General features: G+C 34.6%; 28 protein-coding genes and 1 rRNA gene. 7 read left to right on the plus strand and 22 right to left on the minus strand.

Annotation, left to right across the window (positions count from 1 at the left end):
• Nucleotides 1–122: 122 nt before the first annotated feature.
• A complete protein-coding gene (gene xrtN, locus ACQKCJ_RS21575) occupies nucleotides 123–1,358 on the minus strand; it encodes an exosortase N (protein ID WP_427402892.1) in 1,236 nt (411 codons plus the stop codon).
• On the minus strand, nucleotides 1,358–3,856 hold the full coding sequence (locus tag ACQKCJ_RS21580; protein WP_427402893.1) for an XrtN system VIT domain-containing protein: 2,499 nt from the start codon (nucleotides 3,854–3,856) through the stop codon (nucleotides 1,358–1,360). Before ACQKCJ_RS21580 ends, xrtN begins: the two co-directional genes overlap by 1 nt.
• Nucleotides 3,857–4,310: 454 nt before the next feature.
• Between ACQKCJ_RS21580 and ACQKCJ_RS21585 the strand changes: the two genes are divergently transcribed.
• The 3 genes from ACQKCJ_RS21585 to ACQKCJ_RS21595 all read left to right on the plus strand — a co-directional run bounded on the left by ACQKCJ_RS21585 (nucleotide 4,311) and on the right by ACQKCJ_RS21595 (nucleotide 11,260).
• The gene (locus ACQKCJ_RS21585) at nucleotides 4,311–7,082 is read left to right on the plus strand and encodes a bifunctional aconitate hydratase 2/2-methylisocitrate dehydratase (RefSeq protein WP_271337843.1); all 2,772 of its coding nucleotides are present in this window, start codon (nucleotides 4,311–4,313) and stop codon (nucleotides 7,080–7,082) included.
• Nucleotides 7,083–7,206: 124 nt separating this feature from the next.
• The gene (locus ACQKCJ_RS21590) at nucleotides 7,207–9,471 is read left to right on the plus strand and encodes an aconitate hydratase (RefSeq protein WP_271337839.1); all 2,265 of its coding nucleotides are present in this window, start codon (nucleotides 7,207–7,209) and stop codon (nucleotides 9,469–9,471) included.
• A gap of 355 nt (nucleotides 9,472–9,826) precedes the next feature.
• Nucleotides 9,827–11,260, plus strand: a complete 1,434-nt coding sequence (locus tag ACQKCJ_RS21595; RefSeq protein ID WP_271337836.1) for a peptidoglycan endopeptidase — start codon at nucleotides 9,827–9,829, stop codon at nucleotides 11,258–11,260.
• Between the two features lie 2 nt (nucleotides 11,261–11,262).
• On the opposite strand, the gene ACQKCJ_RS21600 is transcribed toward ACQKCJ_RS21595, so the two are convergent.
• From ACQKCJ_RS21600 to ACQKCJ_RS21615, 4 genes are all read right to left on the minus strand, one after another.
• Complete coding sequence (locus ACQKCJ_RS21600) at nucleotides 11,263–11,655, minus strand: response regulator (protein ID WP_271337835.1); 393 nt, start codon at nucleotides 11,653–11,655, stop codon at nucleotides 11,263–11,265.
• On the minus strand, nucleotides 11,645–13,066 hold the full coding sequence (locus ACQKCJ_RS21605; protein ID WP_427402894.1) for a sensor histidine kinase: 1,422 nt from the start codon (nucleotides 13,064–13,066) through the stop codon (nucleotides 11,645–11,647). The genes ACQKCJ_RS21600 and ACQKCJ_RS21605 overlap by 11 nt, the downstream gene beginning before the upstream one ends.
• A 535-nt stretch (nucleotides 13,067–13,601) precedes the next feature.
• Nucleotides 13,602–14,012 carry a DUF5958 family protein gene (locus ACQKCJ_RS21610; protein ID WP_427402895.1) on the minus strand — a complete coding sequence of 137 codons (411 nt, stop codon included), beginning with the start codon at nucleotides 14,010–14,012 and terminating at the stop codon, nucleotides 13,602–13,604.
• A 105-nt stretch (nucleotides 14,013–14,117) separates the two neighbouring features.
• A complete protein-coding gene (locus ACQKCJ_RS21615; protein ID WP_271337829.1) occupies nucleotides 14,118–14,549 on the minus strand; it encodes a hypothetical protein in 432 nt (143 codons plus the stop codon).
• A 615-nt stretch (nucleotides 14,550–15,164) separates the two neighbouring features.
• On the opposite strand from ACQKCJ_RS21615, the gene ACQKCJ_RS21620 reads away from it, so the two are divergent.
• Nucleotides 15,165–16,574, plus strand: coding sequence for an APC family permease (locus ACQKCJ_RS21620; RefSeq protein WP_271337828.1), 1,410 nt, complete (start codon nucleotides 15,165–15,167; stop codon nucleotides 16,572–16,574).
• Between the two features lie 284 nt (nucleotides 16,575–16,858).
• Here the strand turns inward: ACQKCJ_RS21620 and ACQKCJ_RS21625 are convergent, their stop codons facing one another.
• The 6 genes from ACQKCJ_RS21625 to dinB all read right to left on the minus strand — a co-directional run bounded on the left by ACQKCJ_RS21625 (nucleotide 16,859) and on the right by dinB (nucleotide 24,633).
• Nucleotides 16,859–17,320, minus strand: coding sequence for a DUF1810 domain-containing protein (locus tag ACQKCJ_RS21625; protein ID WP_271337826.1), 462 nt, complete (start codon nucleotides 17,318–17,320; stop codon nucleotides 16,859–16,861).
• Nucleotides 17,321–17,475: 155 nt separating this feature from the next.
• The gene (locus tag ACQKCJ_RS21630) at nucleotides 17,476–18,102 is read right to left on the minus strand and encodes an alpha-ketoglutarate-dependent dioxygenase AlkB family protein (RefSeq protein WP_427402896.1); all 627 of its coding nucleotides are present in this window, start codon (nucleotides 18,100–18,102) and stop codon (nucleotides 17,476–17,478) included.
• Between the two features lie 7 nt (nucleotides 18,103–18,109).
• On the minus strand, nucleotides 18,110–18,910 hold the full coding sequence (gene xth / locus ACQKCJ_RS21635) for an exodeoxyribonuclease III (protein ID WP_427402897.1): 801 nt from the start codon (nucleotides 18,908–18,910) through the stop codon (nucleotides 18,110–18,112).
• A 47-nt stretch (nucleotides 18,911–18,957) separates the two neighbouring features.
• Nucleotides 18,958–20,337, minus strand: a complete 1,380-nt coding sequence (locus ACQKCJ_RS21640; RefSeq protein ID WP_271337821.1) for an exonuclease domain-containing protein — start codon at nucleotides 20,335–20,337, stop codon at nucleotides 18,958–18,960.
• Between the two features lie 48 nt (nucleotides 20,338–20,385).
• Nucleotides 20,386–23,448, minus strand: a complete 3,063-nt coding sequence (locus ACQKCJ_RS21645; protein WP_271337819.1) for a DNA polymerase III subunit alpha — start codon at nucleotides 23,446–23,448, stop codon at nucleotides 20,386–20,388.
• 3 nt (nucleotides 23,449–23,451) lie between these two features.
• The gene (gene dinB, locus ACQKCJ_RS21650; protein ID WP_427402898.1) at nucleotides 23,452–24,633 is read right to left on the minus strand and encodes a DNA polymerase IV; all 1,182 of its coding nucleotides are present in this window, start codon (nucleotides 24,631–24,633) and stop codon (nucleotides 23,452–23,454) included.
• An 85-nt stretch (nucleotides 24,634–24,718) separates the two neighbouring features.
• On the opposite strand from dinB, the gene ACQKCJ_RS21655 reads away from it, so the two are divergent.
• Complete coding sequence (locus ACQKCJ_RS21655; protein ID WP_072965029.1) at nucleotides 24,719–25,492, plus strand: XRE family transcriptional regulator; 774 nt, start codon at nucleotides 24,719–24,721, stop codon at nucleotides 25,490–25,492.
• A gap of 315 nt (nucleotides 25,493–25,807) precedes the next feature.
• Here ACQKCJ_RS21655 and ACQKCJ_RS21660 read toward each other — a convergent pair whose 3' ends face one another.
• From ACQKCJ_RS21660 to ACQKCJ_RS21705, 10 genes are all read right to left on the minus strand, one after another.
• The gene (locus tag ACQKCJ_RS21660; RefSeq protein ID WP_271337815.1) at nucleotides 25,808–26,569 is read right to left on the minus strand and encodes a phosphatase PAP2 family protein; all 762 of its coding nucleotides are present in this window, start codon (nucleotides 26,567–26,569) and stop codon (nucleotides 25,808–25,810) included.
• A gap of 806 nt (nucleotides 26,570–27,375) precedes the next feature.
• Nucleotides 27,376–29,097, minus strand: a complete 1,722-nt coding sequence (locus ACQKCJ_RS21665; protein WP_271337813.1) for a sensor histidine kinase — start codon at nucleotides 29,095–29,097, stop codon at nucleotides 27,376–27,378.
• 102 nt (nucleotides 29,098–29,199) lie between these two features.
• Nucleotides 29,200–30,327, minus strand: a complete 1,128-nt coding sequence (locus ACQKCJ_RS21670; RefSeq protein ID WP_271337811.1) for a sensor protein KdpD — start codon at nucleotides 30,325–30,327, stop codon at nucleotides 29,200–29,202.
• A gap of 218 nt (nucleotides 30,328–30,545) precedes the next feature.
• Complete coding sequence (locus tag ACQKCJ_RS21675; protein WP_427402899.1) at nucleotides 30,546–31,622, minus strand: porin; 1,077 nt, start codon at nucleotides 31,620–31,622, stop codon at nucleotides 30,546–30,548.
• Nucleotides 31,623–32,353: 731 nt separating this feature from the next.
• Nucleotides 32,354–32,920, minus strand: coding sequence for a K(+)-transporting ATPase subunit C (locus tag ACQKCJ_RS21680; protein ID WP_427402900.1), 567 nt, complete (start codon nucleotides 32,918–32,920; stop codon nucleotides 32,354–32,356).
• Nucleotides 32,921–33,045: 125 nt separating this feature from the next.
• On the minus strand, nucleotides 33,046–35,079 hold the full coding sequence (kdpB, locus tag ACQKCJ_RS21685) for a potassium-transporting ATPase subunit KdpB (RefSeq protein ID WP_427402901.1): 2,034 nt from the start codon (nucleotides 35,077–35,079) through the stop codon (nucleotides 33,046–33,048).
• A gap of 152 nt (nucleotides 35,080–35,231) precedes the next feature.
• Nucleotides 35,232–36,953, minus strand: a complete 1,722-nt coding sequence (gene kdpA / locus ACQKCJ_RS21690; RefSeq protein WP_427402902.1) for a potassium-transporting ATPase subunit KdpA — start codon at nucleotides 36,951–36,953, stop codon at nucleotides 35,232–35,234.
• Between the two features lie 107 nt (nucleotides 36,954–37,060).
• The gene (kdpF, locus tag ACQKCJ_RS21695; protein WP_016362011.1) at nucleotides 37,061–37,138 is read right to left on the minus strand and encodes a K(+)-transporting ATPase subunit F; all 78 of its coding nucleotides are present in this window, start codon (nucleotides 37,136–37,138) and stop codon (nucleotides 37,061–37,063) included.
• Between the two features lie 168 nt (nucleotides 37,139–37,306).
• Entirely contained in the window at nucleotides 37,307–37,588 is a 282-nt protein-coding gene (locus tag ACQKCJ_RS21700; protein ID WP_089352131.1) for a DUF7674 family protein, read from the minus strand.
• Nucleotides 37,589–38,006: 418 nt separating this feature from the next.
• Nucleotides 38,007–39,350, minus strand: a complete 1,344-nt coding sequence (locus tag ACQKCJ_RS21705; RefSeq protein WP_427402903.1) for a sigma-54-dependent transcriptional regulator — start codon at nucleotides 39,348–39,350, stop codon at nucleotides 38,007–38,009.
• Nucleotides 39,351–39,634: 284 nt separating this feature from the next.
• Between ACQKCJ_RS21705 and ACQKCJ_RS21710 the strand changes: the two genes are divergently transcribed.
• Nucleotides 39,635–40,642, plus strand: a complete 1,008-nt coding sequence (locus tag ACQKCJ_RS21710; protein ID WP_271337797.1) for an LLM class flavin-dependent oxidoreductase — start codon at nucleotides 39,635–39,637, stop codon at nucleotides 40,640–40,642.
• A gap of 976 nt (nucleotides 40,643–41,618) precedes the next feature.
• Nucleotides 41,619–41,708: ribosomal RNA gene (locus ACQKCJ_RS21715) — 16S ribosomal RNA — on the plus strand; the annotation flags it as partial.

A 41,708-nucleotide genomic window follows, 5' to 3' on the forward strand; every position in this document is an offset into this window, starting at 1 on the left:
GCTTATAACGGATATTTTTAAATCCTGTTATAAGCGTTTTTTATTGTCTAAAAAATAAACCTGATCAAAAATAAGGGATGTTTTTCAGTGCCCTCGTAAATTATGATCAGACTTTTTTTATGTCATTTGGTAGTACTCGTTTCATTTATCAAACGTACAGATTTGTTGTAAAAAAGTTTTATTAAAAGCACCTCTACAAGCGAAGTATGTTTTTTGTGATCGCATTCGTACCACCAATAAGATGAATATTGAATGTTATTTTTCTCCATTCGAACCATCCATACTTTTTCATTATTTCTCTTAATCATTTTTGATTCAATAATTTTATAGCCAGTTCCTGTCCAGCAAACTAAAGGATTGTGAGATGGAGTTTTAATATAAATAAGCTTTTCCGGAGTTACGATTTTATAAACTTCATTATTAACCCATATTCTATCTTTGGTGTTGTATTCAGGATTTAGATTCTCAAGTAAATCATGTTTAATCTCTTTTTTAATCTCTACACTCGTTACGAATAGTATTAAGAACCCTATTATAATTGGAATAAAAGTAAATTGGGCAAGATTTGTATGTACAATTTCTTCCTTTTTAGGTTTTAAGTAACGAATGAAAAACAACATTGGCACGATCTGATAAAATGCAAAGCAAAGCAAACCTATTGTATGATGCAGCGTATTTTCCTCGGTACAATTAAATAGAATTAATGTTATGATTCTAAAGTAATTCGAAATAATATTTAATCCGATCACAAGACAGCAAAAAAGGAAAATCTGTTTTACGTTGTAGTACTTTTGTTGTTTTCGTTCTTCTAATGTTAGTAAAAAAGCCCCAACAAGCAAACCTGTTTTGAACATAGATAATCCCATGCATGCAGTGTCGACTGTAATTTTTGCATTATTGATGTAGAAATTCACGCCTTCTATTTTAGTAATCGGAATGAAATTTTTTAAGGTTAAATAAACAACATAACAAAGAGACTGTTTGATTTCTACAGTCAAATAATCGAAAAAAGTATTAAAAAGCGACGAGAATAATAGAATACAGATAAAAGCAATGAATGAAAATTTTTGAGTAAAACTATAATAGATGAAACATGCTAAAAGTGCCAAAGCTAAAAAATGCAAAGATTTAGTGTGCAAACGATAGCTTATAAATTCTAATAGAAAAATGAGACCCCAAAGAGGGTAGTTCATATTAAATGAAGTTTTTCTACCCCCCATAAGAAATAATACTATAGAAAATACAATTCCAAAAAGATTGCTGTCAAGACCTGATATAACTATATTCGAGTTTATAACCAATAAGCAAATCAGAGTCAATAGCACAATTGCTTTTTTATATTTAAGTAGTAGCTTCATTAAATCGCTTTCTTTTTGTTTTTTGCATAATAAATGAAAAGCATTGTTGATCCAAGAATGATTAATAACCATTCATGAGGTTCAGGAACTGATCCGTCATTGTTGATAGAAGCATTTCCTAAAGTATCTACGTTTTTCTCAATTCCATTGTTTTTATAATCATCATCAGTTTCAAGAACAATTAAAGATGAAATAGGGGTGACAATATTTGCGTCTTTTGCCAGTTCTACATATGAATTACTGGTTAATGTGTCGTTCTGGATTTTTACCTGTTCCTCAAGAACTTTTCCAAAAGCGTACATTCTGTAAATATGGTCCGGACCATTAATTTTTAAAGTATTGTTTTGAGGGTTTTGGGTAATAGAAATATTCGCCGGCTCAATATTGACACTATTGATGTCATTTTTAAATAAAACAAATTGATTCTCATTGATTAGTTGTAAAGTATTTTTTAGACTAGTCTGATAGTAATCTACATATTTTTGCTCCTTGGCAGTTTGCCAAAACGGATTGATATCAGATGATATATTAATTATCTTTAGGTTTCGCTGCTTAGTTTCGGTTCTTATTCTTCTTAAATAATTCGAGTCTTCAAGTTCTTCAAAATTGGCAGAAAAAGTTCCGCATTTTGTGATGATTAAGCTGTTTTGGGTAATTTTATAAAGAGGCAGTAAAGAATAATGGAGATCTTCAAATTCTAGTTCTATAGCCCTGAAATTATCATTATTGATTGCTTCTTTCTTTCCGTTTACAAAAACAAATACATTTTTTTTATTTAAGTTCACAAGAGATTCTATTTGTTTGGTAGTCCAGCTGCTGTTCAAATCCAATATGATTTCTACGGGTGCAAAAGGAATAACAGTTTTCTGGATGTCTTTTACTTCATAAACTTTGTTTTTCCACGTAAACGAACTTGATTGCAAAGGCTTGGTCAAAGGCATCAAAGCTTCCCAGTTGTCTAGGCCTTTTGATTGATTGATGTAAAAATCCTTTTTAAGCTCAAAATCTTTACTGGTCACGATTTTTGTATTTCCAACAGTCTGAATTCTTGAAATAGTTTCTGCATTTGAAATATTCGGGCCTTTTATAGAGAGACTTTGGTATTTCATTTCGTTATCTTCGACTTTTAGCGGAGTTGTAAAACCGCATTTAAATGTTCGTGGATTCTTTTGATTTATGGGGAAAACTCTAACAACAACTTTGTTTCCTTCTTTCCATTGCATTAATGATGGATCGCGGCTTTCTACACCAACAATTTGTTTGTATGCTTTATGAGCTTTTTCTTTAGTAGTCAAAACACCTTTCCTTTCAATTCCGTTAACCCATAACGAAAGAGATGTTGCAACAGAGCCTTCCGGTAGTTGAAAAGAATAAATGGCTTCCTGATCTCGCCATGAATCCTTAGAACATTCAATCTTCATTGTAATTTCGGTATAAGCCAAACGAGCTTCGGGATAAAGTTTTACATCTTCTTTGATCGTTTTGGTAAATAAATCTTCGCCGCTCCATAAGTGCTCCTCAGTTTCTAAACGTTTGTCAAAGTTTGATTTCAGGATATTTATTCTGTCATCGTTACTTAGATTAAGATCTTTACAAAATAAATAGGCAATAGAGATAAACGGATTGTGTGTTTTTTTATCATTGTATTGTTTGCTGCCAAATGAATTGAAACCTCCAAAAGAAAACAGATCGTGAAGCGGAATGTAGACGATGTCTTTTTTTAATAGAATTTCGTTAAAAAAATTAGGTTTTAAATGCTGTGAAATCGTAATGTAATTAGGAAGATCTGCATTTTGATCAAATGAATTTAGTCTCGCTGTTTGAGCTATTTTTCTGCTTTCAATACTTAATCCTATCGTAAAAACAGCTAAACTTATTAATATAAGTAAGAAGCCTGCACTAAAAGAAACAGCATATATTTTATTTCTGTTCAGGTATCGGGCAATTGTTGCTGTATGAATAATTAATACCAATGCAGGAACTAAACCGTAGAATCCTAATCCTAAGGCTATTATTCCGACAAAAGAAATTGGCATAACAGGAATTAAATATGCTGTGAAATATAAAATGATTCCAAATGACAAACCATTTATAAAAAACGGAATGGCAATATTGCGGCTTTCGTCTGAATTTCTGTAAATGAAAAAATTAGAAAGGCAGAAAGCAAGAGTTGCGAAATAAACCCAAATTGGCAGATCTTGAAAAACTGGGATAAAAATATTTAGGCAGAAACATCCAATAAACCAATTGAGGATTAAGAATGGGGTTAAGTGAATATAGGTCTCTTTTTTTCTAAGAATTATAAAAGAAAGACCAGCTCCGTAAACTAATTCAAAAATTAGACTCAGTATCGCAATTGAATCAAAATTGTGAAATCGTAATTCTTTAAAAAGAAGCGTGCCCATTAATAGAAGACTGCTAATAACAGTTACGATTAAGCTAATTACAACTTCAGGTTTTTGAGTGTAATATTCTAAAATTTCTAATTTGTATTTCATAGTTGTATTTATTTAAAAGTACTTTGAATTGCAAAGTTATAAGAAAAATTGAATTACACGTTTTTTATTTCATTTATTTGGCTGATGTAAAATTTTTAAAAATGCAGTCTAAGTTTTCTTTTAATTATGATGCAGCGAAGACGTACAATTAAAAACTATAACGTTGTAAATGCTAATTTAGAAAGGTTCTTAGTGAAAAACGGGATAAAATCTGACTTCGTTTGTAACATTAAATTTCGACTTTGTTAAAGAAAAGATTTTAAAATATCAATAATTTATTTTTTTAATGCAAAACTGATATTTTGATAAAAACAAGCAGTCAAAATCGTTTTTCAGCAATAATAATTTTTAAAAAGGCGACTTCTGTTATATTCTTTTTAATTCTCGGCTTTAATTTTTAAATTTGCGTACAAAAAAATAAAAATACCTATTTACTATGGCTTTTGATAATGAAATGAATATTTACAAAGATTATATTAAAGAAATTGAAGAGCGAAAAGAACAAGGACTTCATCCGAAACCAATTGATGGTGCGGAATTGTTAAGTGTAATCATCGCTCAGATTAAAGATTTAGATAACCAATATAGAGAAGACTCTATTAAACACTTTATCTACAATACTATACCAGGAACAACAAGTGCTGCCGGTGAGAAAGCTAAGTTTTTAAAGGAGATCATCCTTGGTGAGTCTGTAGTAAAAGAAATAACACCTGCTTTTGCTTTTGAATTATTGTCACACATGAAAGGCGGACCTTCTATTGAGGTACTTCTGGATTTAGCTCTTGGTGATAATGCGGCTATTGCAAAAGAAGCGGCAAATGTTCTTAAAACACAAGTTTACCTTTATGAGGCAGACACGGATCGTTTAAAGGAAGCATTTAAAAATGAGAACCCAATCGCTATCGAGATTATTAAAAGCTACGCACAAGCGGAGTTTTTTACTAAACTGCCGGATGTTGTAGAAGAAATTAAAGTAGTTACTTTTATTGCCGGAGAGGGTGATATTTCGACTGATTTACTATCTCCTGGTAACCAGGCTCACTCACGTTCTGACCGCGAACTTCATGGTCAGTGTATGATTACTCCTCAGGCACAACAAGAAATTAAGGCACTACAAGCACAACATCCTGATAAAAGTGTGATGTTGATTGCAGAAAAAGGAACTATGGGTGTAGGTTCATCCAGAATGTCAGGTGTAAACAACGTGGCACTTTGGACAGGTAAACAAGCAAGTCCATACATTCCATTTGTAAATATTGCTCCAATTGTTGGAGGTACAAACGGTATTTCTCCAATTTTCCTAACAACTGTTGACGTTACAGGTGGTATTGGTTTAGATCTTAAAAACTGGGTAAAAAAGCTTGACGCAGATGGTAACATTATTCGCAATGAAAATAATGAGCCAATTCTGGAAGAAGCATACTCTGTTGCTACCGGTACAGTACTTACAATAAATACTAAAACCAAGAAACTATATAATGGCGACAAAGAGCTAATTGACATTTCTAAGGCATTTACTCCTCAGAAAATGGAATTTATAAAAGCTGGTGGATCATACGCAATTGTATTTGGTAAAAAACTACAGACATTAGCAGCAAAAATTTTAGATATTGAGATTCCTCTTGTATTTGCTCCGTCAAAAGAGATTTCTTATGAGGGACAAGGTCTTACGGCAGTAGAAAAAATCTTTAACAGAAATGCTGTTGGTATACCTGCAGGTAAAGTGTTACACGCTGGATCAGATGTTCGTGTAGAAGTTAATATTGTGGGTTCTCAAGATACGACCGGTCTTATGACTGCTCAGGAATTAGAATCTATGGCAGCTACTGTAATTTCGCCAATCGTTGATGGTGCATATCAGTCTGGTTGTCATACAGCATCAGTATGGGATAAAAAAGCGCAGGCAAATATTCCAAAATTAATGAAATTCATGAACAACTTTGGTCTTATCACAGCTCGTGATCCTAAAGGTGTTTATCATGCAATGACAGATGTAATTCATAAAGTTTTAAATGATATTACAATAGATGAGTGGGCTATCATTATTGGTGGTGACTCGCATACAAGAATGTCTAAAGGTGTTGCGTTTGGTGCTGACTCAGGAACAGTTGCTCTTGCACTTGCTACGGGTGAAGCTTCAATGCCAATTCCGGAATCAGTGAAAGTTACGTTTGTAGGAGATATGAAAAGCTACATGGATTTCCGTGATGTAGTTCATGCTACACAATCTCAGATGCTTAAGAAATTTGGTGGAGAGAATGTATTCCAGGGTAGAATCATTGAGGTTCATCTTGGGACTCTTAATGCTGATCAGGCATTTACCTTTACAGACTGGACTGCAGAAATGAAAGCAAAAGCTTCTATCTGTATTTCTGAGGATGATACTCTAATTGAATCACTGGAGATTGCAAAAGGCAGAATCCAGATCATGATCGACAAAGGTATGGACAATGAAAAACAAGTTCTACAAGGCTTAATTAATAAAGCAGATAAGAGAATTACAGAGATTAAATCAGCTGAGAAACCAGCTTTAACTCCAGATGCAAATGCGAAGTATTATGCAGAAGTTGTTATTGACCTTGATCAGATTATAGAGCCAATGATTGCTGACCCGGATGTAAACAACGTTGATGTTTCTAAACGATATACTCACGATACTATCAGACCTCTTTCTTTTTATGGAGGAGTGAAAAAAGTAGATCTTGGATTTATTGGTTCTTGTATGGTTCACAAAGGAGATATGAAAATTTTGGCTCAAATGCTAAAAAACATAGAAGATCAACAAGGCAAAGTAGAGTTCAAAGCGCCGCTTGTAGTAGCGCCGCCTACTTATAACATTGTAGACGAACTTAAGGCAGAAGGTGACTGGGAAGTTTTGCAAAAATACTCTGGTTTCGAATTTAATGATAGTGCTCCTAAAGGTGCAGCACGTACAGAATATGAAAATATGTTGTACTTAGAGCGTCCGGGATGTAACCTTTGTATGGGGAACCAGGAAAAAGCAGCAAAAGGAGATACAGTAATGGCAACATCTACACGTCTTTTCCAGGGAAGAGTTGTAGAAGACTCTGATGGTAAAAAAGGAGAGTCATTACTTTCATCAACACCAGTTGTAGTTTTGTCGACAATCCTTGGAAGAACTCCAACATTAGAGGAATATACAACTGCAGTAGAAGGTATCAATCTGACTAAGTTTGCGCCATCTAACAAACAGTTAGTAATGTAATCATATGATTAGTTAATGATAATTGAAAAGCCCGAGTCACAAACTCGGGCTTTTTCTTTTCTAGCTCCTCAATTTTTTGTAACTTGTGATGATCAAATAAAAAAAACAAAAACAATTATAACTTATGGCTTTTGATATTGAAATGATTAAAAAAGTGTATGACAACATGCCAGGTCGTGTTGATAAAGCACGAGAAATTGTTGGTCGTCCACTTACTTTAACAGAGAAAATTTTGTACAATCACCTTTGGGATGGAAATCCAACCAAGGCGTTTGGAAGAGGAGTAGATTATGTTGATTTTGCTCCGGACCGTGTAGCGTGTCAGGATGCAACAGCTCAAATGGCATTGTTGCAATTTATGCACGCCGGAAAATCTAAAGTTGCAGTTCCTACAACGGTACACTGTGATCACTTGATTCAGGCAAAAGTTGATGCTGCAACAGATTTGGCAAGGGCAAAAACACAAAGTAATGAAGTTTTCGATTTCTTATCGTCAGTTTCTAATAAATATGGAATTGGTTTCTGGAAGCCAGGAGCAGGAATTATTCATCAGGTAGTACTTGAAAATTATGCTTTCCCGGGCGGAATGATGATTGGTACCGATTCTCACACTGTAAATGCAGGTGGTTTAGGAATGGTCGCTATTGGTGTTGGTGGAGCTGATGCTGTAGACGTTATGTCCGGTATGGCTTGGGAACTTAAATTCCCTAAATTAATTGGAGTAAAACTAACTGGTAAATTATCCGGTTGGACAGCTCCTAAAGATGTTATCCTTAAAGTTGCCGGTATTCTTACTGTAAAAGGTGGTACAGGTGCAATCGTTGAATATTTTGGTGAAGGCGCAACTTCGATGTCTTGTACCGGTAAAGGTACTATTTGTAATATGGGTGCTGAAATTGGAGCTACAACTTCAACTTTTGGTTATGATGATTCAATGAGTCGTTACCTGCGTTCTACAAACAGAGCAGATGTTGCAGATGCTGCAGATAAAGTAGCTTCTTACCTAACAGGAGATCCGGAAGTTTATGCTAATCCGGAACAATATTTTGATCAGGTTATCGAAATTAACTTAACTGAATTAGAGCCACACTTAAACGGTCCTTTTACACCGGATTTAGCTACTCCGATTTCTAAAATGAAAGAAGCAGCGATCAAAAACAACTGGCCATTGCAAATTCAGGTAGGTTTAATAGGTTCTTGTACCAACTCTTCTTACGAAGATATTGCTCGCGCAGCTTCTTTGGCAAGACAAGTAAGTGCTAAAAACTTAAAAACTAAATCTCAGTTTACAATTACTCCGGGTTCAGAAGTAGTTCGTTATACAATCGAAAGAGATGGATTTATTGATACTTTCGAAAAAATTGGTGCTACCGTTTTTGCAAATGCCTGCGGACCATGTATTGGTATGTGGGACAGAGAAGGAGCAGAAAAAGAAGAGAGAAACACAATTGTTCACTCATTCAACCGTAACTTCTCAAAACGTGCAGATGGTAACCCAAATACTTTAGCTTTCGTAGGTTCTCCAGAATTGGTAACTGCTATGGCAATTGCGGGTGATTTAGGTTTTAACCCATTAACAGACACTCTTATCAATGAAGATGGAGAAGAAGTAATGTTAGAAGCTCCAACAGGAGATGAACTGCCTCCAAGAGGATTTGATGTTAAAGATCCGGGCTTCCAGGTTCCGGCTGAAGATGGTTCCGGAGTTCAGGTTGTCGTAAGTCCAACATCTGAACGTTTGCAATTATTAGCTCCGTTTGATCCTTGGGATGGTAAAAATATCACAGGTGCTAAACTGTTAATCAAAGCCTTCGGTAAATGTACAACAGATCACATTTCTATGGCTGGACCATGGTTACGTTTCCGCGGACACTTAGATAATATTTCTAACAATATGCTAATTGGTGCAGTAAATGCATTCAACCAAAAAACAAATTCAGTTAAAAATCAATTAACGGGTACTTACGATGCGGTTCCTGCTGTTGCTCGTGCATACAAAGCAGCCGGAGTACCATCTATTGTTGTGGGCGATCACAATTATGGTGAAGGTTCTTCACGTGAGCATGCTGCTATGGAGCCACGCTTCTTAGGAGTTAAAGCAGTATTAGTGAAATCTTTTGCACGTATCCATGAAACAAACCTTAAAAAACAAGGTCTTTTAGGATTAACATTCGCTAATGAAGCTGATTATGATAAGATTCAGGAAGATGATACAATTAACTTCGTTGATTTGGTAGATTTTGCTCCCGGAAAACCATTAACGATAGAATTCGTTCATGCTAATGGTACTAAAGATATTATCTTAGCTAACCATACTTACAACGCCGGTCAAATTGGCTGGTTTGTTGCAGGCTCAGCATTAAACTTAATTGCTGCCGGTAAAGCTTAATCTTTAAGATTTTAATATACAAAGAAAACGCTCTGTGAAAACAGAGCGTTTCTTATTTAGAGCAGGTTCTCGACAACTTTGGTATTTGCTTTATTAAAAAAAGATATTTTTTTATCGTTTTTTGGTTTAAAAGTTGGTTTTGGTAATAAAAAGAGGAAGTAGTTATAATATTCTTATTTCTAAGTTGTTGGCTCTGTTTTTATTTCGAGAATGTTAATTTGAACAAAATTAGATGTTAAAAAAGGTGTGTTTTTTACTTTAAAAAGTTAAATTCGCTTTTTAGGTAATATATTCACTTTTTTCGAGTTTAAATATTGTCTCAACTTAAAAGAGTATTCATTAAACTTTAATAGGTATGGTTTTTAGATTAATTATAGTGTTGTTTTTTTTTAGCGTTGGTGTCTTTTCTCAGGAGAAATTTATCAAGCACAAAATATCAAATGGAGAAAACCTTACTGTAATTGCTAAAAAATATGGTGTTAAAACAAAGGATATTGAAGATGCTAATCCAAATGCACCTAAAGTTCTAAAATTAAATTCGGTTCTGTTAATCCCGAATACCAATAAAAAAGCTACTACAAAAAAAAATGAAATTGTTGCTAAAACAACTCCTGCAATAATTTCAAATTCAGGTTTGCACGAAGTACAAGAGAGAGAAAGTCTTTGGGCGATTTCAAAAAAATATAATATCTCTGTTGATGATTTAAAAAAAGCAAATCCATCATTGGAAAGTGAAGGTTTGAAAATAGGACAGAAACTTAATATTCCGTCTAATGCTATTGTTTCAACTGAAAAAACAAAGAAAAATCCGCAAACAGAAAAACCAGAGCTAATTGCTTCAACAGATGTTGAGGTTAAAGTGAAGCCAAAGGAAACAAAATACCTTATTGCTAAAAAATACGGAATAACAGTCGCAGAACTGGAAAGACAAAATCCCTCTATTAAAAAGAAACTTCCTGTAGGGTATGTTTTAAAAATTAGAACTTCAAAAGAAAAAGCAGATCAGCAAATACAGGATATTGCTGTTGGATCTGAAACCCAGATTGCTGAAAATACTGTTTTGACATCAGAAAATATAATTAAAAATGATGAAGCAAAACCGGAAATTATACCTGCACAAAATGTAGATGTAGTTGTTGAGGTACAGCCAAGAGAAACTAAATATGCTATTGCTAAAAAATACGGATTAACGGTTGCAGAATTGGAGCGCCAAAATCCATCTATTAAAGGGAAATTGCCAGTAGGCTTTTTGTTGAAAATTAATGCTTTAAAAGAAAAAGCAGATGCAGCAGGATCAGTAATCACTCCGGATGTTAATGAAAATTCATCAACAACTACACAGGTTGCTGATAATTCTGATTTCAAGAAAGACACAACTTCAGTTTTTCATGTAAGCAATCATTCAGAATTAGTTAATCAATTGATTGATAATGCAACAGAAAATATTGGAACCCGTTACAGATCGGGCGGCACCACAAAAGCTGGTTTCGATTGTTCCGGATTAATGATTTGTACTTTTAATAATTTTGATATCAAATTACCAAGAAGTTCGATTGAGCAATCCCGCGTTGGTACTAAAGTGGGGACAGAAGAAGCTCAAAAAGGAGATTTGATTTTCTTTAAAACAAACGGCAGACGCCATATCAATCATGTGGGAATGGTTGTAGAAGTAGTTGATGGTGAAATTAAATTTGTGCACTCCTCAACTCATGGCGGTGTTATAATTTCATCTACAAAAGAACCTTATTACCAAAGAAGTTTTTCGCAAGTAAATCGTGTTTTACAATAGTCTTATTCCTTTAAATTAGCCTTGTTTTTAAACTCATCAATTTGGAATGGTTTATTTAAAAAACCGTTTACATAATTGATTTTCTTTATTCTTAGAATTTCATCAGAATCTAAAGTTGATGAAAGCACATAGATTTGAGTTTCTTTTTTAATCTCATCATTAAGTTTGTCAAACTCATTCAAAAATTCAAATCCATTCATTATTGGCATCTGAATATCTAATAAAATGACTAACGGTAACTGCTTCTGATTTCTATTAATCCATTCCAGACCTTCTCTTCCATTATTAGCAATTGAAATTTGATCAATATTAAGTACTTTCTTAAATAATTGTTTTATAATCAGCTGATCAATCAAATTGTCTTCAATTAATAAGAATGTAGTGTTAGATTCCATGTGGTTTTGGGATTGTTACAGTAAACTTACTTCCAATAGTACTTTCTGAGCATACAGAGATATTTCCTTTAATGTTCTCTACAGCTTCTTTAACAATATAAAGTCCTAATCCTGATCCTTTGTTTTTATTGGTTCCAAAGTACATTTCGAAAATAGAGTCTTTGAATTCATCGCTAATTCCAATTCCGTTATCAGTAATTTCAATTTTATAGTCATCAGCGGCATACGTTTTTATGGTAATAAACATTTCCTCTTTGCTAGTATCTGCATACTTTATTGCATTAGAAATTAAATTGCTAATGATAATCTTTAAACGAAATCCATCGCTCTGAATTTGATCGACAAGTAATTCTTGTGTAAAAGTAATTTTGTTTGCATTTTCAATATGCATTAATTGAGAAATTGCCTCATCAAATAATTCACTTAAATTAACAGGTTCAATTATTACCTGCTTGCGCTTGTTTTTAGAATAGTCAATGATGTCGTTGAGAAATTGATCTTGTTTGGCAAGACTTTGATACATCAAACGCAGGTAATCTTTTATTTGGTCAATATCATCTTCCAGTTGTGTAATTTCGATCAAGCCCTTTAATGAAGTTATTGGTGATCTTAAATCGTGGGATGCACTATAAACAAACCGATCTAATTCGCGATTCACGACTATAAGATCTTCATTTTTAATTTCAATTTCTTTTTTAGAAGCAAGAAGTCTTTTTACCATTATCGAATAGTAAGAGCAGACACTTAAAATAATAATTAAGATAAAAATAATATTAGCAATGATTAACAGGCTCTTGATTTTTCTTGTTCCTTCTCCCAGAGTATTTGAGAAATTACGTTCATTGATAGTTAGTTTATCACTAATGTTGCTAATTTGAGAAAGAAATTCCTGCTGATCAGTTGTTGTTAATACATTATACTTGATTTTAGCATTAATTTGTGTTCCAATAACAAAAAGTTCATCTATTAAATTATCGCCTTCTTCCCATTCGTGAATGGCTTTTGCTAAAAACGATATGTTTTTAAAATTTACAAATAGCCAAACAATATCATCTATGTCATCTTTATGATTGCGACCAGTAATAAAGCCTTGTCTTGCTACCTGATTGTCTCCAACCGCTAAAAGTGTTTTGCGGGCAATGCCATCGCCCTGAGGAACTTTTAATTCTTCAGTATATAATTTCCATTGATCAGGTTCTTTTGTATACAGATAGGTTATAAGATGGCGCGAAGCATCTTTTTGGCCTTTAGAATAATGAGATTCGCCATTGACATAAGCTCTGTTGGCCGATAATATTTTTATGGTAAAAAAGTTGATACAAATTAGTAAAGCGCAGGAAATGAAGACAATTATTAAAAGAATAAAAACATTCGAAAGACGAAAATTTTTTAAAAACTGACCTTTGGGCATAATTTTCGGATTTGTAGGTTTAAGATTCTAATTTTCTGCCTTGTAAAGTCTTTTTTTGTTTAATTATTCAATATTGATAATCGTTGAGGTTCAATTATTCTGCGAATAAAAAATAAACAATTGTTAATGAGATTTTTGGTATTTATGACTGTTATCACTTCTCTCAAATTTAATAAAAAAAGAATCTTGTTTTACAAATGATCTATTTTTTCTTGTTAAATTTCGTTTTTATTAAGGTGATGTATCTAAGGGGGTTATTTTTAATGCTTTATATTTTTTGTTTTTTAAGAAAATGTGATTAATTTATTCCTAGCAGCCATATGCGATCATTAAAGTTTTGCAAGTTAAGATCTAAAGTATAATAGGTTCTTAATTTGTCTTTTAGTTTAATAGACAAAAAAGCTACAGTTTTAATATAATTTTAAATTGGTGCATATCAAAATTCTCCAATAAACATTTTATTAGTTTCGTTTTGGAAAAGATTAATGATATTGCTATTTTTGATTAAATAGAAAACTTTGAGTTATAAATAGCTTTACTTAAGTTCATGCCAAAAATGTCCACAACCATTTTTGCATTCTGTATTTCTTCTTTCAGTGTCTGTTATTTTAAAAATCCAAAGTAACGAAGTTATTATTTTTTTATATTCATTTTCAGGAAGTTCTGCCAATCTATAAAAAGAAATTCGTGTTGGGAATCTTTTTAGAAGTACAATTGGAGTATAAGTAGGTTTTAAAGGAATTGTCTTTATAGCGTTTTGATAAGTTTCTGTATTGTAATGTGTTTTCTCAGGAATAGCGTTGAATATATAATTTGTCAAAGTTGTAAAAAGCCTTCTGAAATTGTATTCAGGATCTTCTAATAAAAGTTGTAAGCCAGGATCAAAATCTATTTTGTCCTGCTCAATCTTGTTAATTATTTCTTCTTGTTGGGACATTATATACATAAAATAATATTTCGATTTTGTCTAAATTGTTGTCTTACACAAGTGACATTTTATTAATGCTAAAATATAAAAAGATCTATTTAAGTTGTTTAAAAGCTAGAATTCTTATTGACCCCTTTTATATTCTTGAATATCCTTAGAACCGTCATTAAAAGTTTGAATTATAGAGAGTTTATTATTTTTTTCGATAAAAGTGATTTTTTCATCATATTGTGAATCCCTCCATCTTCCATCTATATTTGACCAAATAATTTTAGTTCCATCAAATTTTATTTTATAATCGAATTTCTTTTTATCTGATTTTCTAATATACGATATATAATATAAATTCCCTTTTTTGATTGCAGAAATTATTTTCGGTTGCTGTCCCATAATAGATGCCATAGCATATCTGGCAATATCTTCATAAGTAAAAGTCTTTAAGGCAATTTCTTCGATTTTGTTTGCTTTTTGAATTTGATCTTCGATGATGATTTCTTTTCCTTCATTTTGTATGTAACTGAGAATAAGAATTAAAAGTGGGATTATTAATTTCATTTTTTTTGATTTAATTAGGAATGTCTTTTTTGTTTATCTTCTTTTGGGAGAACTTCGTGTGTGTGGTGCAACATAAGTCCCGTTTTTTCTTGTATAGCCCTTTACGTGAACAGTTCCTCCAGACGAAGTTCTTGTTGAGGATTTAGTATAATTACTATTAGAAGAGTTGTCGCTGCTTGAAGTGCTGGAAAAGAATGTATGGCTATATGCAGGATTTATGACCCAACCTTTAAATTTTCTCCATTTTACTTTTCTTTCTTTTTTATCGCTTCTATTAATATATGCACCAGATCCTTCTGGAATTATAGTAACTGATTCTTTTCCATTTTTAGAAGTGAAAATAGGAGTGTCTTCGTTGATATTTACGGAATAATAATTCGTAGCACAAGAGTTGAGAATAAGCTAATAGTCTTCATTATTTGATTTTAAGATGTTTCTAGTCTTATTAGAGTAATACTTGTATTAGGTGTCAAATTTAAACAGATGAAAAAGTATTATTTTATGGAAATCCGTAAACGTAATTGTGATCATTTATACGCAACTTGGAATTTGAAGCTTCACGATTTGGAATTTCAGAAAAAAGTATATCTTTAACTAACCCAAAAAACCAAAACCATGCAGGAAAAAGACCAGGAACATTTTAAAAGAGAACTCGGATTATTAGACGGTACCATGCTGGTAGTTGGTTCTATGATCGGATCGGGTATATTTATCGTGAGTGCCGATATCGCCAGACAAGTAGGTTCAGCCGGATGGCTAACGCTAATTTGGCTTATCTCCGGATTGATTACTATTATTGCCGCTGTGAGTTATGGTGAGCTGAGTGCGATGTTCCCAAAAGCTGGCGGACAATATGTTTACCTTAAGGAAGCTTACAATAAATTGATTGCCTTTTTGTATGGCTGGAGTTTTTTTGCTGTAATTCAGACTGGGACTATTGCCGCAGTTGGAGTAGCTTTCTCAAAGTTCGCGGCTTATTTGTATATACCGTTAAGCGATGAAAATATTCTATACGAATTGGGTTCTTTTAAACTTAATGCAGCGCAGATTGTTTCGATTTTAACGATTGTTTTACTAACTTTTATTAACAGTCGCGGTGTCAAAAACGGAAAAATTCTACAAACAGTTCTTACAATTATCAAAATTTTATCATTGCTGGGTTTAATTATTTTTGGATTAACATTGGCAGCAAAAGCTTCGGTATGGGACGCTAACTGGGCAGATGCCTGGACAACACGCTCGTTTAATAAAGATACAGGATCGTGGCTGCCTATTAGCGGAACAGCTTTGATTAGCGGAATTTCGGCTGCTATGGTTGGATCATTATTCTCTAGTGATGCGTGGAACGGTGTAACATTTATTGCGGGAGAAATTAAAAACCCGAAACGTAACGTTGGTTTCAGTTTGTTTTTAGGAACTTTTATTGTAACAATTATTTATGTACTGACCAATTTAATGTATTTGGCGGTGATTCCGTTAGACGAAATTGCAACAGCAAAATCTGATAGAGTAGCGGTGGTGGCCTCTCAATATATTTTTGGTAATATAGGTACGTTGATTATCGCTATTATGATTATGATTTCGACTTTTGCCTGTAACAACGGATTAATTATGGCAGGAGCCAGAGTTTATTATACAATGGCAACTGATGGATTGTTCTTTAAAAAAGCAGCTGTCTTAAACAAATCGAGTGTTCCGGCTTGGGCTTTGTGGGCGCAATGCATCTGGGCTTCGGCTTTGTGTCTGACTGGGAAATATGGTGATTTATTAGATTTCGTAATTATCATCGTTTTGATTTTTTACATACTAACTATCTATGGAATTTTCATTTTACGTAAAAAAATGCCTGATGTAGAAAGACCTTACAGAGCATTTGGATATCCATTTTTGCCATTATTGTATATTGTGATTGCAAGTGCAATTTGTATTTCGCTATTAATTACAAAATTTTCAACATGTGGATGGGGAGTTTTTATTATGTTAACCGGAATTCCAGTATACTACTTAACAAAACCAAAAGAGTAAAAGTTTATTTCAGGTTTAAAGTTTCAGGTTAGATTTAGTTTGTGGTATTGCCCACAGGTTTTACGGATTTATACAGGTCTTATTTTTTACTTTGAGTAAGTTCAGAATATAAATGCCTTGTTTTTAGCAAGGCATTTTTTGTGTCTTAATTTTGAGTAATAAAAAATCAGCGTAAATCCGTTTAATCCGTGAAACCTGTGGGCAAAAAAAAACACTACCAATCTGCAAAAGCAAAAAATGTAGTGTCTTTTAATTTAAATAATCTAATGAATTAGTAGTGGCAATTACGCCATTTCAGTTTCAAGAGAAGATTTTATAGATGAATTAATAATAGACAAAGTCAATGGATCTGATTCTCCGGAGAAGAATGCTTCTAATACTTCCTGAAATATAGGATTTGTATTTTCTACTAAAGAAAATAACGTCATAGAAGAGCGTAGTTTACGTGCATCTAAATCTCCTAAAATTCCATCTGCTGATTTTCTTCTAAAAGTCAAAAATAGCTCAGAAATTTCGATAAGATGTTTTCCTAAAATGGGATGTTCCAGGAACTCGGTTGCTTCTTTGAGATCGTTAATGGCATAATAATTTGCAGTATCGCTTTTGCCCAATCCTTTAATCTGAGGAAAAATAAACCACATCCAGTGAGTCTCTTTTTTTCCTTTTTTGATTTCAGAAAAAGCAGTAAGATAAAGTTTGTTTTGCGCATCTAAGAAACGCAATAAATCATTGTTTGAGTGAGCCATTGTGGTAATATATAGGTAAAAAAAGGTTGCAAAAGTAGTAAAAAAGATAGGTTCTGCCTAATAAAAGGTTCATGTACTGAGTATTTTAACTTTTAGAGGAGGAATTTTCCTCGTCGTTTTTGAACTTAAAAAAACTCATTTTGAGTGATTTAGAATCATTCACTTCGTTTAGTTCTTCTAAATGTTAAATTGATTCTTGGCAATACATTTTTGGCTGTTTTAGGAACCTGATGCTGCCAAAAACTATTAGTTGTTCCTGCCATTAATAGAAATGACCCGTGATGTAAAGGAATCTCTATCTGGGGAATTTCTTTTCGAAATTTATGGCGAAGTCGGAACATTCTGGTCTCCCCAAAAGTTACCGAAGCAATAATGGGGTTTGGCCCTGAATTATGTTCTTTGTCGCTGTGCCACGAAACACCATCATTGCCGTCTCGATATAAATTGAGCAACAGACTGTTAAAATCAAGCTGAGTTTCTTTCTCAACCCTGCCTCTAATAGTCAACAGTTCGTAAGTCCAGTTAGGTCCGTTTTGATCTGCTCCAACATTATCTTTATCTTCATACCAGGAAATCATTCGCGGAGCTGTAACGATTTTATCATACATTTCCATTTCATATTCTCTCCATTTAGTTTGATGAAGCAGTTTTTCATAAAAACGATCAGATTCTTCTTTAGTAAAGAAATTATCGATCAAAATAAGTTCTGCATCAGGCAGGTCAAATACTTTTCTTCCTGTTAAACCTGTGGCAAATAATTCAGTATCGCTAAATAGTGTCATTGTTCAATTATTTTGTGTCAATTTCAATCCATACCGGCGCATGGTCACTTGTTTTTTCCCAGCCCCGCACATAGCGGTCAACTCCCCCGGAAACCAATTTTTTTACTAATTCAGAACTAAGTAAAAAATGATCGATTCTAAGACCCGCATCTCTTTGATAGGCATTTCTAAAATAATCCCAAAAAGTGTAAATTTTCTCGTCAGGATATAACTTCCGAATTGCATCTGTCCAGCCTTGTGCCACAATAGCTGCAAAAGCTTTTCGCACTTCAGGTAGAAAAAGTGCGTCGTTTACCCATTTTTCAGGTTTATAAACATCCATTTCTGTTGGCATGACATTATAATCTCCAACCAATATTACCGGAGTTTTTAAACTTAATAAAGTTGCTGCACGATCAGTCAGGCGTTGAAACCATTTTAGTTTATATTCTAATTTAGGGCCCGGAGCAGGATTTCCGTTTGGAAGATAAAGGCATGCTATCACAATGCCATTGATCAAAGCCTCGATATAACGGCTTTGTATATCTTCATCATCACCCGGAAGAACGCGTGTTATTTCTTCAATTTCCATATTAAGAGCCAGAATAGCAACACCATTCCATTGCTTTTGTCCGTGCCAAATAGCATTATATCCTGCATCATTAATCGCTTTAAACGGAAATTTATCCTGTGGTGCTTTTAGTTCCTGCAGACAAACAATATCCGGCTTAGCTTCTTCAAGCCATTTTAATAATACATTTAACCGTCCGTTGACCCCGTTTACGTTATAAGTTGCTATTTTCATAGTAGATTTAATTAGTTGTATCATTAAATTTACAGCTTTTTGCGCCTTTATATTTACACAAATTCATGTTTTTATTTTAGAAACTGTTTGTTAAAGAATACTTTACGCGGATTTTTTTCGGCATAAGCAAAAATCAATTGCTCGATGTATTGATTACTTTTATAAGGTGTAGCATAATTTTTTACTTCTAGCAGATCTGTAATCGCAACATCTAAAGGAATATATCCCATACCATAAAAATGACCATTCTCGATCCAGATACAGCTTCGTTCGTGTGATGTTCTTCCTTTTTCTATAATCGCAAAAGTAGGCCTGTTGTTTAATAAAAAATCAATAGCATTGTCGACTTGCTCATTATGGTGCGAAACATCCGGCAAGTCTTTTATATCATTATTTTGAAATAATTCTCCGTCTTCAGGCCTTAGATATTTACAAAATCTATAATCAATTTCAAATTGTTCTGTCAGACTCCGCAATATATTTGTCCCTTCATTTATACTGCTGAAATGCTCAATGCACGACTGAAATTTATTGAGTTTCCCAAGTGCGAGATATTTGTATCCGTTGCGGGCTTCATATTGATACAATCCAAATTTTGGTTCAAACCGTTTTAATGCTCTATTATAGGTTGGCCATAGATGCTTGATTTCTGTACATTCTAACAAGAGCGCCATTAATTCGTTGCCACAGACTTCAAAAGAAATGGAATGTATATCCCTTAAAAAATGCTGTCTTTGCGGATTGATCTTATGACCGCTAAAGTGAGAAGCCACGCGTTTTTTTAGATTAATTGCTTTCCCTACATAAATTACTTTTTTTACCTCATTATAAAAATAATATACGCCCGGTTTTTCCGGTAAGTTATTAAAATCTTCAGGAGGTAAATTAGGAGGTAAACGCTGATCTTGTGATGTGTTTTTGATCATTTTTTCGATATGGCCTTCATCATCCCATTCGAGTAATCGTGAAAATAATATTGCAGTCGCATCTGCATCGCCGCCGGCACGATGCTGATTCTCTAAAGGTATGTCGAGCGAAATGCAAAGTTTACCTAAACTATACGATGCAAAACCAGGTCTGATTTTTCTTGCTGCGCGAACAGTACATAATTTTCTTGCGGTCCATTTAAAACCTGCTTGCTCAAGTTGATGGCGAACGAAAGAATAATCGAAGTTGACATTATGTGCCACAAAAACACGATCTGTAAGCATTTCTAAAACTTTATCTGAAATGTCATCGAAGATTGGTGCATTACGAACCATTTCATTATTAATTCCTGTTAAGGCAAAAATCGAAATAGGTATTTCTTTTTCCGGATTAACAAGCGTTTCATAGCGATCAATCACGTTTTCTCCGTCATGAATGATAATGGCAATTTCGGTAATGCGGCTGCCACTGGCGTTTCCGCCGGTGGTTTCAATATCTACTATGGCATATTCTTGCTTTTTCATCTTATTTATATAACGTAAAACTGATTCTTATTCTTGTCAAATTTTCAATTATGTTTTTTGAAATTTCATTCGGTGTCTGGGTAAATTAATTTCATGTGCCTGCGGATAAGGTTCCCGATGCGTAGGACTTACGTCTTCCTTGATCATTCGTTGTGTTTTGTATTGATCTTTAGCATCCATATAACGAGGATCAGGAATAAAAGGCATTTTGGCCATTTTAGTCATCGTGATAGTCGGAAAATGATAATCAACTTCGACAGTTCCCAATAAAAGATAACAACCGCCACCTTCAAAAGGAAATTTTGCCAGACAATCAGGAAAATGTGCCGTGTCAAAATAAGTACCTTCATGATCAATCCAAGTCCCAAAATACATGTTTCCTTTTTTAGTAGGAACTTGTTTTCTTGAGATTAGATACGCCAGCATTCGAACTTGTTTTTTATGATGAACCACTAAATCTTTAGCCATAATATCGCCGCGATGTTTGGTTTGCAAAAGGTCAAAAACAGTACAAGAAACAGGAAAACTCAGTAATTCAATTTCATCAAAAGCATCTTCATATAAAGAACGTTCTAGAGTTGGGAGCTTATATTCTTTAACAGGTTCCTGTAAAAGCATCAAACTTCTGTTTTCGGGTTTGAAATTGTTTAAAAGTAAACTGGCAACAACCAAAAGCTGATTTTTGGTTTTTCCTGTAAAGCGAAAAGCATCTATAAAAATCAAAATTTTTATGCTTTCAATCCCAATTGGAATACGATTGATAAAATCCTCCAAAGAAAGAAAGTCACCGTTTTTCTCCCGATCCGATTCAATTAAATGAGCCGTTTTCGATTCTAGACTCTGCAAATGCATAAAACCGAGATAAATATCAGTTCCGTAAACTGTAGTTTGATATTCGCTTTTATTGACACATGGATTAAGAATTGTAGCACCAGACATACGTGCTTCGTGTACATACACTTCGGTTCTGTAAAAGCCGCCCTGATTGTTGATAACCGCGGTCATAAATTCTACAGGATAATTAACTTTTAAGTACAAACTTTGATAGCTCTCTACAGCATATGAAGCCGAGTGTGCTTTGCAAAAGGAATATCCTGCAAAAGATTCGATCTGGCGGTAAATTTCCAGACTCAGACCTTCAGGATGTCCTTTTTGGGCACAACTGGCAAAGAAATTATCTTTTACTTTTTGAAGTGCTTCGAGAGAACGTCCTTTTCCTGACATGGCGCGACGCAGAATATCGCCATCAGCAGCCGGAAGACCGCCATAATGTTGAGCAATTTTAATAACATCTTCCTGATAGACCATAATACCATAGGTTTCACCAAGATGTTCCTTAAAAACTTCATGAAAATATTGAAACTGATCCGGAAAATTATGACGAAAAATATACTCTTTCATCATTCCGGATTGTGCCACGCCGGGACGAATAATAGAAGATGCAGCAACCAGAATTTTATAATTATCGCAATTAAGCCGGCGCAATAATCCACGCATGGCCGGACTTTCGATATAGAAACAACCAATGGTTTTGCCTTGTGCCAGATAAACATTGCATACAGCTTCATCTTTAGAGATCGAAGTATCCCGAATGTTCACTTTAATTCCTCGGTTTTTCTCGATTAGTTTTACGCTGTCATCAATATGACCAATTCCACGCTGACTTAAAATATCAAATTTTTCAAAACCAATTTCTTCGGCAATATGCATATCAAAAAGCACGATAGGAAAACCTTTTGGAGGCATTTCAAGAGGTGTATAATTGGTAAGAGGTTCTTCAGAAATAATGATTCCGCAAGCGTGCATACTACGCTGATTAGGATATTTATTCATCATCATACTGTATTCCTGAACCAACTTTACGATAGAATTTGTTTCGTGTAATGCCATGGGATTTTTTGCCAGCATGTCCAGTTCTTCTTTTGGAAGACCAAATACTTTTCCGACTTCCCTAAAAATTGACCGGTGTTTGAATTCGACATTCGTGCCGCAAAAAGCCACATGATTGCGACCATATTTACCAAAGATATATTCTAAAATAGTATTGCGTTCTTTCCAGCTCCAATCGATATCAAAATCAGGTGGACTTTTTCTGTTTAAATTCAAAAAACGTTCAAAATATAAATCCAGTTCCAGCGGACAGATGTCGGTAATTCCTAAACAATAGGCAATAATACTATTAGCACCGCTGCCCCGGCCAATGTGCATAAAACCCTGGCTGTTGCTATACTGAATGATATCCCAGGTAATTAAAAAATAACCGCTGAATTCTAATTCATCGATTACTTTAAGCTCTTTTTCAATGCGGGCTTTTGCCAAAGTATGGTTTTTACCATATCGCCAAATCAAACCTTCCTCAGCCAATTGAGTGAGTTTTGCAATATCAGTCTGACGATTTTTAGTGTAAAATTTCTTATTCTTTGGAGATTTAAAATCATATTCGAAATGACATGAATCTATTATTAGCTGCGTGTTCGCTATAATTTCAGGATAACTTTCATAATAAGGTAAAAGATCTTCTAAAACCAACATTTTTTCAGAAGTTCTGCAGTAATCAGATTCAGTTAGCTTCGATAATATGATGTTGGTATCAATCGCTCGTAGAATTTTATGCAGATTAAATTCTCTTTTGTTTGTAAAAGTTACAGATTGAAGAATTACCATTTTGGAAATTCTATTTTTAAATTCTAAAGTAAAAAGCTTGGAAATTTCCTCAGGTCGCATTCCGATAAATTCATTTTCACGAAGTATTTTCGGAGCATTTTCTAAAGTATAAATTACAAAAACCGAATCAAATTCCGGAGCAATTACAGGTAAAGGTTCTCCACTAAAATTATGTTCCGTTAAAAAGCGATTCATTTCCCCTAATCCTTCAGCGTTTTTAGCCAGACCAATATATCTAAATTGATGATTACATCGAAACTCCATTCCCACAAGAGGTTTAATTCCAACTTTATCACAGGCTCTTATAAAATCATAAATTCCGGTTACAGTATTAATATCCGTAAGTGCCATAGCTTTTACACCGTAAGAAACGCCCTGCTCGATAAGTTTATCAAGAGGAATCGTGCCATAGCGAAGCGAATGAAAAGAATGACAATTGAGATACATGATTTATTTGATACGTTTTAAAATTTCATCTTTAGTATTTGGTTTAAAAGAAGCACCGGCACAACGCATTACAGCATCAAAACCATAACGGCTTTTCATTTTGTCCATCGCTGCATAAAGCGATAACATTTCCTGAGTATCCTCAAAAAGATCAATTTGATATGTTCCGCGAACCAATCCGCTAAAGCGAATACCAATCAAACGTAATCGCATACGACGCTGATACACTTTATCAAATAACTCCATTACATTTTTGGTCAGTATATGATCTGCTGATGTATAAGCGATTTTGCATTGTTTGGTTTCAGTATCAAAATTGGCATAACGTATTTTTACCGTGATGGTTGAAGTTAGCCATTGTTCTGATCGAAGTTGATAAGCTAATTTTTCGACCATTCCAACCAATATCGATTTTAGCATGATAATGTCTATTGTGTCCTGAGAAAAAGTATGTTCTGTAGAAATAGATTTTCTTTCGGTATATGGTTCCACGGGCGTGTTGTCAATTCCGTTCGCTTTTTTCCAGATATCCAAACCGTTTTTACCAATCATTTGCTGTAAAACTTCGGGAGGCATTTCAGATAAAGTCTGAATTTTACGAACGCCAATTCGTGATAAAAGCTGAAAAGTGACATTGCCAACCATAGGGATTTTCTGGATCGATAACGGATTTAAAAAGGCTTGTACATTTCCTTGCGGAATTTCCAGATTTCCTTTTGGTTTGCCTTCGCCGGTTGCAATTTTAGAAACCGTTTTATTAACAGATAAGGAGAAACTAATGGGTAATCCGGTTTCTTTAATAACCGATTGTGCCAATTCATCTGTCCATTTATAACTCCCATGAAATTTATCCATACCGGTAATATCGAGATAAAATTCATCGATACTGGCTTTCTCCATTATCGGTGCTTTTTCCTGAATAACCTGCGTAACATCATGTGACAATCGAGAATATAATTCCATATCACCTTTCATTATTTTGGCTTTTGGGCAAAGTTTCATCGCCATATGAATAGGCATTGCAGAACGTACTCCAAAATAACGTGCTTCGTATGAACAAGAAGCGACAACACCACGATCACCACCACCAATGATAAGCGGAATACCTCTTAATTCTGAGTTGGTTAGTCTTTCGCAGGATACAAAAAAAGTATCCAAATCCATGTGTACAATTGCCCTTGTCATCTCCTTGTTTTTGTATGAAACAAAATTAGTACAGATGATAACATTTTTTTGTATATTTGTTGTTCCAAATTATAACAAATTAATTATGTCCTTATTTTCAGATAACATCAGAGCATTGAGGGTTAAGCATAAAATATCTCAGGAGAAATTAGCTGAAAACCTTAGAATTACCCGAGGAAGATACGTTAAGTACGAAGATGGAACCTCCGAAGCACCATATGATATCTTAAAGCAGATTGCTTTATATTTTCATATGAGTATTGATTTACTACTGTCTGTGGATATACGTAAAATCAATATAGAAAACCTGATAAAATTAGAAGGCAACCGACTTATTTTGCCCATACAAGTAGATAGTTTTGGCGAGAATTATATCGAAATTGTATCCCAAAAAGCAAAAGCGGGTTATCTAAACGGATATGCAGATCCGGAATATATAGAGAGTCTGCAGCAGGTTTCCCTTCCGTTTTTAGGACCGGGAAAACATCGAGGATTTCCTGTAGAAGGAGATTCGATGCCGCCACACGAAGACGGATCGATTATCATTGGCCGTTATGTAGAAAGGTTAGGAGAAGTAATGGATGGCAGGACGTATATCCTGATTACCAAAAATGAGGGAATGGTCTACAAACGTCTCAATAAAAACAAAAAGAATGCTTTGGTTTTGGAATCAGACAATCGTTTTTACCCGAATTATGAAGTAAAAGCCTCAGATATTTTAGAAATCTGGGAATACGAATGCAACATTGGCCGTAGTGATAAACGTCATGAACAAACAGAATCTCAAAGTATGAAAGATTTACTTTTGGAGGTGAAAAGGGAAGTGATGGAGATTAAGAATAATACGTCGAATACATAGAAAAGTTTTTTGCCACTCCCGATAGCTCAATGTCATTAAGTTAAGGAGAAATCTGTAAAATTACTTAACCGTTTAATCAAGAAAGTAATTAGAAAAATCTGTTTTTATCAGCGTTTTCGCTTTAGCGAATCAGTAAAATCAGCGTCTAATTTTGACGCGGATAAAACAGATTTACTTCGTAAAAACGCGGATAAAAACGGATTTGATCTGCAATGATTTTATTTTTTAAAAGCTTAACTTAATGACATTGCTCGATAGCTATCGGGAGTAGCTTTAAATAAACTTTGTGCCTTAGCTCCTTTGTGGCAAAAAATTCTAAAAAACCTTCACAAAACCCAATCCATATTGTTGTCCATTATAAAAAGGCATTACCATAGAAGTTGATTTATTTTCAGAGGATGATTTGAATAATTTTCTGGTAATATACGGATTCATCCAATACGCCAATTTAGTACTCAAAATCCCGATTCCGGCTCCGGCGGCAACATCTGTTAACCAATGGCGGTTGTTGTAAATTCTAAATAATCCCGTTCCGGTTGCTACGGCATAACCCGCGATTCCATACCAAATTGATTTGTCTTTGTATTCCTGCCATAAAAACTCAGCTCCGGCAAAAGCAGTTGCAGTATGACCTGAAGGGAAAGAATTATTCGAGCTTCCGTCCGGACGTTCTTCATGAACAATCGATTTTAATCCTAAAACTGTCGAAGCCATGATAACATACGAAGTCACAAAAATGACAGAGCGATCGCGCATATTGTTTTTGCCTTTTACACCAAAAGCGTTCAAAGCATAAACAGAAGCTGCAGGCGCATATTGAGAGAAATCATCAATAGTGATTTTGTTATCAATATCTTCGGTAACTTCATTTTTGATTTGGTGATTGAAACTTAAGAGCTGATCGTTTGCAATACCAATAACACCGTATCCAATCAATACACCGGGAATAATCAATTGTTTGTAATTGAATTTTAATTGATGTGACGTACTGTCAATTTTTGTTATGGAGTCGTTTTGTTGTGCATTTGTATTCAAAACACCAAATAAAAATACCAGAGAAATCGCTTTGTAAAACATCTTGCGTTATTGTTATAAGTTGCAATAATAACGAATGTATGATCTAACTATTTTGGACTTAATCTAACCTTAAGCGAATATTAATTTCTTGGTTTTAAATGAGATAGTTTGATTAAGATTGGCTAAATATTGGGAGGTGAAATGTTCAATATCAATGACAATATCAAAGCAAACATGTTCAATTGAAAAGGTGTAGTTCCTACGGAACAAATATATGGTTGGTGATTTTTTCTACCAACATATAATCTCTCCGAGATATACTTAGTTAGGAGAGATTATATGTTGGTAGAAAAAACAACGAAGTATTTTGTACCAAATATAAATCTCTCCGAGATATACTTAGTTAGGAGTTAAATATTGGTAGAAAAAACAACGAAATATTTTGTACCAAATATAAATCTCTACGAGATATACTTAGTTAGGAGTTAAATGTTGGTAGAAAAAACAACAAAATATTTTGTACCAAATATAAATCTCTCCGAGATATACTTAGTTAGGGAGTTAAATGTTGGTAGAAAAAACAACGAAATATTTTGTACCAAATATAAATCTCTCCGAGATATACTTAGTTAGGAGTTAAATGTTGGTAGAAAAAACAACAAAATATTTTGTACCAAATATAAATCTCTCCGAGATATACTTAGTTAGGAGTTAAATATTGGTAGAAAAAACAACGAAATATTTTGTACCAAATATAAATCTCTCCGAGATATACTCCGTTAGGAGTTAAATATTGGTAGAAAAAAACAGCGATCAGTAAAAATGTCCCGTAGGGACTACACCTTGCAAAGTTTTACAGAAAAAAACTAAACCTTCAACGAAAACCAAAAAGTACTTCCTAAACCTAAATTGCTTTCAACGCCAACGGTACCATTTTGAGCCTCTATAAATTCTTTGCTGATGGCCAATCCCAATCCGGTTCCTGATTTCTGACTACCGGGTATCTTAAAATATTTATCAAAAATCTTGTCTTTAAATCTTGTTTCGATTCCTTTTCCGGTATCGATCACCTGAAATACAATCTGATTATTTTCATTTTTTAATTTGATAATAATTGTACTTTTTTCAGATGAATAGGTAATTGCGTTTGAAAGATAATTAATCAAAACCCAGCCCGTTTTTTCACTGTCAGCTTTCACATCTTGCAGATTTTCATCGGCATCAATAATCAGTTTAATTTGTTTTTGATCTGCCTGAACTTTTACGGCTTCGGTAGCATAATTTACAATTGCATACGGATTACTTTTTTCGATATTCAGCTGAATATTTCCTGTTTCTAATTGCGATAGATTTAGTAATTCGCCAGTTATTTTCAATAATCTTTGACTGTCATCTTTAATGCTTTCGACCAATTGTTTCTGATCGTCGTTCATATCACCTGTTTTTGCATTTTCAAGCAATTGTAAACTCAGTTTTATAGACGCAATTGGCGTTTTTAATTCGTGTGAAACCGTTGCAATAAAATTCGTTTTTGCAAAATCAAGTTCTTTAAATAAGGTAATATTTCGCAGAATTATAACATCGCCAATATTGATTTCTTTTTCTTCTCCGGTTGGCGTTATTGTGATGTTGATGGTTTCTTTATCAAAATAACTTTCTTTTCCATGGGCGAAAATTTTCATTGGTTGTTTTTTCTGAGAATCAGTTGCTAATTCTTTCAAAATCAAAGAACGAATCAAGTCATTCGATAAAGCCAATGTCGAAGCTGAATGGCCAATAACATCTTCAGATTTCATTCCGATAATTTTTAGCGCTTCATCATTTGCAAACAAAATAGTACCTTCATTATCCAGCCCAATGATAGGATCGTGCATATTGTTAATAAGCGTTTCGAGTCGTTTTTTCTCAAAGAATAATTTGTACAAATTACTATTGTTGTATTCCTGGAGTTTTTGTGCCATTGTATTAAACGATTTTGCCAGATCACCATACTCGTTGTGATTGGTGAAATGCACACGTTCCGAATAATTTTTATTTGCAATTTCTTTAATACTCTGAGTCAATTCCTTAATTGGGTTGGCGATATTATTAGGTAGATTTATCAGTAAATTAAAGGCAATTAAAAAACACAAAGTTCCCACAATGGCAATCCATAAATTGGCAGTTTCTGCAGTATGTTTGGCGATATCACTTTTTTGCTTTATGGCATCGAGATTGAGTTTCATAATCGCAAAAATATCTTGTCTGATTTGTGTTTTTAGAGCCTCGTTAGAACTGTTTTTTTCTAAAAGAGCAAAGCTTTTCTCTAGATTAGCTGTTGCTTCTTTTTCTCCGGGTTCAGTAACATTTTGAGTCTGTTTTGCAAGATATTCTCTAAAAGTATGTAGCTTCTTATCTGTAGTCATTTTAGTTTCATCCAAAGACAAAATCATATTTCTCGAATATTCAAGCGTATTATAATTCGCTTTCAGAATATTTTCCGTGTCTGCTTTTATCAAAAAAACAGAATATCCACTCACTAATGAAAGTATGATAATCATTAAAAATAACAATCCAACTCCCAGATTCAATTTAGTTTTAATTCTCATGACGTTTATTTAAAAACAAGTTTTTTATATATGAACCATTAAGTTATTAAGTTGCATAAAGTCAAAGCTTAATCTTTCTTAATCTCTTAATGGTAAAAAAATTTACGATAAAATAACAAGGTCTACATTCGATAAAGACAGACTATTCAATAATCGTCTGAAAATCGTTGTAGACAAAATTACTTTAAATAAATTCAAATGTGGTTTCCCGATGCAAACAGTTGTAATATGTTTTTCTTCAACCGCAATCAAAATCGCTTCTGCAATATTTTTATTTTCTAATTTAATAACTTCGGCACCTAATTGCACCGCCAATTTAAAATTATTGATTAAATGACGTTGTTTGTCTAATGCAATTTTAATGCTGCTTTCTTTAGGTGTTTCTACATATAAAACATACCACGATCCGTTGTAATAACTTGCCAAACGTGCCGCTTTTCTAATTACAATTTTAGCTGTTTTATCATTACTGCTAATGCAAGCCAGAAGTTTTTCATGTCGTAAAGCATGTAGATTAGGCACTTCGCTTTCGACTTTTCGAACCACCTGACTGGCTACTTCTTTCAGAGCCAATTCACGCAATTGCAAAATCTGATCTGATTTAAAGAAATTTGTCAAAGCTGTCTGAATTTTATCAGCCGTATAAATTTTTCCTTCTTTCAAACGTGCGATCAAATCTTCAGCCGTCAAATCGATATTCACCACTTCGTCTGCCAATCGCAAAACATTATCCGGAATGCGTTCCTGAACATCAATTCCCGTAATCCGTTTTACATCTTCATTTAAACTCTCGATATGCTGAATATTTACTGCCGAAATCACATTGATTCCTGCTTCCAGAATTTCAAGAACATCCTGCCAGCGTTTTTCGTTTTTGCTTCCTTCAACATTCGTATGTGCCAATTCATCGACAATTACGACTTCAGGTCTTAGATTGATAATCGCCTGCACATCGAGTTCCTCGAGCTCTTTCCCTTTATAGAAAATGGTTCGCCGTGGAATCACAGGCAAACCAGATAAAAGCTCATGCGTTTCCTTTCGCATATGCGTTTCGATGTAACCAATTTTCACATCAATTCCGTTCTTCAATAACGAATGTGCTTCCTGCAGCATCCGATACGTTTTACCCACACCGGCACTCATGCCAATGTAGACCTTAAACTTTCCTTTTCGTGATTTCTGAATTAAATCGAGAAAGTGCTGTGCGTTATTTTCTTTTTCCTTTTCCATAGTATTCGCCGCGAAGACGCTAAGACATAAAGTTTTTTAATTTTTTTTAGCCACAGATTTCACAGATTAAAAGGATTTTTAAATGGCTTTGTGTAGATTTATTTGCCACGAATTACACAAATTTCCGCGAATTATATTTAAATAAAAAATTAGTGAAAATTTGTGTAATTCGTGGCGAAAAAAATCCGTTTAATCTGTGAAATCTGTGGCTGATAATACTAGAAACTAATCGCCAACGAAGTCGTTACAAACATATTTGTATCCGTTGGAAGATTGTCTTTTGTAAATATCTCATCTTTACTTGAAAGATTTCTTGCTTCTAATCTAAACATTACATTATCAGTAACTAAGTAATCAAAGTTAGCTGAAAATCCGTAAGTTTTAAAACCATTTGGAGTTCCTGTTGCGATAATAACTCCTTTTTCATCACTATAATATTCACCACGCGCTGCAAGCTGAATTTTATCCGTTGGTTTGTATTGCAAAATCAAAACAGGCGAAAACCACGTATCATATTTAGTACTGTTTTTGGCCGCTTGTTGAGAACCAATATCAAAACCAGCCGTAACATTTGTTTTATCCGTTACTTTAAATTGTCCGTAAAAGTTATTAAAGTAGCGCCATTTTTTGTCAATATCCGGTTGTTCATTTCCCACATAAGTACTCCAGTTCAAAACCACCCTGTCCGTTGGTTTGTAAGTAACCTGCGTTCCAAAAGCAGGCGTTTGATTGCCTTTTACTTTTTCAATACGTTGCCAGCCATTCAAATACATTCCGGCCAAATACCATTTTCCAGATTCTGATGTATAACCAATTTTAACTCCCGTTTCATAATAAGGTGAGTTTTCAGCCAGAATACTTCTAGTCAAAGTAGGGCAATCTTTCCCAATAGCACTTTCGAAACCTATGTGTGCCGGCATAATTCCCGCATCAATCCATAGATTATGACTTTGCGAAATTTTCACCCCCACATTTGCCTCATAAATATTTTTCAATAAACCTTGTTCTGCTGCCATGTTGTATTCGGCATAAGTTCCTGCCATTAGGGCAAAATTTCCACGAACATTATCTTTTTGATAGTTCACTTTTGCCAAACCTAAATTGATATTCAATTCATTGCTTTTATTATAATTGTAAAAAAAGCTCGGGCGAGTATGATTGTCTGGTTTCCCGAAATCATAACTATAATAAACGTCTACATATCCTGAAAACGTAAATGGACTTTTTGTTTCTTCCTGAGCGTGTAAATTGGTAAAACCAAAGGCAATTAAAGCCGTAAGTATATTTTTTTTCATTTTTTTAATGTGGTATTCAAACCCGACAGTTCTCTAAACTTATCACGTTTAATTAATTTTATTAGTAGGTTTTTTTGGAGCTAATCCCGCTATCCGTTTCAATCTTTTTCTTTTTAAAGAAAAAAGAAAAAGGATTTCCACTACTATCGGGGCTAGGGCACTTGAGGCTAAAAAGGGTGATTAGTATCCTAACAGGTTTTTAAAACCTGTTAGGTATTTAATTTTAGCGTTCCAATAGATCAACGCACAGATTTGTCATCCCGAGGAACGAGGGATCTCTGCAAGAAGCTCCATAAAGTACGTCGCCATTTTTGTCGAGTTTCTAGTGGAGATCTTCATTCCTCCGCATGACGAAGTTTGTGGTTATTCTATGATTAATGGTTGACGCTGATTTTCATATCTGTAATGTTTTGAAAACCTTGCAGGAGAAAACCTTAGAATTGATGAACGCATCACTTTGTCATACCTAACAGGTTTTAAAAACCTGTTAGGATAATCCATAAACTACGTTGCCATTTTTGTCGAGTTTCTAGTCGAGATCCCTCGTTCCTCGGGATGACGAAGTTTGTGGTACTCTATGAATAATGGTTGATGCTGATTTTTCATACCTGTAAGGTTTTGAAAACCTTGCAGGAGAAAACTCAGAATTGATGAACGCATCACTTTGTCATACCTAACAGGTTTTGAAAACCTGTCAGGATAAAAACCTTAGAATCTTAGCGACTCAGAACCTAAGAACCTTTCTTAGAAAGCTCATCCAAAGCCACATTCAATTCCAACACATTAACTGTTGGAGTTCCCATAACTTTTGGAGTATTAATTTTAGATTCAACTAAGGCTTTCACTTTATCTTCGGATAAATTTCTTTCTTTGGCAACACGTTTTATCTGAACCAAAGCACCTTGAGGAGAAATATTAGGATCTAAACCACTTCCCGAAGCCGTAACCATATCAGCAGGAATCTCTGATTTTCTTAAATAAGGATGAACAATCAGAAAAGTATCAATTCTTTTTTGAACCACAGCCAGATATTCAGCATTGCTTGGTCCTTTGTTACTACCACCACTTCCGGCAGCATTATAATCTACAGCCGAAGGGCGTCCCCAGAAATAATTGGATTTATCGAATTTCTGACCAATTTTTTGGTACCCAACCACTTTTCCGTTAACCGAAATAGTTTCTCCTTTTCCCTGATTCGGAGCAAATTGTGCAATTCCATAAATGGCTAAGGGATAAATAATGGCCAACAGAACCACCATAAGAAGGGTGAATTTTAATATTGAAAATATATTTTTCATTTTTTTTGAGTTTCTAAGGGACTAAGTCTCTAAGTTTCTAATATTTTTTTTGAAGATTCTGAGCGGTAAGTTTCTAAGACACTAAGAAAAAAACTTAGAAACTTAGCAAATCAGCGCCTTAGTAGCTACATAAAAAGCGCTACAGCCAAATCAATTAATTTAATACCGATAAAAGGAATGATCAATCCGCCTAAACCATATATCAATAAGTTTCTTTTTAAGATAGCACTTGCTCCGATTGGTTTATAATCAACACCTCTCAACGCTAATGGAATCAATATTGGAATGATGATCGCATTAAAAATCACTGCTGATAAAATCGCACTTTCCGGACTGTGCAAATGCATGATATTCAAACCTTCAAGCGCAGGAATCGCAGTAATAAAAAGAGCAGGAACAATAGCAAAATATTTCGCAACGTCATTTGCAATAGAAAAAGTAGTTAAAGTTCCACGAGTCATTAAAAGCTGTTTTCCAATTTCGATAATCTCAATAAGTTTTGTTGGGTCATTGTCAAGATCGACCATGTTTCCGGCTTCTTTTGCGGCCTGAGTTCCGCTGTTCATCGCAACACCCACATTAGCTTGTGCTAGGGCAGGAGCATCATTCGTTCCGTCACCCATCATGGCAACCAGTTTACCCAGGTTTTGCTCGTTTTTGATATAGTTCATTTTATCCTCAGGTTTCGCCTCGGCAATAAAATCATCAACACCGGCAGCTTCAGCAATAAATTTCGCCGTTAGTGGATTATCTCCCGTAACCATTACCGTTTTAACCCCCATTTTTCTCAAACGGTCAAAACGTTCTTTCATTCCGGTTTTGATGATATCCTGTAATTCGATAACACCTTGTACCTGATTGTTTTTAACCACCACTAATGGAGTTCCTCCTTTAGACGAAATATCAATTACTTTTTGAGCAGTATCTTCAGGGAAAGTATTTCCAGCCTGAAGCGAAATGTTTTTTGCAGCATCCTGAGCTCCTTTTCTAATATTGGTTCCGTCTTTTAAAATAACTCCGGAAGTTCTCGTTTCAGCGGTAAATTTAATTAAAGTAGCACCTTCAATAGATAATTTATTGGCAGTTTCGGCTCCTGCCAATTCCACGATACTTTTCCCTTCCGGAGTGTCATCTGCTAGTGAACTTAACACAGCAGATTTTATAAAATCTTCTTCAGATACGCCTTTTGCAGGATAAAAATTCGTTGCTTTTCTGTTACCAATCGTGATTGTTCCGGTTTTATCCAAAAGCAATACATCAATATCTCCGGCAGTTTCAACTGCTTTTCCGGATTTTGTAATTACATTGGCACGCAACGCTCTGTCCATACCCGCAATACCAATAGCAGAAAGTAAACCTCCAATTGTAGTTGGAATCAAACATACAAACAAAGAAATAAAAGCCGCAATCGTGATGGGTGCATTTGCATAGTCGGCAAACGGTTTTAGCGTAACGCACACAATCACGAATATTAAAGTAAATGCGGCTAATAAAATGGTTAAGGCAATTTCGTTTGGTGTTTTCTGACGGCTAGCACCTTCAACCAAAGCAATCATTTTATCCAGAAAGCTTTCGCCAGGTTCAGAGGTTACAATCACTTTAATTTTATCAGACAGTACTTTTGTTCCTCCGGTTACAGATGATTTATCACCACCGGCTTCCCGAATTACAGGAGCACTTTCTCCCGTAATGGCGCTTTCGTCGATAGTAGCTAAACCTTCGATAATTTCACCATCTGTTGCAATTAGATCACCTGATTCACAAACGAAAATATCTCCTTTTTTCAATTCTGATGAACTGATGTTTTTGATATCTCCGTTTGGCAAAATTTGTCTTGCAGGAGTTTCTTCCCGTGTTTTTCTTAAACTATCCGCTTGTGCTTTTCCTCTGGCTTCGGCAATAGCCTCTGCAAAATTGGCAAACAAAAGCGTTGCTAATAAAATTAAAAACACAATTAAATTATAGACAAAACTACCCTGATCTGTTGCTCCCATTAAAATGGAAATACAAACGGCGAACATAATGGCAGTTCCTATTTCTACGGTAAACATTACCGGATTTTTGATCATCATTTTTGGATTCAGCTTCACAAAAGATTGCACTAGGGCTTCTTTTACTTGCTTACTTTCAAACAATGAATTGGATTTATTAGTTGTCATTTTCTTGTAAAAAGTTAAATGTTATTTGTTAAATGTTATGCGTTGAAAACAATTAGAGGATAAAACATAGCCAACGGTTTCAACCGTTGGAGAGCAATGTATATCATAATTTTGTCCCCGTGGTTGAAACCACGGCCTATGTTTGTTGAGCATTATTTTAAAGTAAAGTATTCCGCTAATGGACCTAAAGCCAACGCTGGGAAGAAGGATAAGGCAGCAATAATTGCGATTACTGCAAAAACCATTACCCCAAAAATTGAAGTGTCAGTTTTTAAAGTTCCCGCACTTTCAGGGATATATTTTTTATTAGCCAATAATCCTGCAATAGCCAATGGGCCAATGATAGGAATGAAACGACTTAACAACAACACAATTCCTGTAGTGATATTCCAGAACGGATTGTTATCTCCTAAACCTTCAAAACCAGAACCGTTATTGGCAGCACTAGAAGTATATTCATATAACATTTCAGAGAATCCGTGATGTCCGGGATTGTTCAGCCAACCCGTTGCGTTCCCGTTAAACCAATATCCCATTGCGGTATCATGCGCAGCAAAATAAGAAGCCAAAGCTGTCCCGGATAAGATTAATAAAGGGTGAAGAATTGCAATAAAAGCAGCAATTTTAACTTCCCGCGCTTCGATTTTCTTTCCTAAAAACTCAGGAGTTCGACCCACCATTAATCCGGAAATAAATACAGCCAGAATGATAAAAATGTAGAAGTTCAGAATCCCGACACCACAACCGCCATAAAAAGCATTAACCATCATGGCAAGCAATTCCATAGCACCGGAAACCGGCATTGAACTATCGTGCATACTATTTACAGAACCTGTAGAAATTACCGTTGTAGCAATGCTCCAGAATCCTGAAATAGCAGGTCCAAACCGAACCTCTTTTCCTTCCATCGCTCCCGTTGCCTGTGCAATTCCCATTCTTTCGATTGCAGGATTCCCGTTAATTTCGCTCATAACAGTTGGCACAACCAGTAATAAGAATCCAAGGGTCATAACTCCGAAAATTACATAGGAGAATTTTCTTTTCTTTAGATAAAAACCTAAGGCAAAAATCATCGCAAACGGGATAATTAATTGTGCCCATAATTCGACAGCATTCGTAAAGTAAGTAGGATTTTCTAATGGATGTGCCGAGTTGGCACCAAAGAAACCACCACCATTTGTTCCTATATGTTTGATGGCAATAAATGCAGCAGCTGGTCCGCGGGAAACTTCAACATGATCACCTTGTAAAGTAGTAATAGCATCTTTACCTTCAAAAGTCATTGGTGAACCGCTAAATACCAAGGCAGTAGCTACAATAGCTGAAAGTGGTAATAAAATACGGGTACAGCTTTTAATAAAATAATTATAAAAGTTACCCAATTTATCAGTAGTTCTTTCCTTCATTGCTGTAAAAACCATTGCTGCAGCAGCCATTCCCACACCAGCAGAAACAAATTGCAGGAACATCAGGAATATTTGAGATAAATAAGAGACACCGCTTTCACCTGAATAATGCTGTAAATTACAATTCACTATAAAAGAGATAGCCGTATTAAAGGCCAAATCCGGGCTCATCGATGGGTTGTTATCAGGATTTAAGAATAACGATCCCTGAAACAATAAGATAAAAAAGCAAAGAAAGAACCAAACCATATTAATACTTAAAAGTGTTTTTAAGTGTTGCTTCCAGTTCATTTCTTCAGTAGAATTGATTCCACTGATTTTAAAAATAAGTTTTTCAATTGGATTGAAAATCGGGTCAAGAAATGTTTTATCACCCAAATAAACTTTAGCAATATATTTCCCTATCGGAATGGCTAAAACTATCGAAATGATAAAAATACTAATGACGCCAAGTAATTCTGTGTTCATAATTTTGAGATTATTTTTGTTGTGAGATGTAATTTGTAAAATGAAAGATGTAGATGAAAGTTGAAACATCAGCTGACTTCTAACTCTTAACATTCAACTTTACATCATTAAAATTTTTCGGGTTTGATTAATACATAAACCAAATAGCCAAAAACGGCGAGGGCAATAATAAATAGTGCAGTCATGATTTAGATTTTTTCAAAAAATTCAACTGATTTAAAACAAATAGCAAAAAGCAAAACAGCCAATGCGAGTAAAAGAAAAGTGATTAACATATTAGATGATTTTAGATTTTAGAATGTAGATTATAGATTTAGGGCTTTTGCGATTAACCAGTTAACCGATTAAACATTTTACACGCCCGAAGTATTAATTTGTTTGATATATTCTGCTTTAAGCGTTTGAGGAAAAAGGTGTGAAATGTTGCAATGACGTACTTCCATAAAAGAAGAAACAGAGAAAACATACACATTAGAAATAGCATTTTTAGTTTCGATACTTCCGGTAATAAATAGACGTTCAGCAAGAGCTAGGCATTTTTTTGCCCGTACGATATTACCCGAAATAATAGATTTTTTGGTGATCTCTGCAAAACGTTCTGCTTGTTTGTAGATTGAGGTGACTTGATTTTTCATGAGAATGAATTTTGTGTTCTTCCCACTTATGCCAAAAGTCAGACCGAAAAATGGTAGTAATAGATAAAGTATTGCCCATAAAGGCGTTGAGGTTTTGTGCCAAAAAGTGGCCATAAAAAAAGCCTATCAAAATGATAAGCTTTTATTAAAATGATAGGTTTGTTTTATTAAAAATCAGGAATTAAAAATGTCATTACTGGTGATTGAAACTTAGAATTTAAATCCCAGACGGATGCAATATTTATAGAAAAATATAGATTACGTTCATATAACCCGCCGCGGCGGATGACATACTTTGGTTTCAAAAGAAAAATTAAGACATCGTTCCACTGGAGCTTTTATAGAAATTTAAAGTTGAAATTTGCCATTACCATTGCTATTGGAATTTGGAATTTAATTTTTGGAATTTTTACTCTGTCTATTGTATACTATATTCTTCTAGTTTTCGATACAAAGTTGCAATTCCAATTTCCAGTAATCGGGCAGTTTCCGCTTTATTGCCTTTAGTGTAATTCAAAACCTTCTGGATATGCAACTTCTCAATGCTTTGCATAGAGAAAGCCGACATTGATTTGGTGGCTTTTTCTGGCTGATGCTGCATTTCGTAAGGTAAAACATCCGAGGTTAAAATACTACCGCTGCTTAAAATTACAGATCTTTCGATAACATTTTTAAGTTCACGAATATTTCCCGGCCAGGAATAATTTTCTAGTTTCTGAAGAAAATCGTCAGCAATATCTAAAGTCTTTTTATTAGTCTTCTCAGAAAATTGTTTGACAAACGAGTGGGTCAGAGGTGCGATATCTTTTATTCTTTCGCGCAAAGGCGGAAGAGTAATCTCAAAAATATTCAAACGAAAATACAAGTCAGAACGAAAACGGTGTTCCTCACTTTCTGTTTTCAAATCTCTGTTAGTAGCAGCAATTAACCTGAAATTTGATTTTTTGGGAGTTGTATCACCAATTGGGATATATTCGCTGGTTTCTAAAACGCGTAATAGTTTGGCTTGCAGTTCAATTGGCATTTCTCCAATTTCGTCCAGGAATAAAGTTCCGCCATTAGCCTCTTCAATAAACCCTTTCTTGTCTTTCAAAGCTCCGGTAAAAGCACCTTGTTTATGACCAAAAAGTTCACTCTCCAGAATTTCCTTACTGAAAGTACTACAGTTTAGCGCCACGAAAGATTTCCCAACGCGATTACTGTTTTCATGAATCGCTTGCGCAAAAACTTCTTTTCCGGTTCCGGTTTCGCCGGCAAGCAAAACGGTCGAATCAGTCTTGGCAACTTTTTTTGCAAGGTCAATAACTTGTTCAATTCCTTTTGATTTTCCTATAATGGTATTAAAAGAATATTTATCTCCAATACGTTTCTCGAGTTGCTTCACCTTTTTCTGCAAATGGACTTTTTCAACAGCTTTGTATAAAAGTGGAATAATTTTGTCGTTATCATCCCCTTTTACGATATAATCAAAAGCGCCGTTTTTCATCGCCTGAACACCATCAGGAATATTTCCAAAAGCCGTTAATAAAATAACTTCAATCAAAGGAAAGCTCCCTTTTATGTTTTGCAGAAAATCAACCCCATTTCCGTCAGGTAATTTTACATCACATAAAACAACATCAATATCAGTTTGCTCGAGTTTCTTAAAACCGGATTTTAAATCTTTAGCTTCAATAACTTCAAATCCTTCTGATTTAATAATGCGTGCCAACAGACTTCTGAGTTTTTCTTCGTCGTCTATAATTAAAATTTTATGTGTCATTTGAGGAAAAGTCTAGGATAGAAATTGATTTTTGAGATACAAATTTAGGTTTTAAATCATTCAACTTTTTGATCGATAGGAAATTCTTGCGAAAAAATAATTTTAAGATCGTAAAGTTGTGGCTTCTATTATAAAATTAAATTTTAAGCTATCAAATGGCGATATTTCAATTACATATAACAGCATTAAAACATTTAACACTGATAAATTTATAATTCTATTAACATGAAAAAATTTAAGCTTTGTAGTAAATGAATTAATTTTGTATAAAAGCTACATTATATATGAAAGACTCAATTTCAATCTCAATATTAGAATTAGCTATCATTACACAAGATAGCAACGCAAGCGAAACATTTCAAAAAACAAAAGAAATAGCCCAACTTGCAGATAACTTAGGTTATAAACGTTTTTGGTTGGCAGAACATCACAATATGGCACACGTTGCCAGTTCAGCAACGGTAGTTTTGATTGGTTATATCGCCAGTCAGACTCAAAGCATTCGTGTAGGTTCAGGCGGAATCATGCTGCCGAATCACTCTCCTTTAGTAGTAGCTGAACAATTCGGAACCCTGGAAACACTTTATCCAAACCGAATTGATTTAGGTTTAGGAAGAGCGCCGGGAACAGATCAGCCAACGGCCGAAGCCATTAGAAAAGACTTTTTTGAACAGGCACAACGCTTTCCTCAAAACGTAACGAAACTTCAGGATTACTTTTCTGCCGAAAATGCAACTGCAAAAGTGAGAGCTTTTCCCGCCGAAGGTACAAATGTTCCAATCTGGATTCTGGGCTCAAGTACAGAAAGTGCTGCCCTAGCCGCTGCTTATGGATTACCGTATGCTTTCGCCGGGCATTTTGCACCACGCCAAATGATTCAGGCTTTTGAGTTTTACCGCGAAAATTTCCAGCCTTCAGATGTTTTAGATAAACCCAAAACAATGGCTTGCGTCAATATCATTGCAGCCGATACAAATGAAGAAGCCGAAAGATTATCTACAAGTTTGTACCAAATGTTTCTAAACTTAATTCGAGGTGATCGTAAAGGCTTGCAACCGCCTGTAGATTCTCTGGATGATATCATGAGCGAAGAAGAACGTTTTCATGTCAATCAAATGACCGCGTGTACATTCACAGGAAACAAAGAGCAACTGATAACAGATCTTAAAAAATTCATCAATTACTCAAAAGTAGACGAGCTAATGGCAACAGGCCCAATTTTCGATCATCAGGCTAAACTCAAAAGCATCCACATTACAAAAGAAGTAATCGATAGTATAAACACTATATAAGGACACTTTTCTCTATCCTATATATAAGGTAAGATTTCCATCATCCAGCCCGACAGGTTTCCAAAACCTGTCGGGTTTATTTTTATGAGCCATATAAAAGAGTGACCATGTCCGGCTGAGCAAAGTCGAAGCCTGCTTTTTTAGAATTTCGGGTTTAATAAAGATCCAGAGCTATTTCCCGCTATCCGTTCCAATCTTTTGTGCCGAACCCCGACACAAAAGGATTTTCACTACTATCGGGGCTAGGGCAGTAGTTTTCATGAGAAGAACATTTGCAATAAGTATAAAGAGAACTTAACGTTTTACCAGAGATAGCAATCGGAATTCCGATTAAACCAGAAAACACAAGGAAAAGCAGGCTTTGCGTCTTAGCGTCTTCGTGGCAAAACCAGCACCTTTACGGTAAAACCAGCATAAACCAGTTAATCTGGAGAAAACTCAAAAAGAAATCGGATTGTAAAAAACACCAAACCAGTGACTTAAGAAAAAGATTAAAAATACTTTGAAAAAGGTATTGTTTTACTAAACAAACTACCTACTTTTGCACCCGCAACAACGACAGACGTTCACTGAAATACTGACAAGCATTACTAATCAAAACGAAAATTTATTTTCTAAAAAAGATTCTGAAAAGCTTGTGAGATTTGAAAACAGATGTTACATTTGCACCCCGCAAAACAACGGAAGTTCATTGATAGATTGGTTAGGAAATGAGAAGAAAAGGAAATGAAAATTTCTAAAAAAAAACTTCAAAATTTACTTGCCAGTTGAAAATAAATTTTCTACTTTTGCACCCGCTTTGAGAAACAAGCGAAACAAAAAAGAAGACACGTTCGTAGACATATTGAATTGACAGCCGTTTTAACAGAGATGTTAAAACAAAAGAATAAAGAGTAAGATAATCGAGAGATTAAAAAAGAACCGATAGAGACTGATTCGAATAACAATACGATCTAAGTGATTAGATCAATAATATACGATGAAGAGTTTGATCCTGGCTCAGGATGAACGCTAGCGGCAGGCTTAACACATGCAAGTCGAGGGGTATAGTTCTTCGGAACTAGAG

It is taken from the genome of Flavobacterium sp. NPDC079362, assembly GCF_050267765.1.
GTDB lineage: Bacteria > Bacteroidota > Bacteroidia > Flavobacteriales > Flavobacteriaceae > Flavobacterium > Flavobacterium azizsancarii.

What these genes read in the sequence shown, in the direction of transcription:
- ACQKCJ_RS21605 (WP_427402894.1), bottom strand. Translation starts at nt 13,066, where the DNA reads ATGCCCAAAGGTCAGTTTTTAAAAAATTTTCGTCTTTCGAATGTTTTT.
- xrtN (WP_427402892.1), bottom strand. Translation starts at nt 1,358, where the DNA reads ATGAAGCTACTACTTAAATATAAAAAAGCAATTGTGCTATTGACTCTG.
- ACQKCJ_RS21640 (WP_271337821.1), bottom strand. Translation starts at nt 20,337, where the DNA reads ATGAAAAAGCAAGAATATGCCATAGTAGATATTGAAACCACCGGCGGA.
- ACQKCJ_RS21645 (WP_271337819.1), bottom strand. Translation starts at nt 23,448, where the DNA reads ATGTATCTCAATTGTCATTCTTTTCATTCGCTTCGCTATGGCACGATT.
- kdpB (WP_427402901.1), bottom strand. Translation starts at nt 35,079, where the DNA reads ATGACAACTAATAAATCCAATTCATTGTTTGAAAGTAAGCAAGTAAAA.
- kdpF (WP_016362011.1), bottom strand. Translation starts at nt 37,138, where the DNA reads ATGACTGCACTATTTATTATTGCCCTCGCCGTTTTTGGCTATTTGGTT.
- kdpA (WP_427402902.1), bottom strand. Translation starts at nt 36,953, where the DNA reads ATGAACACAGAATTACTTGGCGTCATTAGTATTTTTATCATTTCGATA.
- ACQKCJ_RS21675 (WP_427402899.1), bottom strand. Translation starts at nt 31,622, where the DNA reads ATGAAAAAAAATATACTTACGGCTTTAATTGCCTTTGGTTTTACCAAT.
- ACQKCJ_RS21615 (WP_271337829.1), bottom strand. Translation starts at nt 14,549, where the DNA reads ATGAAATTAATAATCCCACTTTTAATTCTTATTCTCAGTTACATACAA.
- ACQKCJ_RS21625 (WP_271337826.1), bottom strand. Translation starts at nt 17,320, where the DNA reads ATGGCTCACTCAAACAATGATTTATTGCGTTTCTTAGATGCGCAAAAC.
- ACQKCJ_RS21705 (WP_427402903.1), bottom strand. Translation starts at nt 39,350, where the DNA reads ATGACACATAAAATTTTAATTATAGACGACGAAGAAAAACTCAGAAGT.
- ACQKCJ_RS21655 (WP_072965029.1), top strand. Translation starts at nt 24,719, where the DNA reads ATGTCCTTATTTTCAGATAACATCAGAGCATTGAGGGTTAAGCATAAA.
- ACQKCJ_RS21610 (WP_427402895.1), bottom strand. Translation starts at nt 14,012, where the DNA reads ATGTATATAATGTCCCAACAAGAAGAAATAATTAACAAGATTGAGCAG.
- ACQKCJ_RS21600 (WP_271337835.1), bottom strand. Translation starts at nt 11,655, where the DNA reads ATGGAATCTAACACTACATTCTTATTAATTGAAGACAATTTGATTGAT.
- ACQKCJ_RS21680 (WP_427402900.1), bottom strand. Translation starts at nt 32,920, where the DNA reads ATGAAAAATATATTTTCAATATTAAAATTCACCCTTCTTATGGTGGTT.
- ACQKCJ_RS21595 (WP_271337836.1), top strand. Translation starts at nt 9,827, where the DNA reads ATGGTTTTTAGATTAATTATAGTGTTGTTTTTTTTTAGCGTTGGTGTC.
- dinB (WP_427402898.1), bottom strand. Translation starts at nt 24,633, where the DNA reads ATGACAAGGGCAATTGTACACATGGATTTGGATACTTTTTTTGTATCC.
- ACQKCJ_RS21700 (WP_089352131.1), bottom strand. Translation starts at nt 37,588, where the DNA reads ATGAAAAATCAAGTCACCTCAATCTACAAACAAGCAGAACGTTTTGCA.
- ACQKCJ_RS21665 (WP_271337813.1), bottom strand. Translation starts at nt 29,097, where the DNA reads ATGAGAATTAAAACTAAATTGAATCTGGGAGTTGGATTGTTATTTTTA.
- ACQKCJ_RS21670 (WP_271337811.1), bottom strand. Translation starts at nt 30,327, where the DNA reads ATGGAAAAGGAAAAAGAAAATAACGCACAGCACTTTCTCGATTTAATT.
- xth (WP_427402897.1), bottom strand. Translation starts at nt 18,910, where the DNA reads ATGATACAACTAATTAAATCTACTATGAAAATAGCAACTTATAACGTA.
- ACQKCJ_RS21710 (WP_271337797.1), top strand. Translation starts at nt 39,635, where the DNA reads ATGAAAGACTCAATTTCAATCTCAATATTAGAATTAGCTATCATTACA.
- ACQKCJ_RS21580 (WP_427402893.1), bottom strand. Translation starts at nt 3,856, where the DNA reads ATGAAATACAAATTAGAAATTTTAGAATATTACACTCAAAAACCTGAA.
- ACQKCJ_RS21620 (WP_271337828.1), top strand. Translation starts at nt 15,165, where the DNA reads ATGCAGGAAAAAGACCAGGAACATTTTAAAAGAGAACTCGGATTATTA.
- ACQKCJ_RS21590 (WP_271337839.1), top strand. Translation starts at nt 7,207, where the DNA reads ATGGCTTTTGATATTGAAATGATTAAAAAAGTGTATGACAACATGCCA.
- ACQKCJ_RS21630 (WP_427402896.1), bottom strand. Translation starts at nt 18,102, where the DNA reads ATGACACTATTTAGCGATACTGAATTATTTGCCACAGGTTTAACAGGA.
- ACQKCJ_RS21585 (WP_271337843.1), top strand. Translation starts at nt 4,311, where the DNA reads ATGAATATTTACAAAGATTATATTAAAGAAATTGAAGAGCGAAAAGAA.
- ACQKCJ_RS21660 (WP_271337815.1), bottom strand. Translation starts at nt 26,569, where the DNA reads ATGTTTTACAAAGCGATTTCTCTGGTATTTTTATTTGGTGTTTTGAAT.